The organism is Halorussus rarus (genome assembly GCF_003369835.1).
In the GTDB taxonomy this organism is placed as follows: domain Archaea; phylum Halobacteriota; class Halobacteria; order Halobacteriales; family Haladaptataceae; genus Halorussus; species Halorussus rarus.
In genome coordinates this window covers 1-56963 of record NZ_QPMJ01000005.1, presented here as the reverse complement: position 1 = coordinate 56963, position 56963 = coordinate 1, and the positions used below count along the sequence as shown (strand labels likewise).

The 56963-nt window shown below is 66.9% G+C and carries 53 protein-coding genes and 1 pseudogene (1 of these 54 running past the window's edge); 33 read left to right on the top strand and 21 right to left on the bottom strand.

Translation table 11 applies throughout. The features are described 5' to 3' along the window. Positions 1-1520 carry the 5' portion of a bacterio-opsin activator domain-containing protein gene (locus DVR07_RS20775; RefSeq protein WP_115799244.1) on the bottom strand. The gene continues 85 nt to the left of window position 1, outside the view, so the window shows 1520 of its 1605 coding nt (coding positions 1-1520); the start codon lies at positions 1518-1520; its stop codon lies off the left edge, out of view. Positions 1521-1701: 181 nt separating this feature from the next. Between DVR07_RS20775 and DVR07_RS20770 the strand changes: the two genes are divergently transcribed. Next, a complete protein-coding gene (locus DVR07_RS20770; RefSeq protein ID WP_162829662.1) occupies positions 1702-3354 on the top strand; it encodes a choice-of-anchor D domain-containing protein in 1653 nt (550 codons plus the stop codon). Here the strand turns inward: DVR07_RS20770 and DVR07_RS20765 are convergent. Further along, positions 3298-5070, bottom strand: coding sequence for a sensor histidine kinase (locus DVR07_RS20765; protein ID WP_115799242.1), 1773 nt, complete (start codon positions 5068-5070; stop codon positions 3298-3300). The genes DVR07_RS20770 and DVR07_RS20765 overlap by 57 nt on opposite strands. 172 nt (positions 5071-5242) lie before the next feature. Between DVR07_RS20765 and DVR07_RS20760 the strand changes: the two genes are divergently transcribed. Then, complete coding sequence (locus tag DVR07_RS20760; protein WP_115799241.1) at positions 5243-5815, top strand: response regulator; 573 nt, start codon at positions 5243-5245, stop codon at positions 5813-5815. Between the two features lie 21 nt (positions 5816-5836). On the opposite strand, the gene DVR07_RS20755 is transcribed toward DVR07_RS20760, so the two are convergent. After that, entirely contained in the window at positions 5837-6280 is a 444-nt protein-coding gene (locus tag DVR07_RS20755) for a hypothetical protein (RefSeq protein WP_115799240.1), read from the bottom strand. Positions 6281-6501: 221 nt separating this feature from the next. Here DVR07_RS20755 and DVR07_RS20750 point away from each other — a divergent pair, with 221 nt between their 5' ends. Together DVR07_RS20750 and DVR07_RS20745 are read left to right on the top strand one after the other, a co-directional pair. After that, complete coding sequence (locus tag DVR07_RS20750) at positions 6502-7545, top strand: curlin (RefSeq protein ID WP_115799239.1); 1044 nt, start codon at positions 6502-6504, stop codon at positions 7543-7545. 180 nt (positions 7546-7725) lie between these two features. Next, on the top strand, positions 7726-8562 hold the full coding sequence (locus DVR07_RS20745) for an SDR family NAD(P)-dependent oxidoreductase (protein WP_115799238.1): 837 nt from the start codon (positions 7726-7728) through the stop codon (positions 8560-8562). Between the two features lie 167 nt (positions 8563-8729). Here DVR07_RS20745 and DVR07_RS22770 read toward each other — a convergent pair whose 3' ends face one another. Together DVR07_RS22770 and DVR07_RS20740 are read right to left on the bottom strand one after the other, a co-directional pair. Beyond that, a complete protein-coding gene (locus DVR07_RS22770) occupies positions 8730-8870 on the bottom strand; it encodes a DUF7560 family zinc ribbon protein (RefSeq protein ID WP_449272235.1) in 141 nt (46 codons plus the stop codon). Positions 8871-8984: 114 nt separating this feature from the next. Then, on the bottom strand, positions 8985-9617 hold the full coding sequence (locus DVR07_RS20740) for a helix-turn-helix domain-containing protein (protein ID WP_115799237.1): 633 nt from the start codon (positions 9615-9617) through the stop codon (positions 8985-8987). A gap of 204 nt (positions 9618-9821) precedes the next feature. On the opposite strand from DVR07_RS20740, the gene DVR07_RS20735 reads away from it, so the two are divergent. From DVR07_RS20735 to mobA (DVR07_RS20680), 12 genes are all read left to right on the top strand, one after another. Then, positions 9822-10460, top strand: coding sequence for a hypothetical protein (locus DVR07_RS20735; protein ID WP_115799236.1), 639 nt, complete (start codon positions 9822-9824; stop codon positions 10458-10460). A gap of 3 nt (positions 10461-10463) precedes the next feature. Continuing rightward, the gene (locus tag DVR07_RS20730; RefSeq protein ID WP_115799235.1) at positions 10464-11159 is read left to right on the top strand and encodes a QcrA and Rieske domain-containing protein; all 696 of its coding nucleotides are present in this window, start codon (positions 10464-10466) and stop codon (positions 11157-11159) included. A gap of 5 nt (positions 11160-11164) precedes the next feature. Next, positions 11165-12679, top strand: a complete 1515-nt coding sequence (locus tag DVR07_RS20725) for a cytochrome b (protein WP_115799315.1) — start codon at positions 11165-11167, stop codon at positions 12677-12679. Further along, positions 12672-12860: a hypothetical protein gene (locus DVR07_RS20720; protein ID WP_115799234.1), complete on the top strand. Its 189-nt coding sequence runs from the start codon at positions 12672-12674 to the stop codon at positions 12858-12860. The genes DVR07_RS20725 and DVR07_RS20720 overlap by 8 nt, the downstream gene beginning before the upstream one ends. Continuing rightward, positions 12857-15982: a nitrate reductase subunit alpha gene (locus DVR07_RS20715; RefSeq protein ID WP_115799233.1), complete on the top strand. Its 3126-nt coding sequence runs from the start codon at positions 12857-12859 to the stop codon at positions 15980-15982. Before DVR07_RS20720 ends, DVR07_RS20715 begins: the two co-directional genes overlap by 4 nt. Beyond that, positions 15979-17127: a 4Fe-4S dicluster domain-containing protein gene (locus tag DVR07_RS20710; protein ID WP_115799232.1), complete on the top strand. Its 1149-nt coding sequence runs from the start codon at positions 15979-15981 to the stop codon at positions 17125-17127. Before DVR07_RS20715 ends, DVR07_RS20710 begins: the two co-directional genes overlap by 4 nt. A gap of 171 nt (positions 17128-17298) precedes the next feature. Continuing rightward, on the top strand, positions 17299-18147 hold the full coding sequence (locus DVR07_RS20705) for an ethylbenzene dehydrogenase-related protein (protein WP_115799231.1): 849 nt from the start codon (positions 17299-17301) through the stop codon (positions 18145-18147). Then, on the top strand, positions 18147-18851 hold the full coding sequence (locus DVR07_RS20700; protein WP_115799230.1) for a molecular chaperone TorD family protein: 705 nt from the start codon (positions 18147-18149) through the stop codon (positions 18849-18851). Before DVR07_RS20705 ends, DVR07_RS20700 begins: the two co-directional genes overlap by 1 nt. A 1-nt stretch (position 18852) precedes the next feature. Next, entirely contained in the window at positions 18853-19782 is a 930-nt protein-coding gene (locus tag DVR07_RS20695; RefSeq protein ID WP_115799229.1) for a phosphate ABC transporter permease, read from the top strand. Continuing rightward, positions 19779-20720: a HEAT repeat domain-containing protein gene (locus tag DVR07_RS20690; protein ID WP_115799228.1), complete on the top strand. Its 942-nt coding sequence runs from the start codon at positions 19779-19781 to the stop codon at positions 20718-20720. Before DVR07_RS20695 ends, DVR07_RS20690 begins: the two co-directional genes overlap by 4 nt. Before the next feature lie 10 nt (positions 20721-20730). Continuing rightward, complete coding sequence (locus DVR07_RS20685) at positions 20731-21981, top strand: P-loop NTPase (RefSeq protein WP_115799227.1); 1251 nt, start codon at positions 20731-20733, stop codon at positions 21979-21981. A gap of 6 nt (positions 21982-21987) precedes the next feature. Further along, positions 21988-22665 (top strand): molybdenum cofactor guanylyltransferase, encoded by a 678-nt coding sequence (mobA, locus tag DVR07_RS20680; protein WP_115799226.1) that lies wholly within the window; start codon positions 21988-21990, stop codon positions 22663-22665. Positions 22666-22767: 102 nt separating this feature from the next. Here mobA (DVR07_RS20680) and DVR07_RS20675 read toward each other — a convergent pair whose 3' ends face one another. Both DVR07_RS20675 and DVR07_RS20670 read right to left on the bottom strand, forming a co-directional pair. Beyond that, positions 22768-23052 carry a helix-turn-helix domain-containing protein gene (locus DVR07_RS20675; protein ID WP_368281147.1) on the bottom strand — a complete coding sequence of 95 codons (285 nt, stop codon included), beginning with the start codon at positions 23050-23052 and terminating at the stop codon, positions 22768-22770. 39 nt (positions 23053-23091) lie between these two features. Next, entirely contained in the window at positions 23092-25107 is a 2016-nt protein-coding gene (locus tag DVR07_RS20670; RefSeq protein ID WP_115799224.1) for a copper-translocating P-type ATPase, read from the bottom strand. A 793-nt stretch (positions 25108-25900) separates the two neighbouring features. Here DVR07_RS20670 and DVR07_RS20660 point away from each other — a divergent pair. From DVR07_RS20660 to DVR07_RS20625, 8 genes are all read left to right on the top strand, one after another. Next, complete coding sequence (locus DVR07_RS20660; protein WP_115799222.1) at positions 25901-29080, top strand: molybdopterin-containing oxidoreductase family protein; 3180 nt, start codon at positions 25901-25903, stop codon at positions 29078-29080. Continuing rightward, complete coding sequence (locus tag DVR07_RS20655; RefSeq protein WP_115799221.1) at positions 29080-30261, top strand: 4Fe-4S dicluster domain-containing protein; 1182 nt, start codon at positions 29080-29082, stop codon at positions 30259-30261. Before DVR07_RS20660 ends, DVR07_RS20655 begins: the two co-directional genes overlap by 1 nt. Positions 30262-30270: 9 nt before the next feature. Beyond that, positions 30271-31065: a TorD/DmsD family molecular chaperone gene (locus tag DVR07_RS20650; protein ID WP_115799220.1), complete on the top strand. Its 795-nt coding sequence runs from the start codon at positions 30271-30273 to the stop codon at positions 31063-31065. Beyond that, positions 31058-32074, top strand: a complete 1017-nt coding sequence (locus tag DVR07_RS20645) for an ethylbenzene dehydrogenase-related protein (protein ID WP_115799219.1) — start codon at positions 31058-31060, stop codon at positions 32072-32074. Before DVR07_RS20650 ends, DVR07_RS20645 begins: the two co-directional genes overlap by 8 nt. Further along, a complete protein-coding gene (locus tag DVR07_RS20640; RefSeq protein ID WP_115799218.1) occupies positions 32071-32994 on the top strand; it encodes a HEAT repeat domain-containing protein in 924 nt (307 codons plus the stop codon). Before DVR07_RS20645 ends, DVR07_RS20640 begins: the two co-directional genes overlap by 4 nt. A 5-nt stretch (positions 32995-32999) precedes the next feature. After that, a complete protein-coding gene (locus DVR07_RS20635; RefSeq protein WP_115799217.1) occupies positions 33000-33578 on the top strand; it encodes a hypothetical protein in 579 nt (192 codons plus the stop codon). Position 33579: 1 nt separating this feature from the next. Further along, entirely contained in the window at positions 33580-34908 is a 1329-nt protein-coding gene (locus DVR07_RS20630; RefSeq protein ID WP_115799216.1) for a P-loop NTPase, read from the top strand. A 116-nt stretch (positions 34909-35024) separates the two neighbouring features. Then, entirely contained in the window at positions 35025-35450 is a 426-nt protein-coding gene (locus DVR07_RS20625; RefSeq protein WP_115799215.1) for a molybdopterin-dependent oxidoreductase, read from the top strand. An 11-nt stretch (positions 35451-35461) separates the two neighbouring features. Here the strand turns inward: DVR07_RS20625 and DVR07_RS20620 are convergent, their stop codons facing one another. The 4 genes from DVR07_RS20620 to DVR07_RS20610 all read right to left on the bottom strand — a co-directional run bounded on the left by DVR07_RS20620 (position 35462) and on the right by DVR07_RS20610 (position 37809). Beyond that, complete coding sequence (locus DVR07_RS20620; RefSeq protein ID WP_115799214.1) at positions 35462-35905, bottom strand: adenylyltransferase/cytidyltransferase family protein; 444 nt, start codon at positions 35903-35905, stop codon at positions 35462-35464. Next, on the bottom strand, positions 35902-36681 hold the full coding sequence (mobA, locus tag DVR07_RS20615; RefSeq protein ID WP_205254585.1) for a molybdenum cofactor guanylyltransferase: 780 nt from the start codon (positions 36679-36681) through the stop codon (positions 35902-35904). Before mobA (DVR07_RS20615) ends, DVR07_RS20620 begins: the two co-directional genes overlap by 4 nt. A 299-nt stretch (positions 36682-36980) precedes the next feature. After that, on the bottom strand, positions 36981-37181 hold the full coding sequence (locus DVR07_RS21900; protein WP_162829660.1) for a hypothetical protein: 201 nt from the start codon (positions 37179-37181) through the stop codon (positions 36981-36983). Between the two features lie 43 nt (positions 37182-37224). Continuing rightward, positions 37225-37809 carry a DUF1330 domain-containing protein gene (locus DVR07_RS20610; protein ID WP_240147650.1) on the bottom strand — a complete coding sequence of 195 codons (585 nt, stop codon included), beginning with the start codon at positions 37807-37809 and terminating at the stop codon, positions 37225-37227. 309 nt (positions 37810-38118) lie between these two features. Here DVR07_RS20610 and DVR07_RS20605 point away from each other — a divergent pair, with 309 nt between their 5' ends. Then, entirely contained in the window at positions 38119-38940 is an 822-nt protein-coding gene (locus DVR07_RS20605) for a helix-turn-helix transcriptional regulator (protein WP_115799313.1), read from the top strand. A 294-nt stretch (positions 38941-39234) separates the two neighbouring features. On the opposite strand, the gene DVR07_RS20600 is transcribed toward DVR07_RS20605, so the two are convergent. Next, positions 39235-40110 (bottom strand): hypothetical protein, encoded by an 876-nt coding sequence (locus tag DVR07_RS20600; protein ID WP_115799212.1) that lies wholly within the window; start codon positions 40108-40110, stop codon positions 39235-39237. A 147-nt stretch (positions 40111-40257) separates the two neighbouring features. On the opposite strand from DVR07_RS20600, the gene DVR07_RS20595 reads away from it, so the two are divergent. The 3 genes from DVR07_RS20595 to DVR07_RS20585 all read left to right on the top strand — a co-directional run bounded on the left by DVR07_RS20595 (position 40258) and on the right by DVR07_RS20585 (position 43575). Then, a complete protein-coding gene (locus tag DVR07_RS20595; protein ID WP_115799211.1) occupies positions 40258-41067 on the top strand; it encodes a helix-turn-helix transcriptional regulator in 810 nt (269 codons plus the stop codon). Between the two features lie 475 nt (positions 41068-41542). Next, positions 41543-42871: a cobyrinic acid a,c-diamide synthase gene (locus tag DVR07_RS20590; RefSeq protein WP_115799210.1), complete on the top strand. Its 1329-nt coding sequence runs from the start codon at positions 41543-41545 to the stop codon at positions 42869-42871. 2 nt (positions 42872-42873) lie between these two features. Further along, entirely contained in the window at positions 42874-43575 is a 702-nt protein-coding gene (locus tag DVR07_RS20585; protein WP_115799209.1) for a cob(I)yrinic acid a,c-diamide adenosyltransferase, read from the top strand. A 57-nt stretch (positions 43576-43632) separates the two neighbouring features. On the opposite strand, the gene DVR07_RS20580 is transcribed toward DVR07_RS20585, so the two are convergent. Next, positions 43633-44466, bottom strand: a complete 834-nt coding sequence (locus DVR07_RS20580) for a hypothetical protein (RefSeq protein WP_115799208.1) — start codon at positions 44464-44466, stop codon at positions 43633-43635. 158 nt (positions 44467-44624) lie between these two features. Then, on the bottom strand, positions 44625-44816 hold the full coding sequence (locus DVR07_RS20575; RefSeq protein WP_115799207.1) for a hypothetical protein: 192 nt from the start codon (positions 44814-44816) through the stop codon (positions 44625-44627). Positions 44817-45139: 323 nt separating this feature from the next. Here DVR07_RS20575 and DVR07_RS20570 point away from each other — a divergent pair, with 323 nt between their 5' ends. Together DVR07_RS20570 and DVR07_RS20565 are read left to right on the top strand one after the other, a co-directional pair. Next, a complete protein-coding gene (locus DVR07_RS20570; RefSeq protein ID WP_115799206.1) occupies positions 45140-45382 on the top strand; it encodes an antitoxin VapB family protein in 243 nt (80 codons plus the stop codon). After that, entirely contained in the window at positions 45379-45771 is a 393-nt protein-coding gene (locus tag DVR07_RS20565) for a PIN domain-containing protein (protein ID WP_115799205.1), read from the top strand. The genes DVR07_RS20570 and DVR07_RS20565 overlap by 4 nt, the downstream gene beginning before the upstream one ends. Positions 45772-45880: 109 nt before the next feature. Here DVR07_RS20565 and DVR07_RS20560 read toward each other — a convergent pair whose 3' ends face one another. After that, complete coding sequence (locus DVR07_RS20560; protein WP_115799204.1) at positions 45881-46456, bottom strand: DUF998 domain-containing protein; 576 nt, start codon at positions 46454-46456, stop codon at positions 45881-45883. Positions 46457-46623: 167 nt separating this feature from the next. After that, positions 46624-47925, bottom strand: a complete 1302-nt coding sequence (gene aceB, locus DVR07_RS20555) for a malate synthase AceB (protein WP_115799203.1) — start codon at positions 47923-47925, stop codon at positions 46624-46626. A gap of 493 nt (positions 47926-48418) precedes the next feature. Between aceB and DVR07_RS20550 the strand changes: the two are divergent. Further along, positions 48419-49094 (top strand): annotated as a pseudogene (locus DVR07_RS20550) (IS6 family transposase). A gap of 281 nt (positions 49095-49375) precedes the next feature. On the opposite strand, the gene DVR07_RS22670 reads toward DVR07_RS20550, so the two are convergent. Beyond that, on the bottom strand, positions 49376-49600 hold the full coding sequence (locus DVR07_RS22670) for a class I SAM-dependent methyltransferase (RefSeq protein WP_115799202.1): 225 nt from the start codon (positions 49598-49600) through the stop codon (positions 49376-49378). Between the two features lie 492 nt (positions 49601-50092). Here DVR07_RS22670 and DVR07_RS20540 point away from each other — a divergent pair, with 492 nt between their 5' ends. Next, positions 50093-52042, top strand: coding sequence for an aconitate hydratase (locus tag DVR07_RS20540; protein ID WP_115799201.1), 1950 nt, complete (start codon positions 50093-50095; stop codon positions 52040-52042). 117 nt (positions 52043-52159) lie between these two features. Here the strand turns inward: DVR07_RS20540 and DVR07_RS20535 are convergent, their stop codons facing one another. Beyond that, positions 52160-52660: a gamma carbonic anhydrase family protein gene (locus tag DVR07_RS20535; RefSeq protein WP_115799200.1), complete on the bottom strand. Its 501-nt coding sequence runs from the start codon at positions 52658-52660 to the stop codon at positions 52160-52162. Between the two features lie 108 nt (positions 52661-52768). On the opposite strand from DVR07_RS20535, the gene DVR07_RS20530 reads away from it, so the two are divergent. Continuing rightward, on the top strand, positions 52769-53812 hold the full coding sequence (locus DVR07_RS20530; RefSeq protein WP_115799199.1) for an isocitrate/isopropylmalate dehydrogenase family protein: 1044 nt from the start codon (positions 52769-52771) through the stop codon (positions 53810-53812). A gap of 33 nt (positions 53813-53845) precedes the next feature. Here DVR07_RS20530 and DVR07_RS20525 read toward each other — a convergent pair whose 3' ends face one another. From DVR07_RS20525 to DVR07_RS20515, 3 genes are all read right to left on the bottom strand, one after another. Further along, a complete protein-coding gene (locus tag DVR07_RS20525; RefSeq protein WP_115799198.1) occupies positions 53846-54946 on the bottom strand; it encodes a zinc-dependent alcohol dehydrogenase in 1101 nt (366 codons plus the stop codon). A 63-nt stretch (positions 54947-55009) separates the two neighbouring features. Beyond that, a complete protein-coding gene (locus DVR07_RS20520; RefSeq protein WP_115799197.1) occupies positions 55010-55912 on the bottom strand; it encodes an HpcH/HpaI aldolase/citrate lyase family protein in 903 nt (300 codons plus the stop codon). Between the two features lie 114 nt (positions 55913-56026). Then, positions 56027-56963, bottom strand: a 937-nt coding sequence (locus DVR07_RS20515; RefSeq protein ID WP_162829658.1) for a CaiB/BaiF CoA transferase family protein, incomplete at its 5' end; no start/stop codon positions are given.

The following is a 56963-nucleotide window of genomic DNA, read 5'->3' as shown; positions in this document are numbered from 1 at the left end:
TTGCGCTGTCCCGCCCGGAGGTGGTAGTGGAGCGTGGGCGAGGTGACGTCGAGCGCCGCGGCGATCTCCTCGGCGGTGCTGTCTCGGGGCGACTCGAAGTACCCGCCGACGTACGCGGTCCGGAGCGCGACGCGCTGGCGGTCGGTGAGCCGTTCGCGGAGCGCGCTCCGGAACTCCTGGGCGGTCTCGACCGACCGCTCGCGCTCGCGCTTCGAGCGGAGCTCGGACGCCGGAAACGCCTCACCGAGGGCCTCGACGATCTCCCGGACGTCCTCTCCGATTCCGATCTCCGCGACGACGCGCCCGGCGCCCCGGTCGAACTCGGCGGTCCGGACGGTCGCGCCGCGCTCGACCAGCACGAGGACCGGCGACCCGCCCGACAGCGTGACCTCGACGAGCCCGCCGGCCTCCTCCGGGGCTTCGTGGACGACGCGACCGACGTCGACCTCGGCTCGGTCAGCGGCCAGGTCGTGTAGGTCCGTCGGGGCCGCCCCCTCGACCCGGACGTACCCGAGCAGCGAGCGCTCGTCCAGCGGGACGATGCCCTCGAGGGCGATCTCGCAGTCGAGCCGGGCCGAGGCCGACGCGAAGAACGCCGTCGAGTCGGTCACGTCGAACGCGAGTTCGACCACCGCGTCCGACAGCAGGAGGGTGCGCTGGCGCGCCGCGTTAATGGCGAATCCGACGGCCACGCCGAGCGTCTCCAGGCTCCCGCGTTCGCGGTCGGTGAACGCGTCCGGGCGGGTCGCGTAGACGCCGAGGACGCCGAACGTGGTGCCGCCGTACCGGAGCGGCACGGCGATGCTGGACTGCACCCCGCGCGCGAACGCCTCGCGCCGGACCGGCTCGGGCACCGACTCGTCGTCGACCAGCTGTCCGACGACCTGCGTCTCGCCCGTCTCGACGGCCGCGCGCTCGGGCCCGACCGGCGCGGCGTCGCCGCGCTCCTCGGCGACGAGGTCGAGGATGCCCTCGTACTCGCCGGCCGCGACCCGCCGCGCGATCGCGTCGTCGCCCGTCCCGAGTTCGCCGATCCAGGCGAACTCGTACCGGTCGCTCGACGACAGCCGCTCGCAGACCGTCCGTTCGATCTCCTCGCGGGTCGTCGCTCCGACGAGGTCCCGGACGATGCGCTGGACGATGGCGTTGTTCCGACCGAGTCGGACCAGCTCCCGCTCGCGGTCGTCGAGCTCCCGTTCGAGGCGCCTCCGGTCGGTGACGTCCCGGAGGTACACCGCGAGCTCCTCCTCGGCCGCGACCGTCCTGACGGCCAGCCACGCCTCGAGGTCCGGAAAGTACTCCTCGAAGGCGACCTCCGCGTGCTTCGGGTCCTCTCCGCCGAAGTGCTCGCGGAACGTCGCCGCCGCCGACCGCGGGAACGCCTCCCTGAGGTCGGCTCCGACGAGCGCCGCCGCGTCGGTCCCGAGGAGGTCGGCCGCCACGGCGTTCGCCGACGTGACCCGGAGGTCGGCGTCGACGACCACTACCCCGTCGGTCACGTTGTCGATGACGACTTCCATGCCATACGATACCACACACCTCCACGTGAATCTTCGCCACCCCATGTCCGTCCGGACCGTCGGTACGGAGGCGACCTCCTGCTACCGGAAATCCGAGACATCCGTATCTACAAGACGGGGGTTGTCGTAGCCCGAAATGAGTGGTATGATACCGATTACCACAATAGGGGCGAGGAGCGCGATGGCGGTGCTGCTGTGTCTCGCGGTCGTCTCGACGGTAGTCGTCCCTGCCGCCGCGCTCCGACCGCCCGAGAGCCGCGCCGACGCGGCCCGTCCGGCCCAGGCGTCCGACCTCGAACTGACTCCGGAGGCCGTCGAGTTCGGGCGCGTCCGGGTCGGCGGGCCGTCGACCGACCGGATTCCCCGACTCCTCACGGTCACCAACGCGGGGGACGCTCCGGTCGCCATCGAGGAGACGACCGTCGCGGGACCGGACGCCGCGGCGTTCGAGACGCTGCGGGGCGGCGGACCGGGGACGCTCGAACCCGGCGAGAGCCGGGTGATCGCGGTCGCGTTCGCGCCGGCGTCGGCGGGGACGGCGACGGCGACGCTCCGGGTCGAGACCGACGACGGCGACGCGGTCGCGGCCGACCTCCGCGGGACGGGGCTCGCGCCGGACGTGGAAGTCCGACCGGAGACGCTCCGGTTCGAGAACGCGACGGACGGGCCGGTCACCGAGACGCTCACCCTGACCAACGAGGGGAACGCGCCGCTGACGGTCCGGGCAGTCAGCGTCGTCGGTCCGGACCGGACCGCCTTCGAGGTGGCCGACGCGGGGCCGTTCACGATTGGACCCGACCGGAGCCGGACCGTCGCGGTGACGTTCGACCCGCCGGAATCGGGGTCGCGGTTCGCGACGCTCCACGTCATGAGCGACGACCCCGACGAGCCCCAGCGCAACGTCTGGCTGACGAACACGCCGATGGTGGCCGACGTCTCGCCCTCGACCGTGCTGGCCGACCGGACCATCGTGAACGTGTCGGTCACGGACGTCCAGGCGAACGTCTCCCAGTCGGTGAACGTCTCGTGGCCGCTCACTCGCGACGACGCGGTGGCGATCGACTCCATCGCGTTCACCCCCGAGCGCACCGAGAACTTCACGCTGAACGTGACGAAAAGCACCCAGCGGCTCGAGGGGACGCCGCCGTTCGACCCGGACGACGGGACCGAGGACGCGGCGTTCGTCTCGATGAACAGCACCATCCCCGACGAGGACCTCCGGAACGTCAGCGTCGTCTTCCGCGTCCGCAAGGACCAGCTGGCCGGGAACGAGACGGGACCGGAGGACGTCACCCTCTACACCCGGCAGAACGGCACGTGGACCGAACTCCCGACCCAGCTCGTCGACGAGGGCCCCACACACTACTTCTACGAGGCGCGGGCGACGGGGCTGGCGGACTTCGCGACCGGCATCAAGCAGGCCAAGTTCCAGATCGACGACGCGGTCGTGCGCGTCACCGAGATCCGCACCGGCGACGACACGGAGGTCCTGGTCCGGGTGACAAACGTCGGCGGCGCCGACGGCACCTACGTCGTGAAGCTCCTCAGCGGAGACGCCGTGGTCGACCGCCGGGAGCTCTCCATCGCGCCCAACGGCACCCGCCAGACGGTGTTCGTCGAGTCGTTCGACGACCCGGGCACCTACGCGCTGTACGTCAACGACCGGTTCGCCGGGAACGTCACGGTCAGCCCGGGAACCACGACGAACGAGTCGGCTTCGCGCGGAGGAGCGACAGTCGGTGAACCGCCGGACCGGACGCTATCGTCGGCCCGGACGCTACCCGCGGGCTCGGACCCGGCCGGCCGTCCCGTCGTCCGCCCCGCCGTCGGGTGACGCGCGCGGTAGCTCCAGGGTCACCACGGCGCCCCGCGGGTCGTTCTCGGCGAACCGGAGCCGCCCGCCGGAGTTGTCGACCACCCAGTAGGTCAGCCAGAGGCCGAGCCCGCTCGCGTGTTCGAGGTCGGTCTCCCGGCCCTCGCCGATGGCGGTCCGGTCCTGCTCGGGGATGCCGGGGCCGTTGTCCGCCACCGCGATGCTGACCCAGCCGGCTCTGTCGTGCGGGTCGGCCCGGGCGCGTTCCAGTCCCCCCTGCTCGCCCGCGTCACTCGTCTTCCCTGGTCCTTCCAGGCCCTCGCCGTCGCGCTCGACGGTGGCGACCGAGACCTCGACCCGCGGGTCGGCGCTGTCGTTGTGCTCGCACGCGTTCTCGCAGACGTTCTCGACCGCCAGCCGCAGCGACGGGAGCGCCAGCACCCGAACCGAATCGGGCAACGACGCGGTCACCTCGACGTCGGGGTACTCCTCGCCGACGTCGGCGACCACCTCGGCGACGAGGTCGGTCACCTCGATGGGCCGGCGCTCGTGGTCGGCCTCGATGGCGTTCCGGATCTGTCTGGCCTTCCGGCTCAGGCTCGTGACCTCCCAGCCGACGTCGCGGATGGTCCGGGCGGCGCTCGCCATCGCCTCGTCGGCGGCCGTCTCCTCCACGACGTCCGCGTAGTTCAGGATGACGCTCATCCGGTTGCGCAGGTTGTGCTGGAGCACGCGGTAGAGGACCTCGAGGCGCTGCTGGCGCTCGCGCAGCGCCGCCTCGCGGGCCCGCAGCGTCCCCGCCAGTTCGTCGAAGCCGGCGCTCATCTGCTCCCACTCGGAACCGCCCCGCAGCGATACCGTGTGGTCGTAGTCGCCCTCGCCGAGCCTGTCGAACCCGGCGAGGAGCCGCTCGGTCTGTCGGAGGCTCACGGCGTACTGCCAGTAGCCGAAGCCCACCATGGCCAGCAACAGCACGCCCAGCACCGCGGCCTGGGACGCCGCGAGCCGTCGGAGCCGCGCGTCGAGCGCGGTCCGGTCCCTGGTGACGGTCACCTCCCAGCCGGTCGACTCGACGACCGCCGAACTCCGGACCGACGCGCCGAACGTCCGGCGACTCTCGCTGAGCACCGCCCCGCTGCCGGTGATCTCGACCGTCTGAGAGCTGGTCTCCAGCGGCGGGAGCAGGTCGAACGCCGTCTGGTTGTCGAGGTACATCGCGGCCACGAGCCCGCCCTCGACCTCGGCGCCCCGCATGATGGGCGCGCTGAAGACGATGGCGTGCTTGCCGGTCTCGGCCACGTACCGGACGTCACCGAGGTAGGTCCGTCCCCGGAGCGCTTGCGCGACGTAGGGGACGTCGCCGCGGTCCGAGCCCACGACCGACCGGCGCTGTTCGGCCGAGACGTCGCCGCGGAACGCGACCACCGTCCCGTTGGCGGCGACGACCTGCGCCGCGTAGAACGGCGAGTTCGCCAGGAACGCGTCCAGGAACCGGCCGCTCTCGTCGAACTCTCTCGCGCGCGGTCGCGAGGCGACCTTCCCCACGTCGTCGCGGGTGTCGCGGACCGACGCGTCGATCTGGTCGGCGACGAGTCGGGCGGTCTCGTCGACGCTCGCGCGCGTCTCGGCCACCGCGTCGCGCTGGTACGACTCCAGCGTCACGTAGACCGACGCGCCCAGCACGAGCGTGATCGCCACGAGGATGACGACGAACTTGGTCCGCAGCCTCAGCCCCATTCTTGGTACCTGCTACCAATGCACACTAATAGCTCCGGGTGTCTCCGCCCCCGGTCGTCCCTCCTGTGGCGTCCCACTATCGTCGAGTTCACCGTCGTCGAGGGCGCCCGAACCGGCGGGGCGCGAAAGGTATAACTCGGGCAGCGACCTACCCTCATTGTCCTTTGATACCATGGACCAACCCCGGGACGCCACGGTGCTCGTGGTAGACGACGAGCCCGAGGTCACCGACGCGTACGCGCTCCGACTCCGCCGGCGGTACGCCGACGTGCGGACCGCGTACGGCGGCGAGGAGGCGCTCGCGGAGATGGACGACGACGTCGACGTGGTCCTGCTCGACCGGCGCATGCCGTTCTCCGGCGACGAGGTGCTGCGGGAGCTCCGCGAGCGGGGGTACGAGTGCCGGGTCATCATGGTCACGGCGGTCAACCCCGGCTTCGAGATCGTCGACATGCCGTTCGACGACTACCTCTGCAAGCCCACCGACAGGGAGGACCTGTTCGCCGCGATCGACCAGCAGTTGGCGGCGGCGTCGTACGACGACCCCGTCTCGGAGCTGTTCGCCCTCACCGCCAAGCTGGCCGTCCTCGAGTCCGAGCAGACGCCCGAGCAGCTCGAGGACTCCAGCGAGTACGTCCGGATGCGCCGACGGGCGACGGAGCTCCGCGAGGGGCTCGACGTGCCGCCGGAGAGCTTCGAGGAGATGCTCGAGGAGTTCACCGCGATCGACCGCGGCAGGAAGTGAGGACGGTCGCATCGCGAACTGTCACGCGGCATCGCGCTTCGGAACGAGGACGCTCAGCACCGGGTCGCAGTACGCGACCACGGCTCCGTCGGCGTCCGCGGCCCCCGAGAGCGCGATCGTCCGGTCGATACCGTCCGACCGGTCCGACGATGCCGGGGACGCGGCGCGAATCCGTATCGCGGTCCCGGCGGCGGTGATCCGGACGTCGTCGAGCGAGCGGTCGGGGAGTTCGGCGGTGATCCGGGTCCAGTTCGGGCCGTCGGAGAGTTCCACCGGCGCGTCGTCCGTCTCCGCGCGCGTCACCAGCGCCGGCGGCGTGTCACTACCGGTCGCCGCGTCACTGGCGGGCCTCTCGGCGCGAGCGCGCCCGGACTGCCACCGGGACGGCGGGTCGGTGGACCGGGTCTCGGTCGTCCGCGCGTCCCATCTGGGGTGGTTCGGCGTGTCGTATCGTTTGCTGGCCATCGTCGTTCCCTCACGTTCGACTCGTGGCGACCCGCAACGGTAGAGTGAGACGCTAGGTATCCGAGACGGACGGCATCTAGATACCTAGAACCGGCGGAGCCGCGAGACGCTTGCAATACTGAGAACCTCGTTCTTCGGTTCGGGCGGGTTTCTGTCCAGATGGAGTTGCGGGGGAACCGCCCCGCGAGTCCAGCGGCGAAACCGAACCAAGGAGACAACCCATGAAACGCGCACTACGAACCCTGCTCGCGCTGCTGGTCGCCACGGCGCTCGTCGGCGCCGCGATGAGCGGCGGCGCGCTGGCCCACGCGACGGACGAGGACTGCGACGGCGAGTCGTCGGTCGACATCAGCCAGAGCAACGAAGCGAGTATAGACCAGAGCGGCGGAGATAACGACGCCGACATCGACCAGGACAACGAGGCCGACGTCGACCAGAACGGCGACTGTAACGACGCCGACGTCAGCCAGAGTAACGAGGCCGACGTCGACCAGGACGGCAGCGACAACGACGCCGACATCGACCAGGACAACGACGCTGACGTCGACCAGGACGGCGACGACAATGATGCAGATGTCGATCAGGACAACGATGCCGATGTCGACCAGGACGGCGACGACAACGACGCCGACATCGACCAGGACAACGACGCCGACGTCGATCAAGATGGCGACGACAACGACGCCGATGTCGACCAGGACAACGACGCCGATGTGGACCAGGACGGCGACGACAACGACGCCGACATCGACCAGGACAACGATGCTGACGTCGATCAAGACGGCGACGACAACGATGCCGACGTCGACCAGGACAACGACGCAGATGTTGACCAAGATGGTCGCGATAACGACGCTGACGTCGATCAGGAGAACGAGGCCGACGTCGACCAGGACGGCGATGACAACGACGCCGACATCGACCAGGAGAACGAGGCCGATGTCGACCAGGACGGCAGCGATAACGACGCCGACGTCGACCAGGAGAACGAGGCCGACGTCGACCAGGACAGCCACGACCGGAAGTACAAGAAACTGAAGTACGAGAAGAAGAAGCTGAAGAAGCTGCTCTACAAGCTCGAGGAGAAGCAGTCCGCCATCGAGGACCGGATCGAGTACGCCGAGCGGAAGTACGAGGGCGAGCGACGCGAGGAGCGGACGGAGTACTGGGAGCAGCAGTACGACAGAATCGAGGAGTACATCGACCGGATAGAGGACCGACTGGACGACGTCGAGGACGAACTCGAAGACCTCGAAGACGAGTAAGTCGACCGACGCGGCGCGACGGCAGTTCGACCCGCCGCCCGCCGCTCCAAGCGAGGAGCGAGGAGCGACATCCGGCGCGGCCGAACTTTCGCTCCCGATACTCCTTTTTCCCCGGACGCGGCTCTCGGGATGGATGAAAACCTTTGACGTTTGTCCCGTCAATTACAGGGGTATTCAAGTATGAACGGATTAGCCGGGAAGACAGCCCTCGTTACGGGTGCTGGCTCGGGGATCGGCCGGGCGTCGGCGTTTCGGTTCGCCGAGGAGGGCGCGAACGTCGTCGTCGCGGACATCGTCGAAGCCACCGGACGCGAGACGGCCGAGCGCATCGAGGACGCCGGCGGGAACGCGACCTTCGTCGAGGTGGACGTCTCCGACCCCGCGTCGGTAACACACGCGGTCGAGGTCGCCGTCGAGACCTACGGGAGCCTGGATTTCGCGCACAACAACGCCGGTATCCTGACCGACTTCGTGGAGGTGACCGGCATCGAAGAAGCCAGCTGGGACAGGATCATCGACGTGAACCTCAAGGGCATCTGGGCCTGTCTGAAAGCCGAGCTCCCCGTGATGAACCAACAGGGACACGGGGCGATCGTCAACACCGCTTCCGAGGCCGGACTGGTCGGGATGGGCGGACTCTCGAGTTACTCGGCGAGCAAGCACGGGGTGGTCGGCCTGACCAAGTCGGTCGCGCTCGAATACGCCAGCCGGGGGATCCGCGTCAACGCGATCGCACCGGGCCCGACGAAGACGAACATCCAGTCGGGCTTGCTCGGCGAGCCCAGCGGGTCGTCGCGGTCATTGCTGAACCGGGTCAAGACAGCCATCGAACTCGTTCGGACTGCCGTTCGAACGCTGCGCGCCGACTACGATACCTCGGCCATGCGGGACGTTCCGATGGACCGCATCGCCGAGCCCGAGGAGATGGCCGGCGTGGTGGCGTTCCTCTGCTCGAGTGACGCCTCCTACATCACCGGACACACGATTCCCGTCGACGGCGGACAAGCCGCCGACTGAGCGGCACAACCTAACGCGGGCTCCGTCCGGGAACGAACTACTTCGCGTCCCGATTCTCATTGCTCCGTCGAGTAGTTGCGGCAGCACCTACAGATGAACGTCGGATTCGCGCCCGACGCGGCGAGTGCGGACTGTGCGTTTTTTGTATCGATGACTCGGCCGCGGAGTCACCGAGCATCGAAGCAGTCCGACCCGACGCTGGAGGAACAGACGACACACCCCTGCGCGAGAAGAGCCTCGCGGACGTGTCGGTCCACGACGATACACTCTTCGCAGACGGGACAGGTGAACCGGTACCGCTGGGCCATTTCGAAACCGACGACGACGTCCAGTAGTAAGTTCACTACCCTCGGTATGTAGGGTGCTTAAGATTACTGCGTTCGATTCCCGTACCCGACCGGACCGCTATTCCCCTAAGCGCTTTACTCGCCGAGCAGGTGCTCGAGGAGCTTCGACTGGGCGTTCGAGAGGTGTTCCGTGAACGTTGTCGAGGCGATTCCCAGCGCGTCTGCGACCTCGCCCGCGTTGGCCTCCTTGGGATACGAGAAGTAGCCCATCTCGTGCGCAGTTCGGAGGGCCTCGAGCTGCCGGTCGGTGAACCGGTCGCGGTCGACGTAGACGAGGTCCCGAGACGCCCCTTCGTCCGCCTCGTAGAGCCGCTGAAGGTGGACCCCCTCGCAGCACTCCTTCAGGTCGGCGACCGCTCGGCGCACCAGTCCGATCTCCTCGGCGTAGAACGTCAGGAAGAGCTCCCCGTCGTCGGCGTGGATGGTCCGGACCGGACACTCCTGGCGCTCGACGAGCTCGCAGGGACAGCCCTGTCCGACCGGCCGGCGGAGGCGGAACACGCCGTTCTCCCGGTCGACCGGCGCGGCGGACACCTCGTCGTCGGGCGACCGCTCGACCTCGAGTTCCTCGGTGATGCGGCCGTTTTCGTTCGGGATGACGGTCCGGGACACCCGGCTCACTCTGGCGTCGGACTCGGACGTGGCCGCGACCTGGCACCGGTTCGGCTCCCTGATTTTCAACTCAGCGTAGACGGTCTCCCCCGGCATGTTTTCATTGACCCCGTCGACTTCCTTAAGCAGTTCTTCCGCTCATTGGCAGGTCAGCTCCACTTAAAGGGCCTCTATATCGAGGAACAGGGTCTAATCGCGTTTGCGATGTCACTCCGTCAGGTCACTCGCCGTCTCGGAGGGGACGGAGAGCGAGAACGGAGGGTACGAATTGACGGACACAAGACCCCGGGAGGCCGGACAGTGAGAACAGAGACCCTCGTCATCGGCATCCTCGTCGCGCTGGTCCTGCTGCCGATGTGGTACGTCGCGCTCCAGGGGGAGGCGACGAGCGAGGAGATAGCGATCGACCCGAGCGTCAGCGAGATACGACCCCTCGACGGCCCGGTAGACACGCCGAACAAGCTCTCGCCCAGCCAGGTCGGCGTCATCGTCTGGGTCGCGCTGTTCGCGCTCTACGGCGCTCTCGCGGGCGCTCACCGCTTCATGAACAGCGCGGTCAGACCCGAGGACGCCGACGCCGAAGTCGTGGTCTCCGACGGCGGTCACGCCGACCGGTCCGACGCCGAGGGCAGCGCGGACACCGCCGACCGCCAGTCCGACGGCGGCGTCGGCCTGCCGTGGCTCAGCACCGACGAGCGGTGGCTCGTCGAGTACCACGACGCGACCGGGTCGAACGAGGGCATCGTCGTGATGGGCGCGCTGACCGTGCTCGCCATCGTGTTCTCGGCGCTGTTCACCGGCGAGTACCTGACGCTGGCCCGAACCCAGTACTTCGGTCTGTACGCGGCCGGCCTGTTCCTCTCGCTGGCTGCGCTGACCGTCGCGTACTACGCGTGGTTCATGCCGCACGTCGAGGTGGCGGAGAAACGGGGGCACTGACCGATGGACGAGAGCAACGATTCGACGCGATCCGGAGGCGACGACCGAACGCGACCGAGAAGCGACGACCCGTGCGAGAGCTGCCCGTGCGCCGACTCGGCCGCGGCCCTCCGGTCGGACGGTGGGGCCGAATCGCCGGCCGCAGAGGACGACGGACTCGACCGTCGGGACGTGGCGAAGATCCTGGCCACTATCGGCGGCCTGTCGGCGGTCGGGAGCCTGGCCGCCCCGCTCGCGGGGCTGACACGGGTGTTCGAGCGCGAGTACACCGGTCCCATCTACTCCGACGGGGTACCGCTGGTGGACGCGGACGGCGACCGGATCGACGAGAACGCGCTGGGGATGGGCGACTTCATAACCGTCTTTCCCGAGCCCCGGCCGGGCCTCGAGGACGCGCCGACGCTGCTGGTCCGGTACCCCGAGGAGGAGTACGCCGAGCCGACGCAGCTCGCGTTCACCGTCTCGGGGTACGCGGCCTACTCGAAGGTCTGCACCCACGCCGGCTGCATGGTGTCGGACCGCGACGGCCAGACGATGGTGTGTCCCTGCCACTTCGGGAAGTTCAATCCGGTAGAGGGCGCGTCGGTCGTCGGCGGCCCGCCGCCCCGTCCGCTGCCACAACTGCCGATCACGCTGTCGAGCGACGGTTATCTCATCGCCACCGGCGACTTTGAGGGGCCCGTCGGGGTAACGGAGTGAGCACGATGTTCGATCGCATCTACGACTGGTTCGACGGCCGGTTCGACCTCGACAGCGGTAGCGAGTTCCTCGGCAAGGCGTTCCCGGCAGAGGACTCGTTTCTGCTCGGCGAGGTGGCGCTGTTCTCGTTCTTCGTGCTGGTCATTACGGGCGTGTTCCTCGGGTTCTTCTTCGAGCCGAGTACCACCGAGGTCACCTACGAGGGCAGCGTGGCCCAGTATCAGGGCCAGGACCTGCCCGCCGCGTTCGTGAGCGTGCTCCACATCACCTACGACATCCCGTACGGGATGTTCCTCCGGCGGATGCACCACTGGGCCGCCCACTTCTTCGTGGCCTCCATCGGGCTCCACATGCTCCGGGTGTTCTTCACCGGTGCGTACCGCAACCCCCGCGAGCCCAACTGGGTGGTCGGCGGGGGCCTCGCGGTGCTGGCGATCTTCGCCGCATACACGGGCTACTCGCTGCCGTTCGACGAGTTCGCCAGCACCGCGACCGGAATCGGCTACAGCATCGCCACGTCGGTGCCATTGCTCGGCGATATCCTGGCGGAGATAGTGTTCGGCGGTCAGTATCCGACGAGCGCGACGGTGCCGCGGTTCTACTTCCTCCACGTGTTCTTCATCCCGGTCGCCATCATGGCGCTCATCGGGGTCCACATGGCCATCCTGATCCGTCAGAAGCACACCGAAGGCCCCCGCAGCGGCGACGTTGCGGGCGAACTCACCATCGACCGGGGCGACGACACCTACGTCGTCGGGCTGCCCGCGTTCCCGAACCAGGCCGCGGTCAGCGTCGTGGTGTTCTTCCTGACGCTGGCGACCGTCTCGCTGCTGGCGGGGTTCCTGCCGGTCCACAACGTCGCGCAGTACGGCCCGAACGACCCCGCCGGCACGCCGGCGCTCATCATGCCCGACTGGTTCCTGATGTGGGTGTTCGGCTTCCTGAAGCTGATGCCGTCGTGGACGAGCTTCACCGTCCCGTTCACCGACGTCCACGTCTCGACCGAGTTCCTCAGCGGGATAGTGCTCCCCGGTATCGTGTTCGGCCTCGTGTTCCTGTGGCCGTTCGTCGACTACCGGGAAGAGCCGACCCACTTCACGGTCGACCCGCTCCGCCGACCGTGGCAGACCGCGGTCGGGGTCGCGGCGGTGACGTTCATCATGGTCGCTTCCATCGCGGGGATGAACAACATCCTCGCGGACGTCATCCACGTCTCGACCGACACCATCAACACCCTGCTCCTGGTCGGCGTGCTGCTCTACCCGGTCGTGGCCGGCGGTATCACCTACCTCGTTCTCCGGGGGAACGGTCCGACCGAGGCGCCCGGCCGGGGCGAGACAGCCGCCGACGGCGGGTCGGCGTCGGGAGACCAGGTCGACGACCCCGCGACGGACCCGGCCGGCGAGAGCGAGGCGGAGATGTCCGGCGGAACGGAGTCGGAACCGACGGGCGGGACCGAGGGGGAGTCGGGAGGAGAGTCGAGCGACTTCCCCGGTGGCGGGGGTGGTCCGGATGAGTGACCACCGCGTGACCGTGACCGGCCGAACGTACCGGCTCCTCGACTACGCGACGAAGCTCGCGGGCCTCGCGCTGGTCGCGACCGGCCTGGAGGTCGGCGGCGCGACGCCGGCGGGGCTGCTGCTGGGCGTCTGTGGAACAGTGCTCGGACTAACGACAGTGTTCATCGGCAAACGACAATGAGCGACAACCAATCGAACGCGGACGCTGAGAGCGCAGGCGAATCGAGCGGCGACGTCGGTCGCCGCGGCTTCCTCAAGGGGCTGGGGCTGTCGACCGCGCTCGGCCTGTCGGGGACGTCCATCGCGGACAGCCTGACCCAGATGACCGGCATCGAACAGGTCGACGGTAGCGACTACATCGGCGACTACCCCTACCGGGACTGGGAGGACTTCTACCGGGAGAAGTGGGACTGGGACTCGGTCGCGCGGTCGACCCACGGCGTCAACTGCACGGGTAGCTGCTCGTGGAACGTCTACGTCAAGAACGGCCAGGTCTGGCGCGAGGAGCAAGCCGCCGACTACCCGGCTATCAACGACGAGCTCCCGTCGTCGAACCCCCGGGGCTGCCAGAAGGGAGCGTGTTACACCGACTACGTCAACGCCGAGCAGCGCATCAAGTACCCGCTCAGGCGCGTCGGCCAGCGCGGCGAGGGCAAGTGGAAGCGCATCTCGTGGGACGAGGCGCTGACGGAGATCGCCGAGAAGGTCGTCAAGGAGGTCCAGCAGGGCAATTACGACGCCATCTCGGGGTTCACGCCCATCCCGGCGATGAGCCCGGTGTCGTTCGCCTCCGGGTCGCGGTTCGTCAACCTCATCGGCGGGGTCAGCCACAGCTTCTACGACTGGTACTCGGACCTCCCGCCGGGCGAGCCGATCACGTGGGGCACCCAGACCGACAACGCCGAGAGCGCCGACTGGTACAACTCCGACTACATCATCGCGTGGGGGTCGAACGTCAACGTCACCCGGATTCCGGACGCGAAGTTCTTCCTGGAGGCCGCGTACAACGGGACCAAGCGGGTCGGTATCTTCACCGACTACTCCCAGACCGCCATCCACTGCGACGAGTGGCTCTCGCCGCAGGCCGGCACCGACGCGGCGCTGGCGCTCGGGATGGCCCGGACCATCGTCGACGAGAACCTCTACGACGAGGCCCACGTCAAGGAGCAGTCGGACATGCCGCTGCTCGTCCGCGAGGACGACGGGAAGTTCCTGCGCGTGGCCGACGTCCGGGGGCTCTCGACGAACGGCGAGGCCGGCAAGGTGTTCGTGATGGTCGACCAGCAGGGCAACCTCCGGGCGGCGCCGGGGTCGCTGGGCAACCGTGAGGGCAAGCACGACCCGGATTCGAGCATCGCGCTGAACTTCGATCCGCAACTGAACGTCGATCGGTCGATCCCGCTGCAGGGCGGCGGCAGCGTGCAGGTCCGGACGGTCTGGTCGCACGTCACCGACGAGCTCTCGAACTACGGCCCCCAGCGGGTCAACGAGCTCACCGGCGTCGGCCGCGACACCCACCGCCAGATCGCCCGGGAGTTCGCCAACGCCGAGCGGGGCAAGATAATCCACGGGAAGGGCGTCAACGACTGGTACCACAACGACCTGGGCAACCGGGCCATCCAGCTCCTCGTGACCCTCACCGGCCACATCGGTCGACAGGGGACCGGCTTCGACCACTACGTCGGCCAGGAGAAGATCTGGACCTACAAGGGCTGGCAGCAGCTCTCGTTCCCGACCGGCAACGTCCGGGCCGTGCCGACGACGCTGTGGACCTACTACCACGGCGACCTCCTCGGCAACATCGAACCCGAGACCCGCCGGCGCATCCAGGAGTCCATCGACCGCGGGTGGATGCCGGTCTACCCGAAGGAGCGCGAGGACGGCTCTCGCCCGGACCCGAGCGTCTTCTTCTGCTGGCGGGGCAACTACTTCAACCAGTCGAAGGGCGGCATCGCCATCGAGAACGTCCTCTGGCCCAAGCTCGACCTCATCGTCGACATCAACTTCCGGATGGACTCGACCGCGCTGTACAGCGATATCGTGCTCCCCGCAGCCAGCCACTACGAGAAGCACGACCTGAACATGACCGACATGCACAGCTACGTCCACCCGTTCACGCCGGCCATCGAGCCGCTGGGCCAGTCGAAGACCGACTGGGAGATATTCCGGCTGCTGGCGGAGAAGGTCCAGGAGATCGCGAGACGGCGGAACCTGGACCCGGTCCAGGACCGCCAGTTCGACCGCCAGATCGACCTCACGACGGTCCACGACGATTACGTCCGGAACTGGCTGGACGACGAACCGAACGCGCTAGCGGAAGACAAGGCCGCCGCCGAGTTCATTCTCGAGCACTCAGAGGAGAGCAACCCGGAGGGAGGCGATAACCGCATCACGTTCGACGACACGGTCGAACAGCCCCGGCGGTTCGAGGCGTCGGGCGACCACTGGACCTCGCCGCTGGAGGAGGGCGAGCCGTACACCCCGTGGAAGCGCTACGTCCAGCAGAAGAACCCGTGGCCGACGTTCACCGGCCGCCAGCAGTACTACATCGACCACGACTGGTTCCTCGACCTCGGCGAGCAGGTGCCGACGTACAAGGACCCGGAGGTGCTCCAGGCCGAGCAGGAGTACCCGCTGCGGTACAACACGCCCCACGGCCGGTGGTCCATCCACTCGACGTGGCGGGACAACAAGCACATGCTCCGGCTCCAGCGGGGCGAGCCCATCGTCTACATGCACCCCGACGACGCCGAGGAACGCGGCATCGAGGACGGCGACACGGTCCGGGTGTACAACGATCTCGACGAGATCGAGGTCGGCGTCAAGATCTATCCGAGCGCCCAGCCCGGCGTGGCGAAGCTCTACTTCGCGTGGGAGCGCTTCCAGTTCCCGAGCCGGAGCAACTTCAACACGCTCGTCGGGATGTACATGAAGCCGACCCAGCTGGTGCAGTACCCCGAGGACACCGGCGAGCACCTGGAGTTCATTCCCAACTACTGGGGGCCGACCGGGGTGAACAGCGACGTCCGCGTCGACGTCGAACTGGTGGAGGACGAGTCGGCCGACCAGGAGACCGGGACCGTCACACCGGCCGACGAGGCGCAGAATGTCGTCCCGGAGACGCCCGCCCAGGACCAGACCGGACCGGCCGCGGACCAGACGACGACCGCCGATGCGGACCAAGCAACGACGGAGAACACCGAGACGACGACGCGGAGGACCGGGACGACGGACGACACGCCGAGCGGAAACGCGACCGACCTCGACGCAGCCGACGACGCTTCCCGAGGTGACACCGAATGAGCTCCCAGAACCAGCGAGACCGGCAAGAGCAGACCACGACACGGCAGGGGCAGGGCCAGCAGATCGACGTCGCGGAGGGCATCGACCACCAGGTCGCGATGGTGATGGACCTCAACAAGTGCGTGGGCTGCCAGACCTGCACCATCGCCTGCAAGAAGCTCTGGACCGACTCGGGCGGCCGCGAGTACATGTACTGGAACAACGTCGAGACCCAGCCCGGCCAGGGCTACCCGCGGGGCTGGGAGGACGACGGCGGGGGCTACGCGTCGGCCGAGCAGGCGAACGAAGACGCCCACGGCGAGTACCAGGAGGGCGACGGCACAATACCCTCGCAGGAGGACTACGGCCGGGCCTGGAATTTCAACCACACCGAGGTCATGTACGACGGCAGCGACGCGCCCCTCCAGCCGGAGGGCGAGGAGCCCGAGTGGGGGCCCAACTGGGACGAGGACCAGGGGGCGGGCGAGTACCCCAACTCCTACTACTTCTATCTCCCGCGCATCTGCAACCACTGCACCCATCCCTCGTGCGCCGAGGCGTGTCCGCGAAAGGCCATCTACAAGCGCGAAGAGGACGGCATCGTGCTGGTCGACCAGGAGCGGTGCCGTGGCTACCGCTACTGCGTCGAGGGGTGTCCGTACAACAAGGTCTACTACAACGTGATGCGCAAGCGGTCGGAGAAGTGCATCTTCTGCTACCCCCGCATCGAGGGCGAGGGCGCCGAGACCGAGGGCAACTTCAACCTCAACGACGGCGACGCGGTGCCGCCGGCCTGCGCGACCGAGTGTCCGCCCCAGCTCCGGCTGGTCGGCTACCTCGACGACGAGCAGGGGCCCATCCACAAGCTCGTCAACGAGTACGAGGTCGCGCTCCGGCTCCACCCCGACTACCACACCCAGCCCAACGTCTACTACATCCCGCCGTTCGCCCCGCCCCAGCACGACGCCGAGACCGGCGAGAGCATCGACGCCGAGCGCATCCCGCGGCCGCTGCTCGAGGAGCTGTTCGGCGAGCAGGTCCACGAGGCGCTCGACACCATCGAGCGCCACCGCGACCGGGTGAGCCGGGGCGGCGACAGCGAGCTGATGGACCTGCTCACGACCAACAACCCGGCTCAGCAGTACCGGCTGGAGGTGTTCGAATGAGCGACCTCGGGAGCGAATTCGAGCTCGCTGGACCTGCGGTCCAGCGGTGTTCGACGGTGAGTAAGCGAAGCGTCGAACCGTCGAGCTCGTCGGACCCGCGGTCCGACGGCGTTCGACGAGTGAGCGAACGACGTCGAGTTCGCCGGACCTTCGGTCCGGAGGTGTTCGAGGATGGAGGATGAGCTCGCGGCGACGGCACGGCGGCTCTTGCTCGCCGGCGCGCTGGTGCTCGCGGCGACGTTCGTCCCGATGTACGCCTCGGGCGCTCCGGCCGGCCAGATCCCGGTGATGGCCGCGTCCCAGGATCAGGTGCGCTCGCTGATGACGCCGACCGCACCGGCGTGGAACGACGCCTCGACCGCCACCGTCACGCTGTCGAGCGCCCCGAGCCAGGTGCCGAACGCCAACCAGACCTCCGTCGAGCGGGCGAACGTCGAGGCCGCCCACACTCGGGAGCGGCTGTTCGTCCGGGTGTCGTGGGCCGACGCGACCAAGGACGGCAACGTGACGCCGTCCCAGTACGATGCGCCGCGAATCGGCTCGTACGGCGACGCCGTCGCGGTCCAGTTCCCGGCCAACGTCAGCCAGCAGCCCGGCATCGCGATGGGCAGCCCCCAGTCGATGGTGAACGTCTGGTGGTGGAACGGCGCGATGGGTCGCCAGGAGCTGCTGGCCGCCGGCCCGGGGACGACCACGCCGTTCAACCGGACGGCCATCGCGACCAACGCGTCGTACCGCGACGGCCGGTGGTACGTGGTGTTCTCGCGCAACCTCACCGCCGAGCAGCAGAACCGGGCGTCCATCGGGCTGGAGCAGGACGTCCCCGTGTCGTTCGCGGTCTGGAACGGATCGAACACCGAGCGCGCCGGTCGGAAGGCGGTCAGCGAGTGGCAGACACTTCCGTTCGGTCCGGGGCCGCAAGGGCCGCCGTACCAGACCGTGCTGTGGGCGATCGCGGGGCTGGCCATCGCGGTCGTGGTCGGCGTCACCGCGGTCGCGGTCACGAGGGGTGGTTCCTGATGGGGACCGACGCCCCGACCTCTGATCGGCCGGACCCGGCGGTCGACCGCGAGGCGCTCGACCCGGACGCCGCGGCCCGCGGGACGGCGTACGCCCTGCTCGCCAGCGCCTTCGAGCACCCGAACGAGGAACTGTACGGCGCGCTCGCCGGTGGCGACCTCCGCGAGCAGTTCGGGGAGTTGCTCGCCCGGACGCCCCTCGACGTATCGGTCGACGATATCGCCACCGACGACGACTACGACACCCTCTGTGCCCGCTACAACGACCTGTTCGTCATCGGCTACTCCGAGTACGAGGACCGGACCGACGGCACGCTCTCGACCGACGAGCCGCCGGTCCCGCTCTACGAGTCGGCCTACCGACCCGAGGCGTCGTGGACCGACGTGAACCTCGACCTCGCGCGGGCCTTCGACTACTACGGGCTCCGACCGTCGTCGTCGGACCGCGAGCACCACGACCACCTCCGAATCGAACTGGAGTTCGCGGGCTACCTCGCCCGGCGCGAGGCCGCCGCCGACGGCGAGGACGCCGCCCGGGCGCGGCTCGACTTCCTCGACCGCCACCTCCGGTACCTCTCGGTGGGGGTCGTCGAGCGCATCGAGAGCGAGGCGAACACCGGCGCGTACGGCCGGTTCGCCCGACTGCTCGAGGAGTTCACCGCCGCCGACCGGGCGGGACTCGTTGACCGGCTGGAGGGCGACTGAGATGAGTCAGTCGACCGGCGGCGTCCGCGAGCGCGCGGCGGCCGTCGGCGAGCGCGGCCGGTCGCTGGCAGTCGCAGCCGTAGCAGCGGCGCCCGAGCCCCGGACGCGGACCGTCAGGCTCGCAGCGGCGAGCGCGGCGGTGGCCGGGCTCGGCCCGCTGACCGCCACGCGGGTCGCGCTGAACGCCCCGGTCGTCCTGCCGAGCGCCGCGTCCGCCGCCTGGCTCGACGCGGCCGCGACCGCCGCGGTTCTGGGGCCGGCCGCCGGGGCGACGCTCCTCGGCGCGACCGCCGACGAGGCGTGGGCGCGGACCGGCCTGATTCTGGTCGGGACCTTCGGCTTCCTGTCGGCGGTGTCGACCGCGTTCGCGCTCCCGACAGTCGGCGCCGTCGTCGTCGGCAGCTGGCTGACCCTGGTCGGCCGGGCCGGGGCGGTCGACCGTCCTGCGACGCACTGGGATGTGGCGGGCGGTCTCGTCGCGGCCGCACTGCTCGGCGGGCTGACGCTCTCGCTGTTCGGCGCGGTCGGCGTCCGGCCGGCCGCGCTCCGGCCCGCCGGGTCGACGCTCGCGCTCGTCGGGATGGCGGCGACCCCGCTGGCGTTCCGGCCCCGGCCGAGCGCGTTCGCGGTCGGCGGCCTCGCCGCGGCGGCGGCGTTCCACCTGACCGGGGCCGCCCCGTTCGTCTCCGGGGCGGTCGTCCTGGTCGCGGGCGGGGTCGTGGGCGCGTCGGCCCCCCTGCTCGCGGCGGCAATCGGCGGACTCGCGGCGACGGTGGCCGAGGGCGCGGCGGGCCGACGGGTCGCGCCCGCGGCGGCCGGGCTACTGCTCCTGGCGGCGGGCGTCCCGTCGTCGATTCCGCGGGCGCTGGGAGCGGCCCTCGCGGCGGCGTTCGTCGCGGCGACCATCGCAGGCGGAGGGACTTCGGCATGAGTCACGAACACGACCACCACCACGACGGAGACGAACAGCACGGACAGGACCACCAGTGCGGCTGCGGGGGCGACTGCGGCTGCGCGACCGACCCCTACGCCGACGACCCCGAGTACGACGAGGTCGAGGAGGAGCCCGACCCGCAGCTCGACCCCACGAAGAGCCCGGGGTTCGGCCACAGTCTCGACAGCCTCGCCGACATCGAGGTGAGCCGAGACGTGACCATCGGCGAGATGGACCCCGACGACCTGACCGCCAGCGACACCGACCCTGTGGCCGACGCCTCGGCCCGCGACCTGCTCGACGACCTGGAGAACGGGTCGACGAAGGAACGGCGACGCGCCGCGCTGGCGCTGGCCGACACCGACGGCGGGGCTGCGGTCGTGAAGGCCCTCTCGACGGTCGCGCTGAGCGACGACGACGCCGACGTCCGGCAGTTCGCGGTCGAGTCGCTGGCGAAGCTCCGGGCCGACGACGCCGGGGAGGTTGCGCTGGCGGTCTCCCGCGAGGACGACGACCCCTGGGTCCGGGCCGAGGCGGTGGTGGCGCTCGACCGCATCGACCGCGAGGCGTACGCCGACCGGATGGACGAGGCGCTCGCCGACGACCACCACGCAAGCCGCCGGAACGCGCTCATCTCGCTGTTCAAGCTCCGGGGCGAGGCGGTGTTAGACGACGCCATCGAGGCCGCGACCGACCCGAGCGAGCGCGTTCGGGAGTGGGCGGCCCACGTACTGGCGGGCATCGACGACGACCGCGCCCGCCGGACCCTGGAGGGGATGGCGACCAGCGACGACAGCGACATCGTGGCACTCACCGCCCGCCACGCCCGGTCGGTCGACCCCGACCGGTTCCGGCGGCGGTTCACTGGCGCGATGGCCGAGGGCGACACGCTGCTGCCCGGCGAGGACCTGCTCAACCGACAGCCGAATCTCTGACCGACGACCCATGAGCGAGTACCAACACCAGCTACAGGACGACGTGGAATCGACCCTCCGGGCGGTCGAGGACTCCCGGACCGGGATGGACGTGTTCGAGGCCGGCCTGGTCGAGAACATCGAGATCGACGACGGGGCGGTCACCGTCGAGGCCGACCTGGGCCGGTTCGACCCCCGGACCAGCAGCGAGGTGATGGAGACGATGCTCCGGGCGGTGCGGAACGTCTCGGGCGTCGAGACCGCCCACGTCGAGCCGGCGGGCGTCGACGCCGACGACCGGGTGTCCATCGCGGAGATCGACACGGTCGTCGCGGTCGCCTCGACCAAGGGCGGGGTCGGGAAGTCGACGGTCGCCACCCAGTTGGCCTGCGCGATGGCGGCCGACCGCGACGTGGGGCTGTTCGACGCCGACATCTTCGGGCCGAACGTCCCCTCGCTGCTGGACGTAGACGACACCATCATGGCCGACGACGAGGACAATCCCATCCCCACCACGGTCGACGGGATGGAGCTGATGAGCGTCGGGCTGATGACCGAGGGCGGCCCGCTGGCGTGGCGGGGCGCGATGGCCCACGACGCGCTGTCGGACCTGTTCGCCGACGCCGCGTGGGACGACCCCGACACCCTGGTCATCGACCTGCCGCCCGGCACCAGCGACGTCCTGTTGACCACGCTCCAGGAGGTGCCCATCGACGGCGTGGTGTTCGTTACGACCCCGTTCCATACCAGCGTCGAGGACACCCGGCGGAGCCGCCGGCTCTTCGAGGAGAACGGCGTGCCGGTGCTCGGCGCCGTCCTCAACATGGAGCGCTTCGTCTGCGACGACTGCGGCGAGAACCACGACATGTTCCCCGGCCAGTCGCCCGCGGAGGGCCTCGAGATGCCGGTGCTGGCCGAGCTCCCGTTCTCGCCCGACCTCCAGGCCGAGCCAAGCCCCGGGTCCGCCCCCGAGGCGTTCGAGGCGCTGGCAGAGACCGTCGCGGAGCGGCTGGCCGACGCAGACCGCCTCGAACTCCCGGGCGACCCGGTCGACATCCGGGGTCTCGAGGCCCAGCAACGGGTCGACCGAGTGCGGGAGTCGTTCGAGTCGCTGGGCTCGGGCGACCCGCTCTACCTCGTGAGCGACCGCGACCCCACGCCAGTCGGCGAGTTCCTGACCGACTTGACGGGCCGGGAGGGCGACCCGACCGAGGCGCTCCCGGAGTTCGCGGTCGAACGTCGGGGCCTCGAGAAGTGGGCGCTCAAGGCCGTCCGGCCCTGACAAACCGTGTCCGGGGACCCTCATCGCCGTCCCGACTTCTCCGGCGTCGTGCTCGCGGGGGGCGACAGTCGGCGGTTCGGCGAGGCGGACAAGGCTGTCGCAGTCGTGAACGGTACAAGTTTCGTTCAGCGCGTGGCCGAAGCCGTGCACGCCATCGCGGACGACCCGCCGATCGTCGCGGTGAACCGGACCGAGCAGCGCGACGCCATCGAAGCGGGACTGGAGTCGGGAATCGAACCGCGGTTCGCGTTCGACGCGGCGTCGCTCGATGGACCGGTCGCCGGCCTGTACGGTGCCCTCCCCGACGTCGACGACGAATGGCTGTTCCTGACGGCCTGTGATATGCCGCGGCTCTCGCCGGCGGCGATCGCGTGGCTCGCGACCCGGATTCGGTCGGTCGATCCACCACCGGACGCACTCGTACCGGCGGACGCGGACGGACGGTGCCAGCCGTTACACGGGTTCTATCGTCGGGAGGCAGTGGTCGACGTGCGTCACCGCCTCCCGTCAGCTGCCGGTCTGCGAGCGCTACTGGACGCGGTGTCGGAGACGATCACCGTGCCCATCGAGGCTGCGCCGTCGGACGTCCCTCTCGCCACGTCAGTCCGGAACATCAACACCAGACGGGAGTATCAGGAGCTCCGGTGTGAAGTAGAATCACCGGCCCTCCGCCGCGTCGACTGAGACCCGTTCCGGCCCAGTCGTCCGTCGTCGCGTCGGTCCCGGCGACCGCCTCGAACAGCGAGGCCAGCCTCCGTGTGCGGTCCGAGGGTCCGAACATCGCGCCTACTGCGCTCGGCCGAACAGCAACTGCTTGGGACCGTCGGACTGCACGCGCCGCGAGACAGTCGCCTCGAGGTCGCCGTCCGCGGTGATCGCCACCGAGACCTCACCGACGTTCCGCGAGTACTCGCTTGTGTGTTTGCCCGACTGACGGAGCCGGGTCTTCTCCGCGAGCAGTCCCGCGTCGGTGAGCAACTCTACCTTGCGGTAGGCGGTCGAGAGCGGGATGTCACACTCGTCCGATATCTTGCTGGTGGACAGCGATTCCTCGCTCGTGGCTTCGGGGATGTTCCGGCAGTTCTCGTATCTGAATTGGGCTCGTAATCGCTAGTCCGCCGGTCGCGCCCCCTCCGGCGTCGATACGCCCGGTAGACTCGGCACTGACAGGTCAACCCGCCGAAGCAGCTGAGCGTTGATTGCCACTATCACCGTACTGAGCGACATCAACAGCGCACCCACGGCCGGCGACAGCAGGATGCCGATGGGGGCCAGTACGCCCGCGGCGAGCGGAATGGCGAACACGTTGTATCCGGCGGCCCAGAGGATGTTCTCCTGCATCTTTCGATAGCTTGCGTTGCTAAGTTTCACGAGGCGCACGACGTCCATCGGATTGTTCTGGACTAGGATCACGTCGGCCGACTGCACGGCGACGTCCGTGCCGCTGCCGATGGCGATACCGACGTCCGCCCTGGTCAGCGCCGGCGCGTCGTTGACGCCGTCGCCCACCATCGCGACGAGTTTCCCCTGATCCTGCAGCTCCTGCACCTTCGTGTCCTTGTCTTCGGGCAGCACTTCAGCGAAGACCGTGTCGATGCCGAGTTCGTCGGCCACGGCGTTCGCCACGTCTTCGGAATCGCCCGTGAGCATCGCCACTTCGATGTCCAGTTCGTGAAGCGCGTCGACGACTCGGTAACTTTCCTCGCGGATGACGTCGGCCATCGCAAACGCAGCGATCAGTTCTCCCTCGCGAACGAGGTAGACGACGGTCTGTGCGTTCTCGCCGGCCTCGTCGGCGAACGACTCGAGGTCCGGGGGGACGTCGCTGTCGAGCTGATCCAGAAGGTTCGGCCCGCCGACGAAGACCTCCTGTCCGTCTACCGTGGCGCTCACCCCGCGGCCTTTCATCGCCTCGAAGCCGGTGGCGTCTGGCGCTTCGATTCCACGTTCGTCGGCCGCCTCGCGTATGGCTTTGGCAATCATGTGCTCGGAGTCGCCCTCCACGGCTGCCGCGAGAGTCAGGGCCTCATCTTCGTCGACGCCGTCGACGGTTGCCAACCCGACGACACCGTGTTCGCCTTCGGTGAGTGTCCCCGTCTTGTCGAAGATTATCGCGTCGAGTTCACGGGCCTGCTCCATGGCGATTCGATCGCGGACCAGCATCCCGTTCCGCGCGGCGAGTGAGGTGTTGATGGCGACGACGAGCGGAATCGCCAGACCGAGTGCGTGTGGACATGCGATAACGAGCACTGTGACGACCCGCTCGATCACTGCTGCGTCGAACGACGTCGCGAGAGTCCAAGCGATAGCGGTGACGAGAGCTGCGCCGACGGCGACGTAGAACAGCCATCCGGCAGCCCTGTCCGCGAGCACCTGGGTCTGCGATTTGCTGCCCTGCGCCTCCTCGACGAGGCGCATGATGCCCGCGAGCGTCGTCTCCTCGCCGGTCGCGTCGATTCGCACTCGCAGACTCCCGTCACCGTTAATCGTACCGCCGATGACCTCGTCTCCCGGTTCTTTGGAAACGGGTTTGGATTCGCCGGTAATCATCGACTCGTTCACGTCCGAGTCACCTTCCTCGACCACGCCGTCGGCAGGAACACTAGCTCCCGGACGGACGAGGATGAGGTCCCCCTCGGAGAGCTCGCTCACTGGGACCTCCTCCGTTTCGCCACCGTCGGTAACGCGCTCCGCAGTGTCGGGCATGAGCTTCGCCAGCTCATCGAGCGCACTCGAGGCCCGGCGGACGGAGCGCATCTCGATCCAGTGACCGAGGAGCATGATGTCGATCAGCGTCACGAGTTCCCAGAAGAACGCCGATTCCGTCGGGAAGACGACGCTCGCGAGGCTGTAGACGAAGGCGACGCTGATAGCCATGGAGATGAGCGTCATCATCCCCGGCGAACGGTCCTTCAGTTCGGGGACTGCCATCCGGAGGAACGGGATTCCTCCGTAGGCAAAGACGACCACCGCGAAGACGGGGTTGATCCACTGGCTACCGGGAAACGCCGGCACTGAGAACCCGAGCCATTCCTGAAGCGTCTCGCTGTACAGGAGGACCGGTATCGACAGCAACGCCGAGACGAAGAAGCGCCGGCGAAACATCTGCTCGTGGCCGGCGTGCATCCCGCCGTGGTCTCCGTGTCCGTCGTGTTCCTGTTCGCCGTGACCGCTGTGGTCCATACCGACTTGTCCAGCGTCGTGGTCAGTCCCGTGACCCCCGTGATTCTCTGTCTGTTCGGACTCCGCAGTTTCCTCCTCGAGCATGGACTGTTCGACGCGGTCGACATCGCCCGTCTCCGCACCATCTCTCGACGGACGGCCGTGGCCGTCGTGTTCGCGGTGGTCGTGCGACGATTCGTCGTTCGGTGAAGAATTCCGATCGTTCATCAGTTGCTCTCTTGACGCCCTGTACGGGAGCCTGCGATAAGGGAATTCGGTCACCCATTGACGCCGACGTTGCGAGGGGAGCCAGACGAATCCTAGCCGATGTCGGGGAACGAACAGACGTTAGGTGCTGCTGAGAACTGGCACGAAAGGACGCTGTGGCCGTCGAGTCGGATCCCTCGGTGAATCGAGTCAGATCCCTCGGTGAACGACGTTGCTCGCACATGCGTGACCGCATCCGTCGGAAGTACCGTTGTCACCGAGGACGGTGAAGTCGCCGGGAGGTCCCAGATCGTGCCCTACCGTTCGACGCCCGTACGAATCGCGGACCACGTACCACTCCTGAGTAAAGAGACCCCTCGAGCGTTCCGCGCGCCCGGAATCCTACTGAAGACTATCGGACCGAAGGTGTTCGCGGGCGTTCTCACGGGTCTGCAATCGGTTTGCGGCTTGAAGGTTGAGACGTCATGAAGAGCTAGTGTATGACGCAAGTAGCAACGCCGGGACGACCGCATAGACGAGGGGCCGAACCATGAGTCTCTCGCGCCGAGATTTCATCCGCGGAGCGGGAGCCGGTGCGGTCGGCGCGCTCCTCACGAGCGAGTGGGGCGCGACCCAGGGCGTCGAACCCGTGACCGAGGTGAACAACCCCCTGAAATCCTACCCGAACAGGGACTGGGAGCAGGTCTACCACGACATCTACGCCTACGACGACGTCGACTGGACGGTCTGTCACCCCAACTGCACCCAGTCGTGCGCGCTCAACTTCTACATGAAGAACGGGGTGCCGATTCGAGCCGAGCAGGTCTACCACAACGAGGAGCCCAGCGTGGGCCCGTCGGGCTACGAGGACGCCGACGTGAGCCAGAACTGGAACCCCCGCGGGTGCATGAAGGGGCTGACGCTCCACCGGCGGACCTTCGAGCCGAGTCGCATCAAGTACCCGATGGTCCGCAAGGGCTGGTCGCCAGACGACCCGAGCCCGGAGGGACGCGGCGAGGACGAGTTCGAGCGGGTCTCGTGGGACGAGGCCATCGACCTCATCGCCGAGAAGATGGCGAACCTGGAGGACCACAAGCACTTCCAGGTGTTCAACGCCATCAAGTCCGACGGGCTGTTCACGCGCCACGGGTCGGGGCGGCGGCTCGCGTCCGTCTTCGGCGGGTGCGAGTGGACCGAGTACGACTGGTACGCCGACCTGCCGCCGGGTCACGTCATCACGACGGGCTACCAGACCAGCGACGGCGACGCCGCCGGCTGGCGGAAGTCCGACTACACCGTCATCCAGGGCAAGAACCTCATCCACAACAAGCTCGCGGACAACCACTGGTTCCAGGAGATGCGCGAGCGCGGCGGCGAGATAGTCGGCATCTACCCCGACTACTCGCCGACGGTCCAGAAGTGCGACCGGTGGCTGCCGGTCCGCCCCGGGAGCGACCCGGCGATTCCGCTGGCGTTCGCCCACGTCATCATCGACGAGGAGCTGTACGACCCCGAGTTCATGCGGGGGTACACGAGCCTGCCGCTGCTGGTCCGCGAGGACACCGGCAAGTACCTCCGGGCGCACGAGGTGTTCGCGGACCGCGAGGCCCCGCCGGAGAACGCCCACGACGCCGAGGAGGAGGGCGACTGGGGCGACTTCGTCGTCGTCGCGGACGACGGGAGTCTGCAACCGCTGGCCCGGGAGGAGGTCGGCTCCGAGACGCCCGCGACCCCGAAGCTGGAGGCCGAGCGGGAGGTCGAACTCCTCGACGAGTCGACGGTGTCGGTCCGGACCGACTTCGCCCGCCAGAAGGAGAACATCGTGGCCAACTACCCGCCGGAGCGGGTCGAGGAGATCACGACCGTTCCCGCCGACGCGCTCCGGCGGACCGCCCGGGAGTTCGCCGAGGCCGACACCGCCCAGTGGATCACCGGCGAGGGCATCAACCACTGGTTCCACGGCGCGACCGAGCTGCAGCGGACGGTCTTCTTCGTCCAGTCGATGCTGGGCAACATCGGCGAACCCGGCGGCGGCTATCACAACTTCTCGGGACAGTACAAGATAGAGCTCCTGGACGGCTACCCCGAGTACGTCAACCCCGGCGAGCACAAGGCCCACGGGATGTACCCGGGCTACGCGTTCGCCTTCTTCGGCGGCGAGCAGCTCGACCCCCACGAAATCCGCGGGGACTTCGACGGGGAACTCGACCTGGTACCGCAGGGGGACGCCGACGAGCCGGTCATCCCCGAGGGCGCCGAGACGTACACGATGGCCAAGCCCGAGGTCCTGTGGACGATGAACTGCAACCTCCTGAACCAGACCAAGCACCAGGAGCACGTGATGCGGAACTTCGTGAAGCATCCGGACACCGACAACGAGCTGTTCGTCGTCTCGGACATGCACATGACGTACTCCGCCCGGCACGCGGACATCGTGCTCCCGGTCCCCTCCTGGCTGGAGTGCGAGTACCCGGACATCACCGTCGGCCCGGAGAACCCGTTCATCACGATGGACAGCGGCGTCATGGACCCCATCTACGACACCAAACAGGACGGCGAGATCGTCGCGCTGGTCGCCGAGAAGCTCGACGAGAAGATCCCGCCGGAGGAGCGCCGGGTCGACTCCTACCGCGAGTACTTCGCGGAGTTCCTCGACGAGGACGGCGACGTCCGCAACTACATGCGGGAGGTGTTCGACGCGAGCATGACGACCCGCGACATCGACGTCGAGGACCTGGAGAGCGGCCCCGAGCGGCTCCAACTGAAGACGTATCCCCGGACGCCGTTCTACTCGCAGACCCACGAGGACCGCCCGTTCTTCACGAAGACCGGGCGGATGGAGTTCCACAAGGAGGAGGACCGCTTCCTCGAACTCGGACGCAGCGACCTCTCGCACGTCGAGAGCCCGGAGGGGACGCCGTACGGGCCGAACCAGACGTGGGACAGCGCGGCCGACGAGACCAACGACCTCTACGAGGAGGGGTACCAGTTCTTCTACAACACGCCCCACCCGAAGTACCGGACCCACTCGTCGTGGGGGATGACCGACTGGAACCTCATCTGGGCGTCGAGGGACTTCGGGTCGACGAGCGCGGACCCCGAAGGGACCGAGCGGCTGGTCGAGGACTTCTCGTTCCCGCAGGGCGACGGTGAGACCGAGGAGACGCCGCCGCTCGGCGAAGCGTTCGTCGAGATGCATCCGAGCGACGCCGAGCAGTACGACGTCGAGAACGGCGATTACGTCCGCATCGTCGGCGAGCGTGGGTCGGTCGTCGTCCGCGTGATGATAAGCGAGCGCCAGCGGCCGAGCGACGCCGGCGACGTCGGTCAGCTCACCATCTGGCACGGCTGGTGGGAGCAACACTTCCCCGAGGACGAGGAGGCGGACGGCGACGACATCGCCGGCTACAACGTCGCCACGAACATCTGGCTGAACCCGATGCTGGAGACCGACGACCTCGTCCACAAATCGACCTTCGGCAACCCCAACATCAACGACGAGGTCGAGGACACCATCTCGTGGAGCGGGGAATCCGGGTTCCACGTCGGGTACGAGGAGGCCGTCTGGTCGCCGACGGGCGTCGAGCGCGACACGCTAGTGAAGGTCGAGAAGTACGACGACGCGGACTACTGGCCCGGTGACGCGCGCGAGGACCCGACGTTCCAGCAGTACGTCAGCGGGTCGCTGCAGTCGACGAACGGGACCACGACCACGCGAGGTGACGACTGATGCCCGAAGTGTACAACCCGCAGCTCGGCCGGAAGCAGAGCTACCCCTACGAGCACCGCCAGCAGGAGCGCGACTGGCACTGGGGGATGATCGTCAACATCAACCGCTGCATCAACTGCAACACCTGCTCGTTCGCCTGCAAGTCCACCTGGACCAGCGGGAAGGGCGAGGAGTACATGTGGTGGATGAACGTCGAGACCGAGCCCTACGGCGGCTACCCGATGGGCTGGGACATGCGGCTGCTCGACGACCTGGGCGCCGACGAGACCATTTTCGAGGCCGCCGAACAAGGCGAACAGGTCAAGGGGTACGTCGCCCGCAAGGAGGAGTGGGAGTACCCCGCGCTGGGCGACGACCAGGCCCACGGGGAGTACCCCACCGGCGACGTGGTCGAGAGCGACCCCGAGGAGGGGAAGTACCACGACATGTGGCAGTTCTACCTGCCCCGGCTCTGCAACCACTGCAAGAATCCGGCGTGCCTGGCCGCGTGCCCGCGGAAGGCCATCTACAAGCGCTCGGAGGACGGCATCGTGCTGCTCGACCAGGAGCGGTGCCGGGGCTACCGCAAGTGCGTGAAGGCGTGTCCGTACCACAAGCCGATGTACAACCCCGAGACCGGCGTGTCCGAGAAGCCGGTGGGCTGCTTCCCCCGCATCGAGGAGGGCAACGTCCCCCGGTGCGTCTCCTCGTGCATCGGCAAGACCCGGCTCCACGGCAACATCAACCGCGGGCCGATGGCGGGCCATCCCAACGGGAAGAAGTCAGCGGCGAAGGGCCGCAGCCCGATCAACTACCTGGCGAAGTCCGACGAGAAGGTCGCGCTCCCGCTGTACCCGCAGTTCGGCACCCGCCCGCAGGTGTTCTACATGCCGCCGTACCACGTGCCGCCGGAGTTCCTGACCCAGATGTTCACGCCGAACACCGAGCGGAAGCGCAACGACTGGCCCGGCAACAGCTACGAGGAGTCGGTCGAGATCATCCAGCAGCGCGTCCGGGACCCGAGCCACCACCTGCTGGGCGTGCTCCAGCTGTTCGGCGCGACCACCCGGCTCATCGAGACCTACACCGTCAAGGAGAACAAGGTGAAGGGCTGGGACCGGAAGGGCAAGAAGGTCGTCGACATGCCCATCGAGGAGGAGCTCGAGGTCCGCGAGGGCGAGCAGTGGACCAACCAACCGTGAGGTGACAGCATGGACGACACACAACCAACCGACAACACGGATCCCCACCACGACGAGGGGGCCGACGAACTGTCTCCCTCGGAACGCCACGCCGCCCGGGCAGCGCTCTACAGCGCTGCGGCCGGTGCGTACTGCTACCCCGACGACGAGCTGGTCGCGGAGCTGACCCACGAGGAGACCGTCGAGGGCCTCCGGTCGGCCGGCCGGAAACTCGACCTGATCGCCGAGGTCGAGGCCCTGCTCGAAGCGCTCGCCGCGACCGACCGCGAGGCGCTCGAATCGGCGTACAACGAACTGTTCGGCCTGCCGAGCGACGACGGCACCTACGCCGTGGTGCCCTACGAGGCCGAGTACACGGTCGGCGACGAGGTGAGCCGCCAGCAGCGCCGCATCGCCACGGTGGTCGGGTTGCTCGAGGCGTTCGGCGTTGAGCCCGCCGAGGATTTCCACGAGCGCCAGGACCACGTGGTCGTCGAGCTCGAACTCCTCCAGGTGCTGGCCGCCCGCCGGGCGGTCGCCCGCGAGGACGGCGAGACCGACGCCGCGGCGAACCTCGAACGCGCCGAAGGGATGGTGCTCGACGAGCACCTCGGGGACTTCGTGCCGGCGTTCGCCCACGACGTCCGGGAAGCCACCGCCGACCTGAAAGAGCGGGAGGGTTACGACGACCCCCGGCGCGCCGCCGAGGCGGTCTACCGGGCCGCCGCCGACCTCGCGGAGGCGGTCGTCACGCGAGACGTCGCCGCCCATCCCGAGCCGGACGTGGACGTCGACGCGGCCGCGGAGGTGAGTCCGCGTGGCTGACCGCGACGCGGCGCGGCGGGCGACGATAGTGACTGCGGTCGTCGTGGCCGCGCTGGTGCTCGCCCAGACCGCGGTCGCAGCAGCGGTCACCGGCGGCACCCAGCCGGCGGTCGCGGTCGAGTCGGTGCCGACCGATCCCGCGGCGTCCCAGTGGAGCGACGCGCCCGAGCGCACGGTGTCGCTGTCGAAGCAGCAGATGGCCCCGCCGTTCGGCGGCGGGAGCGTCGACGACCTGACGGTCCAGACCGTTCACAACGAGTCTCACACCGCGTTCCGGCTGTCCTGGGCCGACCCGACCCGGGACGCCGACATCCGGGCGCCGCGCAACTACAGCGACGCCGCCGCGGTGATGCTCCGGTCGGGCGACCGGCCGCCCATCACGATGGGCGCGGCCGGCAAGCCGGTCGACATCTGGTACTGGCGGGCGAGCTGGCAGTTCGAGAACCGGTCGTCGTTCGGGCAGATGTACACGTATCCGCACCCCGAGAACGAGACGATGCCCGGCAGGGCCGCGGGCAACCCCCTGTCGAAGAGCCAGTACGACCGGTACGCCCAGAACTACTACGCGAAGGGGTACGGCTCGCTGACCCACGCGCCCCGCCAGAACGTCCGGGCGAACGCCGAGCGGACCGACGATGGCTGGTCGGTGGTGTTCACCCGAGCGCACGACACCGACGGGGAGTTCGACGCCAGCCTCTCGGGGTCGAAGAACGTCTACCTGGCGTTCGCGGTGTGGAACGGGAGCGCCGACGAGGTCAACGGCCAGAAGTCCATCACGCTCCAGTTCACGAAGCTCGACACCGGCGACTGGGCGATGACCGACGCGTCCGCCGGCTCGGGGTCGAGCGACTCGGGCGGGAGCCAGTCGGGCGGCTCCGACAGCGGATCGGGCTCCGGCGGTTCGGCCGGCGGCATGTGGCTCACCCACTCGGTCGGCAACTGGGTGCTCGGCCTGGTCGCGACGACCCTGCTCACCTGGACAGTCGTCTACTGGAGGGCGAAGGAATGAGCGAGTACGCCAACCGGAGCGCCCGGAACCGCTCGCCCGCCCGCGACGGCGACGAGGCCGACCTTCGGGACCTGCTCGACGACGACCGCGAACCCGTTCGCCGGGACGCCGCGCTCGCGCTCGTGGACTGCGCGGACGCAGCGGGGCTCGACCCCGATACCGTGACCGCGCTCGCCGACCGGCTTTCCGTCGACGACAGCGCCGACGTCCGGCAGTTCGCGGTCGAGGCGCTGGGGGCGGCCGCCGGCGAGGCGCCCGACGCGGCCGAGAGCGCGATCCGGACCGGGCTCGACGACGCCGACGAGTGGGTCCGGGCCGAGGCGGTGGTCGCGCTCTCGCGGGCCGCACCCGAGGCCGGCGCGCTCGCGCACGCGCTCGACGACGACAGCGGGTGGGTCCGGCGCAACGCGGTCATCGCGCTCGGCAAGACCGGCCGGGTCGCCCCCGAGCAGCTGACCGACCGGATCAAGAACGACCCCCATCCCGCCGTCCGGGAGTACGCCGCGCAGTACCTCGGCGAGCGCGCCGACGACGTCGAGGAGGCGGTACGGTTGCTGGCAGCGGTGCTGGCCCGCGACCCCGAGGCGTTCGTCCGGGCGAAGGCCGCTGAGTCGCTGGGCGACCTCGCGACCGACCGGGCCGAGCAGGCCCTGGAGGCCCACGGCATCACGGACCGGAGCGACGACGTCAAGCGAACCGCGAAGCGCGCGCTGGCGGCGGCCCGCGGCGTCGACCCCGACCAACTCGACGTGGAGATAGACGACGGCCCGCCCGGCGGCGGCCCCCAGGCGCCCGCCGACACGCCCCGCGGCGTCCCCGGCGACGGGGCGGGGCCGAAGGGCGGCACGGGACCGACCGGCGGGCCCGGACCGAACGACCGACGACCGCCCGGCGGTCCCGGGCGACCGACGGAGGAGTGATTCAGATGACAGAGACAGACGCAGAGCGCGGACGGACCGCGGAGGAATCGCTCGGCGTTTCCATCCCCGACGACCACGTCGGGGCGTTCGTCGCCGAGGCGTTCGAAGACGTGGAGCGCGACACGGCGTGGGACGAGGTGGTCGACGCGATGGTTGCCGACGAGGCCCGCGAGGCGTGGAACGACCTCTCGGCGACCGAGCAGGTGGTCCAGGTGCTCTCGGCCGCCGCGCACTACGACGAGCGCGCGGTCGACCGACTGGCCGACATTCCGACCGACCGCGGCCGGCCCACCCAGGAAATCCGCAGCGAGTTTGACGAGGCAGCCCGATGTCGGCGCAACGCCGACCAGTTCCGGGACGGCGTGGCCGCGGCATACGCCGACGGCGTCGTGGACGACGACGAGCTGGTCGCGGCGGTCGAGCGGGCCGACTTCGATACCGGCGTCATCGCCGAGCGCGAGGACGAACTCGACAGGGTCGCCAGCGCCTACGACTTCGAGTTCCGGCCCTACGGCGGGACGCTGATGCACGACGAAGCGGACGAGGAAGGCGAGAACCCGATGGACGACTTCGAGGCGTGGTAACATGGCCGAGGACATCCAGGCCCGCGTCGAGGCGGCGGTCGCCGAGGTCGAGGACCCCGACTTCGGTGCGAGCGTCGTCGACGCCGGCCTCGTGACCGACGTGGCGGTCGCCGACGGCGTCGTCACGGTGTCGATGGACCTCTCGGGTGCGGCCCCCGGAGACGCCGAGGACGTCGCGGAGGCGGTCCGGCGCGAGGCGTTCGAGGTCCCCGGCGTCGAGCAGGTCCGCGTGGAGAGCGACCTGGCCGGCGGTGAGAGCGGGGAAGTGGACGAATTCCATCGCGGGCACGGCCACGATAGCTCGGCGGGAGCCCACAGCCGCGGCGCCGACCTCTCGCTCCCCGAGGTCGACCACGTCGTCGCGGTCGGCAGCGCGAAGGGCGGCGTGGGCAAGACCACCGTGGCGACCCACCTCGCCCGCGCGCTGGCCCACGAGTACGACGTCGGCCTGTTCGACGCCGACATCCACGGGCCGAACGTGCCCGACCTGGTCGGCGTCGAGGGGCCGGTCGAGGCCACCGACGACGGCCGGGCCGCGCCGGCCGAGGTCGACGGCATGCAGGTGATGAGCGTCGGTCTCGTGGCGAACGACGCGCCGCTGGCGTGGCGCGGAGCGATGGCCCACGACGCGCTGACGGAGCTGCTGGGCGACACCGCGTGGACGGGTCGGGACGTGTTGGTGGTCGACCTACCGCCGGGGACCGGGGACGTCGTGCTGACGACGCTTCAGGAGGTGCCGGTCTCGGGCGCCGTGCTGGTCACCACGCCGTTCCCGACCAGCCTGGGCGACACCGGCCGGAGCGCCGCGCTGTTCGAGGAGAACGGCGTGCTGATGGTCGGCGCGGTCGTGAACATGGCGGGGTTCGCCTGCGAGGAGTGCGGTCACGACCACGAACTCTACGGCGACGCCGACCCCGAGGCGGAACTCGGCGTCGACGTGCTGGCCGAGCTCCCGTTCGACAGGGGGTTGCAGAGTCCGGAAACCGAGCGGTCCGACGCGGCGGCCCGCCCCGGTCCGATCGCCGACGTGGCCGACGCCGTCGCCGATTTCCTGGAGAGCGACGACGCCGGCCCGGTCTCGGTGCCCGACTCGGCGCTCGACGTCCGGGGGCTGCCGCCGCGCATCCGCCACGAGCAGGTCGGCGAGGAGTTCCGGGCGCTCGACCCCGGCGAGGCCTTCTACGTGGTGAACGACCACGACCCCTCGCCGCTGGCCGAGATGCTCGCTGGCGAGCACGCCGAGGGGTCGGCCGACGAGGCGTTCGACGCCTGCGAGGTCCACCGCCGCGCGCCCGACGAGTGGGTGCTCGAACTCCGGCGGGCGGCCTGATTCCCGTCGAAGCCGAGGTGATCGGGCGACCCGCACTGGTGGCACCATCAAGCACGAATCGGCACAGAACATCCGGTATCGAATCGGATCCGACCGACCACCCTGAGACGACAACCATGAACGCTGCGACCGACGAACCGACCGGAGTCCCGACCGAAGACCACGAGCGCCCGCCGGCCGACCGCGCCCTGCCCCGCACCACTGCCCGCTGCACGGTCGAGTGCACGTCGGGCGAGCGCAACACCGACGAGTGGACCGGCGTCCCCCTCGCCGAACTCGCAACTGCGGCGGACTTCCCCGGCGAGACGACCCACCTCCGGGTCGAAGCAGCGGACTTCGCAGCCGACGTGCCGATCCGGCCGGCGCTCGACGGAGTGCTGGCCTTCGAGCGCCGGAGGGGCCGCGACGACGGGGAGTCGGGACTTCCCAGGCTCGTGGCCGACGGCGTCGATGGCGAGCGATTCGTCAAGCGCGTGGAGTCGATTACGGCGGTGTCGCTCGATCCGGACGAGGAACCGCGAGTCGGAGCGTCACCGGAATAGCGGGCCGCCGATTACGGACGCGGAACCGCTTTCTCGCCGCGCTCCGCCAGGATTCGGTCGACGATGTCGCTCGTCGAGTAGCGTTCGTCCTCACCCGATTCGGCTACCGCGGCGCGCCGGACCTCGCAGTCGACGCCCCACGCCGCGAGCATCGACGCGACCTCGTCCTCGTCGTGGTGCTGGTCGCCACCGAGGACCAGTAGGTCCGGGTCGATCCGACGGATGGGCGCGGAGATGCCCTTCGAGTGGCCGGGATGGGCCGCGGTCACAGGGTCGAGAGCCGCGACCACCTGCACTCGCTGGGCGTCGGGGACCACCGGGTCCTTGTGCGAGACCCGGTCGCCGTTGGCCACGACCACGTGGGGCTCGTCGCCCATCGCGGCGGCCTCCGGCAGGTAGTGGACGTGGCCGGGGTGGAGCAGGTCGAACGTCCCGCGGGCGACGACGCGGGTCATCGCGGCGGGGTGGCCTCCCGCCCGCGCTCGCTCGACGTCCGGTCGGCGAGCAGGACGGCCGCCCGCTCGCGGTCCTCCGGCGTGTCCACGTCGAACAGGTTCCGGGCGACGTCGCCGACCGCGTCGTCGGCCGACACGCGACGGACGGCGAGGCGGTCGAACAGTGCCGAGAGCCGACCGTCGCCGGCGTCGAGCAGCGCGTCGCAGGCCTCGAGCGCCGGTGCGGTCCGATAGACCGCCGGAACCGGGTGCGGACGGTCCTTAGTCACGACTGCGACCGCCTCGGCCGCCGAGTCGGCGGTCAGTCGGTCGGCGAGGTCCGAGAGGAGGCGGGGGTCGAGGAACGGAGTGTCGCAGGCTGACAGCGCACAGGTCTCGGCTTCGACGGCCCGGAGCGCGGTCCGGAAGCCGAACAGGGGGCCGCGATCGGGCACGGGGTCCGGGGCGAATCGGACCGGGACGTCGACTCCGGTCTCCGAATCCGCGGACAGGTCGAGCGCGTCGGCGAACGCCGCGCGCTGGTCGGCCCGGCAGTTGACCACCACGCTGTCGGTCGCTGCACCGAGTCGAGCGACCACCCGCGCGAGGAGCGGCCGGCCGGCGAGGCGGGCGAGCGCTTTGTCGCGGTCGCCGAACCGACGGGAGTAGCCGCCCGCGAGGACGACGCCGGCGACGTCGCCGGACCCCGGCTCGCTTCCCGGCCCTCCGCTGCCGGTCGCCTCGTCGTCCCCCGTCGTCCCACGCGCGGGCCTTCGCCGTCGGTTCGTCTCGATCACGGCCGGCGATTTGGGTCCGTAATCGGTAGTAGTTGGGCCGAACAGATTCGGGGCGACCGATTTGCGGGCGGTGCGACGTTGAGAGGTAGCCCGACGGGGGGAATTCTACGTAAAACAATGCGAGCATCTCGACCGCGACACAAGAGAGAGCCGCGACGAGCGGGTGGTAACGGACCGACGACCGACCGCACCGAGAACGCAATGGGTGACCGAGATGCGGGCTATCTACGCCAGCCGGTCGAAGGATGAACTGCGTCCGCGGCTTACAGCGTGAGCCGGAGTAGCGTGCCGGCGCGTGATCAGTCCGAGTCCACGGCGAGGTGGACCTCGTGGTGGAACCGGACCGCGCCGAGCCGGCGGTCAATCAGCTGTCCGACGCCCGCTTGGAACGGATTCCCGAAGTGGGCCATGCCTCGAACCTCGAGAACCCCGGAGCTGTGAACGCGATCATCCGTGAGTTCCTCGACGAAGTCTTCTGAGCCGGAGAGGATGCTTCCCATTTACCGGGAGGAAAGAAGATGGTGCAATTCCTACGCGCGATCTTCAGGGGGAGTATTGAGAGGTGACGATCTTATTGGAGTAGGCGGTGGTCTCGTAGCGAATCTGCTGGACTCCTTGCAAGGCGTCATCGGCATACCACTCCTTCGCTGCTTGAACGGATGGGAATTCCAAGACGACCGTCAGGTCATGACCCCATTCGCCGTCAAGCACGGTCGGCTCAGACGAGATAACGAGCGCCTCTCCGTCATGTGCGGCAGTTGTCTCTGCGGCAACGGGGAAATATTCGTTCATATACCGGTCCCTGTCTGTTATCCCGTCGACAGCAATCACGTATCCCTTCCGGGATTGGGCAGGTTCGCTGGTGGTCGTTTCGTCAGTCTGCGTCTCGTTCTCACGGTCGCTAGCTGTTGCGGCCGGTATCATCCCGAATGCGCCCGCTAAGACCGCCCCTGATTTCAACAGCCTTCGGCGCAAGATGGCGTCTGGATTCGATTCGTTGGTCATTGTCACAGTCTCACACTCTCTCCACTGATTTTGTAGTTCCTGTGCGCGTACGCGGTCCGCGTGGTGGTCTTTGGAGTCGATGTCGTCAGTCTTCCGTTGATCTCCGTTGGTAGGCATTCTCATCCTCTCCGGTCGTCCGTTCAGGTCCCTGCTCTGGGTCGTTCGCCGGCACCGAGTTCGTTCAATCGGCCGGTGATTGACACTCCATGGCTCGGGGCCAGTATCCCATTCCCCGGCCCGGTCGTGAACCACGATAACATATAACAATGAGTCGGTTGATATTCTTACTCGATTCGAATCTGCCCACCCCATGCAACAATTCCCGGCCCTTGGGACCAGCAACTGGGTTGCTGGCCAGCATGAACACACCGACACGAAACAGGGGTGGTGCGAGCAACGACTGTCGAGAAGTCCTCTGAGGTGGCCGAGGCTATGACACCAGACACACTGAAATCCACGCTGGACGCGATGCAAGTGTTCGTGAACTCGCCACATAGCGTGCGGGTATTCGAGGCACTCACCGACGGGGCGACAACGAGTCGCAGTCTCGTCGAGCAGACCGGGGCTTCCCGGTCGACCGTCGCGCGGATTCTCGACGAGGGTGAATCGCGCGGGTGGATCGACTCCGAAGGGAGTCAGTATAAACTCACACATCTGGGGGAAGTCATGATCGAGGAGTTTCACGCGTATCGGCAGACCATCGAAGGTGTGCAGCGCCTCGGAGACGCCATCTATTGGCTGCCGCCGCCAGTTCAGTCGCTCGATTTCTGTCATTTCAGAGACGTCAACATTATCACTGCAGTTCCTACTAATCCAGCCAAGCCATTTGATTACGTAGCAGAGCTACTGTTGGCTGCAACCAAGAAGCGTTCACTCGCGACAACGGCCGTCCCTCGCTTCGCGGAACTCGCATACACCCAGTCGGAAGCAGGGGAGTTGGACTCCGAACTCGTAATTGAAGCCAGTTGGTTCGATGCGCTCGATGAGAATCCTGACCAAGTGCCACTCTGGCGGGCCCGAGCGGAGCGGGACGGCGTCTGGGTATACGAAGGGGAGGTACCGGTCAACTTGGAACTGTACGATGACACGGTGGTGATCTGGTTGGGCGAAGAGCAGAAGATGGAGGATGAACTGGTGGTTCACGGCGTGTTAGTCACTGAGGCTCCCGACGTTGTGTCGTGGGCCGCGTCCCTCTACGAGGACTACAGGACCGATGCTGTGCCGCTAGACCCGGCGATGTTGCCCGACATGTGACCAAGTGATTCGTACGGGCTACTGTGTTCCGCAACGGACATCTGATGAACGCGCGCCCTTTATTCAGCACGCTATTCCTGACAGCGTTGGGAAGGCCGAAGGGGCCGGTGCAAGATACAGAGGCTGTATTTAGCAGTCGTGTTTGCGGACATCGCAAGCGACCAATAGCGGCGACATGGTGACGAATCGCGACCGAAAACCAGGCATCTTGCAGCGCACCGCCTACCTGATTCCAGTTGTGGTTCGGGTCCCACGGGAACTATGCTACAAGGGGACGAATTGTGCCTACGGAGGTTACTGGACTGTCCCGGGGGATGGGAACCCCTCAAAGTCGGTCAGGCAGACGTAGATGCCGCCGTCGCTGACTGGTTGGATCACGTACGACGTCGGGTACTCGTCGCCAGTGAAGTACGCCGTCGGTATCTGCATATTGACATCCAGTAGCGTGTCTAATTGGTCGACGAAGTCAGTAGTGAGCATCGGCTCGAACAGAATAAGTCGCCCCTCACCGTCTCCGTCCGGGTCATATCCGCCATAGAGGTGGGTGTGGGTGAACTCTCCGTCCTCTTGATACTCCGTGAAGCCTGGATCAGTGATGGGCTCACCTCGCTTCGACTCGACGAGCGGAGCGTCGGGCTCCCCGTCATCGTCGGTATCGACCAGTGGCGGCCGGATGTGGTCCTCGGGCATCTGGGCCTCCGGAATCGAATATCGGGCTGGCCCCCGTTCAATCGTCTCGACAATCGACTCATCGAGCATGAAGAAATGGAAATCGAAGTGAGGTACGTCGTACACCCCCTTCGGAATATGCCCCTCCGGCAGGTACTCGAAGCGCACGAACCTGAACTGATGATGGTCGAGCGCGTTGCCAGCCGCTGTCTGTGCGGGGAAGGCAAGCGGTGCTTTCACCTCCTCGTCGTCGAACGCGTCCATAGCGGCGCCATCGACGTGAACACCGAGCGATTCCACAGTCGCCTTCGGAGTGGTGGTTGCATACGCCGTCACCGTCCCGTCCCCGACAGCAATCGACTCCCCTTCGTGGAACGCAGTGGTCGTCGCCGCCGATGTCGCGCTACCCGTCCCGGTTACGAGGACGCCACCCGCAACGAGCGCCCCTATCCTCAGGAACGACCGGCGGTCAATACGCTCCGTTCGATTTGGTAGTGTCATTGGTCTACTCCCCGACCCGCTTGGGCCGTGGTAACAGATAATGCCGGGGCAGTCCGTAGCCTTACTTGATCGGCATCTTCCGACCCCCTGGGAATATCCTCGCCCTCTGCACAAGGTATTAGAGACTATACGGACTACCAGTGTTATATGCCAACGTCTACCACAGAATCGGCGTTGGATGCGATTCAAGTGTTCGCGAATTCGTCCCATAGTGTACGGGTGTTCGAGGCACTTGCGGACGGACCGACGACGAGCCGTGCTCTTGCAGAGCAGACGGGGGCCTCCCGGTCAACAGTCGCGCGCATTCTCGCCGACGGGGAAACGCGCGGGTGGGTCGATTCCGAAGGGAGCCAGTATGAACTCACCGACTTGGGCGAAACCATGATCGACGAGTTCTCCGACTATTTAGAGACCATCAAGGGAGTTCACCACCTCGAGGAGATGATCCAGTGGCTTCCATCGCCGGCTCGCGAACTCGATTTCCGGCATTTCCGTAGTGCTGACATCATAACGCCGACCGGTACCAACCCGGTCAAGCCATTTGATTATCTGGAGGAGTGGGTCCGTACTGGGAGTAAAAAACGTTCACTTGCGATCGGCGCCGTCACTAGATTTGTGCAGTTAATCCATGATCAGTGTGTCGCGGGAAAATTGGAGTCCGAATCCGTGATTCAAGCTGACTGGTTCGATACGCTCGCCGCGGAGCCAAAACAAATACCACTATGGCGGACACGAGCGGAGAGAGGTGACGTCTTAATCTATGACGGAGAGGTTCCAATCAGTTTCCATGTCATCGATGAAGCGGTCGGAATCTGGGCCAGTGAGGAAGCCAGGGATGTAGTTCGGGGATTGGTGGTAGTCGAGAACCCTGCCGTTGTGTCATGGGCCGAGTCACTCTACGCTGACTACCGTGCCGAGGCTGTACTGCTGGATCCGGCGATGCTACCCGAAGCGTAATTAATTGGTTGTTCGGCCTAAAGCAGATATAATGGTCGCACTGCTGACTACGCGCCCCCTATCCAGCAGGACGCTTCTGACAGCCACTAAGTAGATTGAGACGATGCGTGCGAGATACTGAGCGTGTATATGAGCGGCGTTGTCGTCACTCGAGGAAGTCGGCCAGCGGAGTACACCACCCGGTAGTCGGCGACGCGGCGCGGTCGAGAAGTCGTTCCCGCACTCGTACCACCGGGCGTCTCGCCGATCGGACTACCCCGCGACGTCGACGACCTCGTAGCTACTGTTCTGCTCGCGAAGCCTGTCGGTGTGCGTCGAGAGTTTGTCTTACGGTGGAGGAAGGTCCAGCTCGGTCGCCCTTCCCCTGCCTCGCAGCCGCACCAAACGATTAAAGTTAGCTTGCACTAACTACAACCCGGATGTACAGTTCGGAGCGTGAACCCGTGGCGAGGTGGTCCGACCCCGTGGTGAAACCGTGAAGGGCGTCGTCGTCGGCGGAACGCGGTCGGGCGTGGGCAAGACAGTCGCCACGCTCGCCGTCGTCCGGGCCCTGGAGGCGACGGGCCGCTCGGTCCAGCCGGCGAAGGCCGGCCCCGACTTCATCGACCCCAGCCACCACGCGACCGTCGCCGGACGCCCCTCGCGCACTCTCGACGTCTGGCTCGAAGGCGAAGGCGGACTCCGGCGGAACTACCACCGGGGCGAGGGAGACGTCTGCGTCGTCGAGGGCGTCATGGGGCTGTACGACGGCGACCGGTCCAGCACGGCGATGGTCGCCGAGGCGCTCGACCTCCCGGTGGTCCTGGTCGTCGACGCCAGCGCCGGGATGGAGAGCGTGGCCGCGACCGCGCTGGGCTTCCGGGAGTACGCCGCCGACGCGGGTCGCGACGTCGACGTCGCGGGCGTCATCGCCCAGCGGGCCCACGGCGGCCGGCACGAGGCGGGTATCGCCGACGCCCTCCCCGAGGACCTGACCTACTTCGGCCGGATTCCGCCGACTCCCGACCTCGAGATCCCCGATCGCCACCTCGGTCTCCACATGGGCGCGGAGGCTCCGCTCGACCGGGAGACCCTCGACGAGGCCGCCGAGCACGTCGACGCCGAGCGACTGCTGGCGGTCGCCAGGGAGCCGCCGCGACCCGAGTCGGGCGACGACCGGCGGTCGACTCGCGACGGGAGCGACCGACGAACGACTCGCGACGCGCGCGTCGCCGTGGCGCGCGACGACGCGTTCCGGTTCGTCTATCCGGCGACGCTCGACCGGCTCCGCTCGCGCGCCGAGGTCGTGACGTTCGCGCCGACGGACGGCGACGACGTTCCCGTCGCGGACGGCGTCTACCTCCCCGGCGGCTATCCTGAACTGCACGCCGCCGCCCTCGCCGACGGGCCGGCGCTCGCGTCGCTGCGCCGCCGCGCCGAGGACGGCGTCCCGATGCTGGCCGAGTGCGGCGGGCTGATGGCGCTGAGCGAGTCGCTGACGACCGCCGACGGGGAGACCTACGAGATGGCGGGGGTGCTCCCCGCTGAGGTCCGGATGCACGACCGGTACCAGGCGCTGGACCACGTCGAACTCCGCGCCCGCGAACCGACGCTCACCGCCGGCGCGAACGACGCCGTCCGGGGCCACGAGTTCCACTACTCCAGCGCCGACGTCGGCGCCGACGCCCGGTTCGCGTTCGACGTCGAACGGGGGTCGGGCGTCGACGGCGACCGCGACGGGCTCACCGAGTACCGAACGCTGGGCACCTACGCCCACGTCCACGCCGAGAGCGGCGCGTTCGACCGATTCGTCGATAATCTCTGACCATGTCACGAGACACGCAACCTACTGACGACCGCGACGAACTGCACGCACAGACGCCGGGAAGAGGCACGTCACCCGAGGCGGAGCCCATCGAACCGTCGGCGCCCGAGGAGTTCGGCCTCGTGCAGGTCTGGTGGGGCGACGGCAAGGGCAAGACCACCGCCGCGATGGGGATGGGGTTCCGGGCCGCGGGCCACGGCTTCCGGGTCCACGTGCTCCAGTTCATGAAGGGCGGCGCGTCGAGCGTCGAGGCCGTCCGCGGCGAGTACAACGCCATCGAGCGGTTCCCTGGCTTCAGCTACGAGAACACCGGCCACTACGGCTGGCACGGCTTCCTCGACGGCTCGGACGACGACGAGCACGCCGCGAAGGCCCAGGGCGGACTCGCCCGGGCCGAGGAGCTGCTGGCGGCGGCCGGGGACGCCGACCTCGCCGCGCCCCGACCGCCCGACGCGCCGGCCGACGAGGGTGTACACATGCTGATCCTCGACGAGATACTCTACGCGGTGAACCGCGACCTGCTCGCCCCCGAGACTGTGGTCGACCTCGTCGAGTCGAAGCCCGACGACCTCGAACTCGTTCTCACCGGCGGGCACGAGCGGCCGACGTACCTCCTCGACCACGCCGACCTGGTCACGAACGTCCGCAAGGAGCGCCACCCCATCGAGGACGGGCAGCGCGCCCGCAAGGGCACCGAGTACTGACCGGAGCAGGTCGTTCCGGCGCCTCGCCCCGTCGATCGGAGAGTACCGCAGAGAACTTCAGGCGGGAGGCGACGGCGGCTCGGCCGTCCCGCACCGACGGAGGACCGCCCGAGTGGTGTCGACGTTCTCCTCGTCGGTCCCGTAGACGACCGCGTCGGCGTGCGGGTCGATCTGTCGGGTCACGTCGACGAGCCGGTCGGCACCGGCTTCGGACGCCGAGAGCTGGACGGTGAGCCGCGCGTCGAGTCCTCCGAGTTCGCGAGCGAAGCCGCGGGCCAGCGACTCGACCCAGTACGTCGTCTCGTACCCGATACCGCAGAGCGGAACGAGGAAGCCGTCGACGAGGGGTGCGAGCGACTCCGGATCCAGCCCGGCGCGCTCGCGGAGGTTCCCGGGGTAGGGGTCCGGATACAGCGTGACGAGCAGGTCGCCCGCGACCCGGTCCGATGCGTCCCGGACGAACTCCGTGACCGTCTCGGTCCGCCACGCGACCCTGTCGTCGCGGTCGATCGCCGCGAACTGGCGGTCGCACCGACTGCACCGGCAGAACCCGGCGCCTGGGAACCCGACGGTGGTGAGCCTGACGTCGCCCGCAGCGCCGACCGTCTCGACCCGGTCGAGGAGTCCGGCGCGGTAGTCGGAGTCGGTCGGACAGACGGTGCCCCAGTGGTGACCCTCGGCGTCGGGCGTCGCGCGAGTCCCGTCGCCCGCGACGGCGGCCCGCTCCGGGTCGTCCGCGACGACCTGCGTGTCCCCCCAGCAGGCCACGGAGTTGATCGCGCCGTCGAGCGGGTCGCCGCGTCGACCGCTCACGTCCTCGGCGACGAAGTGGGCGAAGTCGCCGACGTCCTCCCTGACCAGCGCGGGACTGCTCGTGAGGATTCCGTACATGGCGATGGCTACGGGAGAGAACGGTAAATGCTCTTCCGGAATCGACTCCGGCACCGCTGGTCGTCGGTCGCTTCCGCGGGACGAGTCGCGAGCACTCGCACGGGCGTCCGCCAGCGGTGGCGTTCGTCCAGACTGATCGCCGCGCCCGCTGCGTACAACTACGAGGTGAACCGGATCAGCGCGCCGCCGCAGTCGGGGCACTTCGGCGGCAGATCGTCGCCCGTCTCGACGGTGTAGTCGCAGTCGTTGCACGCGCAGCGGTCGGTCCGGCGGTCCGCCGGGCCGACCCCGGACTCGGGGTTCACGGTCGGGTGGGCGAGACCGATCGGCGGCGAGTCGCTCGCTGCCATACCAGAAGGAAGGACGCGGACCCGTAAAAACGTTCCATAGGGAATAGACCATACTCGGAGGGCGGCGTATTCGATGTAGTAATACCGCGAGGGCGCGTCGAACCAACCCGACCGATTCGCTCGCGCCTCAGACGAACCGACCCCTCGGCCGCGAGGCGGTCAAATTGGCAGACGACCGACGAATCACCGAACCGATTCCCCCGAATGCGGGCCAAACGTGTGACCCCCGGCTGCATAGACGGGGTTTCAATAAAGTAACGCTCGACCACTTCCGGGCGTTCGCCCGTACCTTTATACATCTACACACACGACTGTGTATTGAGATGGCGACCAAAACAATCTCTCTCGACGAGGAGGCCTACGAACGCCTCAAGGCCCATAAACGGGAAGGAGAGTCGTTCTCGGAGGTCGTCAAGCGGATCGCGGGTGAACGCTCGTGGAAGGAGGTCGCCGGCATTCTCTCCGACGAGGAAGCCCAGGAGCTCGAGGGCAAAATCGAGGAGGGACGGGACCGGTCCCGCGACCGGCGCGACCGCCTCGATTCGGACTTGCGGAGCGACGGATGATCGAGGACACGTCGTTCGTTATCGACATCTTGCACGATGACCCTGACGCGCTCGCGTATCTCGACCGCATCGAGAAGGAGAACCGCCCCGAAAAGGTCGCCTCGATCACCGTCCTCGAACTCTACGAAGCCGTTCCGCAGTTAGACGTCCCCGAGAAACGCCAGCGGAAGATACTCGACGTGCTAGACACCCGCCACGTCGTTCCCGCCGACGATACGGTGATGCAGAAAGCGGGGAAGATTTCGGGCGGGCTCCGCTCCCGGGGCGAAGAGATCGACCGCGAGGACTGTCTCATCGGTGCGACCGCGTTACTCACCGACGAGCCGGTCGTCACTCGCAACAGCGACCACTTCGAGCGGATCGACGGTCTCGACGTCGAAACGTATTGAGCGACCTCGTCGACGCGACTGGCCGAAACAAAAACGGCGTCGATGCGCCGTTTTTCTCGTCGCCTCGTCGTGGTCCGGGACCGGACCGTCGAGATGTCGGGTTCAGTAGTCAGCGCCACGCCCGGAACGCGGTATAGAGGACCCACGCGTTGAACAGAGTGGCGCCGACGAACTCCGGGACGGCGATTCCGGTCAGCGTCTCCCCGAGCGACGCGACCGCCAGCACCCAGAGACCGAGGTGGATGACGGCGCTGGCTATCGTCGCCGCGCCGCGATTGCCGGCGCCCGCCAACAGATCGCCGACACCGTAGACAACGGGCGTCGCCACGAACGCGACGTAGGCGGTAACGGCCGAGAGGGCGTGTGCTTGCGGCTGGTCGGCGGGGAAGACGCCGACGCCGGCGACGGCGACCATCGCGACCGCGAACGGGACGAGCGCGAGTCGATGCGCGCGGTGCCGTGCGGTCGCGCACAGCGCGGGGAGGAACCCGAGGCCGACGATCCCCGATAGTATCAACCCGTAGTTGAACAGCCACCGCTCGGGACCGGCCGAGATACCGAGGTCCGAGAGATCGTTGCTGGCCCACGAGAACCACGGCGCAGTCGAGACGCCGCCGAGGATGCCGAGAAACGAGACGAGTACGGCCGCGACGCCGAGTACCGCAGAGAACCGGGTCCGATTCATACGCGACCGTGCGACGCTGCCGAATTAAATAGCTGGATTCTCGTCGGGGGCAGTCGGGCGACCGTCGGTGGACAGTCGAAGTCGCAGTCCCGACGTGCTCGACACATCACACTCCCATCACCGTTCGCTATCGGTCCTCATGCGCCCCGTCGACGTAGGAGCGGGCGCTACCCGACGTCCATCGCGCGGTCCACGACCTCGCGGCCGTACCGCTCCTCGAGGTCGTCGCGCTGGTCCGGCCGCGCCTCGTACACCTCCTGGAACAGGGTAATCGGCGTCTTCGCCGCCTGGTAGGTGGCCTCGTCCCACATCCGGTCGCGCGTGACCTCGAACTCGGTGCCGCCGAGGACGAGTCGCGCGGTCCGCGACATCGAGATGGCGCCCTTCCCCGACTCCTTGGCCTCCTCGAACTCGGTCATCGACTCGACGTAGTCGTCCATCGCCATGACGTACTGGAGCCGGTCCCGGAGCTCGTCGTGGAGTTCGTCCTCGTCGAGTTCGCGTTCCTCGCGTCCGATCCGGAGCCGGTATCGCCCGTCTCCGAGTTTTTCGAGTTCCACGTCGTCGCCGTCGTAGGCGTGGGCGTCGTCGCCGGTCCGCTCTAACTCGACGGTGTCGTCCCCGAGGTCGAGCAGGTAGCTGCCCTCCTGGGGCGGTAGGGGCTCCGTGTTCGCCTCGACGACCTGGCCGGGCGTCAGCGACCAGATGCCCGTCATCCCCTTCGCCCGGTTGTCGGTCATCCGCCGGCGGTACCCCTCGACGTCCCGGATGTCGTCGTACGGGCCGTCGACCGCGATCAGGTCGTTCGCGCTCGCCGCCCGGGAGGTGTTGTGCCGCAGCTCCGGCCACGGCGGCAGGTCGCCCGCCGGGGTCTGAGCGCGCATGTCCTTGGTGTAGTCGACCTCGCCGTCGACCAGCATGAAGAGTCGCTCTAAGTTGTTCGAGCGCTTGCCGATCTCCCGGTCGATGCGGGACATCGCGAGCTCGGCCTCGCCGCTCTCGACGATGGGCGACATCGCCAGGCTACCCTCCTCGAGGCCGTTCTCGGCCTCGACGATGGTGATGAACTCGTCGGCTTTCTTCCAGTCGTCGATGGCGCCCACCTCCGGAACCACGAACCCGTCGATGTGCTCTATCGCCCCCGCGTCGGGGTCGGCCAACTGCATCATGTGCTCGAAGCCCCGTCGCCGCGTCTCGGGGTCGTCGCGGTGCCAGACCACGCGCGGGTGGATCTCGCCGGGGAAGTCCGCGCCGTGCTCGGCGACCACGTCCAAGATGTTCTCGACGCCCTCGTCGCGCATGCTCGGCGCCGTCGCGTCCTCGTTGTCGGGCACCCAGACGTCGGGCGCTTGCATCCCCTCGAGCTGGGAGGCCTTACGCAGCATCTCGGCGGTGTCGTCGCCCTCGACGGCGGTCGGTGACGTGAAGAACGTCCGCACGAACGTGCGGTCGTGATGCTCTGTCGCCATGTGCGACTCTACTGTCGACCTTCTCAGTGTTAAGAGTTCACACGAACGTGGTTGTCTCGCACGCCTGAGGCCCAATCGGATAAATAATGAGGTTGCCAAATACCGCACCGAGCGTGCAATGAATGCATCCCAATAGAGGTGGAAATTCAGAAAGCCGGTTTTGGTACTCGTATCGTTTGAAAAACATGGTAATTAACACTTATGGAGAGGAAACGCCATGTTAAATACCCGATACCGAAGGAGTATGACGATTTGCCCGGCGAATATCTATTTGCTATAAAATAAGTCCTCTTATTGGGATGGACCACTTGTCTGCCATCCCGGAGCTAAGCCTCTCTGAAATCGAACTTCTGTGAGATACTTACCGAGGTCAAAACCCATAATTGGAAATTCTACTCGATGAGTGCTGGCCGATGTAGAATATTCCCCCGACGCCCACGGTCTGGTTGAGCCAGTTTGAGGAACGAGCAGGTCGTGGAGTATCGTGTCCGAACTGCTCGTAGATTTGCTTAACAAGATCTTGGAGACGGACTTAGAAGAAACCTGAGAGGATGAGCGGACGGCGACGCCCGTCAGGGCGTTCGGCGTCCGTCTCCACGAAACAGGCTATTCGTTTCGGGAGACTACATCGGTTTTGTCGGTCTTAAGTGTATAATGTTCTCGTGGAGCGGTTTGACACTGGGTACATCGGTTGGCTGTCAGTGGGTGCGACCCGCCATCGGCGTCGCCGACATGGGTCGCGGTTGACGGGACCGCGTTCCGGACTAACGGTGAGTGGTCTTGGGTATACGCTGCAATAGTTACCGAGCCAAAACTGCTGCTTGATGTCGCATTTTTTGGGCGGCGCGATACCGACCCAGCAGCTGTGTTTCTGCATCAACTCACCAAGAAACAAAATTTCTCGGACGCAGTGTATCTCGTCGATAGCTACTGTTATCTGACTACCCTCTCTCGAATCGGATTGAACGGATACTTGACTACGCTGACCGAAGCCACATTGAAAAATGGTTTCATGCCCTCAAGATGCGGATCGACCGCTTCCACAATTCATGGGTGGACGTCAGGCGAGTGCCCGCAAATATCTTGCGTATTTTGCACATTACTACAAACGACAGAGGGTGTATCAAGTACTCGACGGAACGACGCCAGCGGAGGAGGTACTAAATTAGACTGTGAGCCCCGACGAACCAACAACATTCTGCTGGTGTGTCGAGCTTCTCAGCCCAGTTTGATAATTAATGATTTTATTAATCGCAAAATACCCTTCGACATCAAATCCGGCGGCCTGAAACCACTCACACCATTCCGATTCAGTGTATGACCTGTGATGAGTCGGATCACGCAATCGTCCGACCGAGTTCAAAAAACTCATCGAGCTGTTCGTCTTCGGGTGCAATATTGCCCTCGAACGCGAATACTCCACCTGATTCAGTTACTCGGGCTACTTCGTTTACAAATGTCTCTGGAGGGAGTGATGAGCAGCGATACGACACATTACAGCGTCGAACATATCATCCGGAAACGGTAACTGCTCAGCGTCAGCAACAGCTCCTATAATGCTTGGAAACTTCGCTTTTACTGTCGCGACCATGGTTGGTGCGGCATCAGTCGCTACCACCGAAAGGACACCGGACTTGTAGACGGCACCCACAGTATGACCTGCGCCGGTCGCTATATCAAGGGCTTGCTCAGCGTTTGCACACTACTCAGCAAGCGTCTCCAAGTCATCACCACTCTGATGGATATGACTTTCCACATACGCCGAGGCGTACATATTGAACGAGTCTGCCGCCTCCCGCTTCTGTTCTGAATCCTTAGCCAAGATGTGAGTAAATGGACGAAGTAAGCAAATAAATTTCCCTCTGTCTTATCCGACTGAACTGGCGGTCGGGAGCAAGAACCCATCGGTCAGATAGACAAGGTCGTCACCATGAGCTGGGACTCACTTTGTTGTGAGCAGCAAATCCTGTTGAATCGCGTAGGATACCGTTACCGGAGATTCGACTTGGCATTCCCCACTTCGACATGGAAGGTTCCAGTTACCCGTATCGATGCACATAGGTACCGTCGACTGCGGGAACGCTGAAGGCGTACTGTTCGAGACAACGTTGTGCTGCGACCGAGCGGACAAACACATTTAACGAGAGCCCCCAAATCGAAAGGTATCATGGGACGGACCCTCACGGAGAAGATACTCGCAGATCATCTCGTCGACGGGGAACTCGAGACTGGCGAGGAGATTGGCATCGAGATCGACCAAGTCCTTGCACACGACCTGACGGGGACGATGGTCTGGCTGCAGTTCGAGGCCCTCGACCTGGACAAGGTTCAGGTCGAAATCGCCGGTCAACACTGCGACCACCAGACCTATCAGCCGGACTTCAAGATCTCCGACGACCATCGGTTCCTCCGAAGCGCGGCAGGCACGTTCGGGGCGTACTTCGCCCGTCCGGGAACCGGAATCCTCCACCAGGTTCACAAGGAGAACTTCGTCACGCCCGGCAAGACCCTGCTCGGTGCGGACTCGCACACGCCGACGGCGGGCGGACTCGGTCAGCTCGGCATCGGCACCGGGGGCCTGGACATCGCCACGACGATGGGCGGGGCACCCTACTACATCGAGATGCCGGAGATCGTCAACGTCAGACTGGAGGGTGAACTTCCCGAGTGGGCGACCGCGAAGGACGTCATCCTCGAGCTGCTCCGTCGACTCTCCGTGAAGGGCGGCGTCGGTAAGGTGTTCGAGTACACCGGACCCGGCATCGAGAGCCTCTCGGCGCACGAACGAACGGTGATCTCGAACATGGGGACGGAGCTCGGAGCGACGACTTCCATTTTTCCGTCCGACGAGCGCACGGAGGAGTACTTCCGCCGATTGAATCGCGAGGACGACTTCCGGCCACTCGCCCCCGGCGACGACGCCGACTACGACGACGAACTCGCGATCGACCTCTCGGCTATCGAGCCACTGGTCGCCGAGCCGTCGATGCCCGACAACGTCGTGCCCGTCGGCGAAGTCGCGGGCACCGAGGTCGACCAGGTCATCGTCGGCTCCTGCACCAACGGCGCCTACGAGGACATCCTCCCGGTCGCAAAGATACTCGAGGGCCGCGAAACCGACCAGTCGACCGAGATGATCGTCGCACCCGGCAGCAAGCAGGCCTCCGAGATGCTCGCGAAGGAGGGCTGGGTCGCCGAGATGATGGCGGCCGGCGTCAACTTCTCCGAGGCGACCTGCGGCGCCTGCATCGGCGCCGGTCACGTTCCAGCGAGCGATTCGGTGTCGCTCCGGACGTTCAACCGCAACTTCGAGGGCCGTTCGGGGATGGAGGACGACGCGGTGTTCCTCTGCTCGCCGGAGGTCGCGGCCGCGTCGGCTATCGCGGGCGAGATCGTCGACCCGAGGGACTTCGCCGACGAGCTCGGTCTGGCGGCACCCGGCCGCGAGATGCCCGAACTGTACAACGGTACGCCCGACTCCGACATCATCCTCCCCGAGGAGTCGGTCGACGACGAGCTCGTCAAGGGCCCGAACATCGGCGACGTCCCGCTCAAAGATGAGTTAGGGTCCGACCTCGACGGACCGGCCCTGCTGAAGATGGGCGACAACATCACCACCGACCACGTGATCCCGGCGACCAAGGAGGTGTCGATGTACCGCTCGAACGTCCCCAAACTCTCGGAGTTCACCCTCTCACGGGTCGACGGAAGCTTCGCCGAGCGCGCGGAGGCGGCCGACGGCGGCTTCCTCGTCGCCGGCGAGAACTACGGGCAGGGCTCCTCGCGCGAACACGCTGCCCTTTGTCCGATGTACTTGGGCGTCCACGGCGTCCTCGCGAAGAGCCTCGCCCGGATCCACAAGGCCAACCTCATCAACTTCGGGTTGTTGCCGCTGACTATCGACGACGAGACCTACGACAGCATCAGGCAGGGTGATGATATCGAACTGGTCGACGACGTCGTAAGTGCGGTGCTAAACGGACGGACGGAGTTCACCGTGCGGGTGAACGACGAGTGGGACGCTCCAGCCACCCTACGGGTGAACGACCGGGAACGCGAACTGCTCGCTGCCGGTGGGAAGCTTCCTCACACTAGGGCGCAGCTCTCGGCGGACTAGTCGAACGACGTACTTCTTTCGGCGACAGGCCCGCAATGTACTGCTCCGCCGGCGCCGATTTTCAGCGACGACGATCGGCGGTCTGTCGGCTCCGTAGGCGCGAGGCACTCGCGTTCGTCACTCGATACGTCTGGAGGTCTCCTCGTAGCGGTTCGCGAGTTCTACGTAATGCTCGGCGGTCGTCGCCGAACGAGGCTCGTCGAGTTCGGCCTTCGATGCTGCGGGTATGCCGGTCACGAGCGTTTCGGTCGGTACTTCGGTACCCTCGGTCACGACGGCTCCGGCCCCGACGATCGCGTCTTCGCCGATACGTGCATCGTCGAGGACTACCGCATTCATCCCCACGAGCGCGCCCTCTGCGACCGTTGCGGCGTGGACGATACCGCTGTGGCCGACTGTGGTCTCCGGTTCGAGAACGGCGTCCTCGTGTAACACGGCGTTATCTTGGACGTTGGCACCGGCTCCCACGACGATTCTATCGCTATCACCTCGAAGGGTCGCGTTCGGCCAGACACTCGCCTCCGCCTCGATGACGACATCACCGATGACGACTGCCGCCTCGTCCACGTACGCCGAGTCCGCGATTTGGGGTGTTGTACCATCGAACGACCGTATCATGTTCGGTACTTTACGACGGACTATAAGGAAGTTGTCCCTCAGGGGCGCCGGGAGTCAATGTTGACCGTACGGGAACGTATAACACGATCGATTACGTTACATCACTGGATGGTACTTCGACTCGGAATCCTGCCGGGAGACGGAATCGGGCCGGAAATCGTCTCGGCAGCACGACGAGCGGTAGAAGCGAGTCAGGCCGATGCGGAATTCGTCGAGTTACCCGTCGGCTGGGAGGGCTACGAGAGGCACGGATCGACGGTTCCGGAGACGACGCTCGAAGCGCTAGAGGAGTGCGACGGGTGGTTTCTCGGGCCGATTCTCGCCGGCGAGTACCCCGAGGACGACCCCGCGAACCAGAACCCCAGCAGCACGCTCCGCTCCGAGTTCGACCTGTACGCGAACGTCCGTCCGATTCGCGCGTACGAGAGCCTCGGTCCCGAGGGGATGGAAGTCACCGTATTCCGACAGAACACCGAAGGGTTCCTCGCCGACCGGAACATGCACATCGGCGACGGCCGGTTCATGCCGACCGAAGACACCGCACTGTCGGTCCGCGTCGTCACGCGGAAGGAGTCCCGACGGATTGCCGAAGCGGCGTTCGCCCACGCCGACGCTCACGACAAGGACGTAACAGCCGTCCACAAGGGGAACGTTCTCAAACACGGCGAGGCACTGTTCCTCGAGGAGTGCCGGGCGGTCGCCGACGATTACCCCGACGTTACGTTAGAGACGTCCCTCGTCGACGCGTTCGCCATGGAACTGGTTCGCAACCCAACCGACCACGACGTCGTGGTGACGACCAATCTGTTCGGTGATATCCTGTCCGACGAAGCCGCCGGGGTTGTCGGAAGCCTCGGCGTAGCGCCGGGTCTCAACTACGGTGCCGAACACGCGATGGCGCAGGCCAGTCACGGTGCGGCGCCGGACATCGCGGGCGAAGGTATCGCAAACCCCGCGGCGATGATCCTCTCCGCCGCCATGTTGCTCGAGTGGATAGAATCCAACGGGGATGCTGCTGTCGGGGACGCACCGGCGACAATCGAGACGGCGGTTAACGATGCTCTCGACTCGGGCGTCCGAACGCCCGATATCGGCGGTGACGAGACGACCGAAACGTTCACCGACGCGGTCGTCGATCGCATTACGCCGTGATTCGTCTCCGCGACGGAGCTCCGATGCTGAACGTTAGTCGACCACGATTTGCGCCGGTCCGAGCGCTCCGTACTCTTCCTTGTTCAGCGTCATCTCGACCGCTCTCTCGAACGAACTGAGACCGTCGAGTTCGTGAGTGATGTGATCGTCTATCGTGACTAGCCCATCGTCAACCAACTCGGGCGCGACCTCGCCTGGCGAGGCGTTCGGACCGAGCTGCGGATTTCCGCGCAGCGGGTGGCGCCACGTCAGACATTTGTCCCGGAGGTCCCGTGCGGTCGCCGAGACATCACCCGCGATGTGGCCCACCTGGACGAGAGTTCCCCCGGTCCGAAGAGCGCGAAACGCCTGTGTGATCGGCCCGTCTCCGTCGGTCAGCCGGTCCTGCGAGCCGCCGACAGCTTCGAATGCCACGTCCGCACCGATTCCGTCCGTCGCCGCCACTATCCGTTCGACAGGGTCCTCCTCGCGAGCGTCGATCGATTCGACCCCGTACGATTCGGCGAGCGTGAGCTTCTCGTCGACGATATCGACGCCGAACACCGTACTGGCCCCCTGTCTGAGCGCAAGTTGTGCGCACTGAGCGCCGATCACACCCATTCCCACGGCGACGACTACATCGCCGGTCTCGATTTCGGCGTCGTGAACCGAGAGCACCGACGTGGAGAACGGCTGCATCGCCGCTCCCTCGGCATCTGAAATCCCGTCGGAGAGCGTTTCGAGCGGGTGCGCGGGCACCGTAACGTACTCCGCCAGCGCTCCGGGACGCTCGTACCCGATGTTGTCCTTGTCGTGGCACAGGTGAGTGTACCCGGCCTCGCAGGACGCACACTCGAGACAGGGAATCTTTCCGGGGGCGTAGACGCGGTCACCGGTATCGAACTCGGTCACCTCCTCGCCCGTCTCTACCACCTGCCCACAGAACTCGTGTCCGAACAACTTCGCCCCGTCGGGGCCGAGCCGAGACGTAATGGCCTCGTAGTGGGTGATCTCCTCGCCCCTGTAGAGACTGCACTCCGTGACGCTCAACTGGACCTGGTGGACTTCGACCAGTACCTCCGTCGGGTCCGGGTCGGGTCGAGGAATCTCTTCGACTGCGGACTCTCCGAAGTCGTAACAGACAACTGCTTTCATTGCTGAATCACACCGAACATCGCGAACTAGTCGTTTCGGCGGTCCCGTAGGGGTTCCGGTCACTCATCGTCGAAGATCAAGTTCGTCGGCGCGTTCGAGCGTCCGCCGAGCGTGCCGATAGTGGGCGTTGTCGACCATGACGCCATCGAGGTTCACCGCCCCTGCATCTTCCTCCCGGCCCCCGTCGAGGGCTTCGATGACCGCTTCGGCGTACTCGATGTCGTCTCGGCTCGGCGTGAACACCTCGTTGGCGATCTGAATCTGATCGGGGTGGATCGCCCACTTTCCGACGTATCCCGCCCGTTCGACCGCTCTGCACTCCTGACGATACCCCTCGGCGTCGCTGAAGTCGGCGTACGCCCCGTCGACCGGGACGATCCCGTTCGAACGGGCCGCGTTCAGGAGTCGGTGGCGCGCGTAGTGCCAGAGATCGCTCGTCTCCTCGGCGTCGGACTTCGCCGAGGGGTGGTCCACCCCGATGGACGCCGAGTAATCGCCGGACCCGAAGTCCATGGTCTCGATTCGGTCGCTGGCGGCCGCGATTTCGTCGATGTTCTGCAGCGCCTCTGTCTCCTCGACAAGTATCTTGAGACCGACGGGATTCGCTATCGACATCTGGGCCTCGATCTGTGAGAGGAGCGTCTCGACGACGTACACGTCCTCCGCACGCTCGACCTTCGGAACCGTGACGGTGTCCATCTCGTCACCGACTGCTTCGACGACGGTCACGAGATCGCGGTACGCGTAGGGGAGCGTGAGGTCGTTCATCCGGAACGTGAGGAGTTTGTCCCCCCAGTCGAACTCGTCCACGGCGGTGACGACGTTTTCGCGGGCCCGCGCTTTCATATCGGGAGCGACTGCGTCTTCGAGGTCGAACAACACCTCGTCTGCACTCGATGCTGCGGCCTTGCGGAGCATTTCCATATCGCTCGCTGGCGTCGACAGTAGCGACCTGCGAATCTCCATGTGTTAGATACTCCCTATCGTGGCTTATACTTTGGCTCGAAAGAACGCTGGTCGCGTGCACCGTACTGCCGTTCCGACTTCGCTCCCCTCGGCGAGGTTCGACGTGAGTCCGCTTCAGTCGCCGGAGTTGATGACGCCTCGCTCCTCGAGGTCGGCGATGGTACTACTGGTGTGTGAAGTGCGATCGAGTAGTATCTCTTCGGTACTGTCGCCCAGCGGCGGGCCGGGATGGTCGACGCGGCCCGGCGTCGCCGAGAGCTTCGGAAACACACCGCTGAGGGCAATCTCGCCGAGTTCCTCGTCTTCGATCTCGATGATGGCGTCGCGGGCGTTGAAGTGAGGGTCCTCGAAGATGTCCTCGATATTGTAGACGGGCGCGATTGCGGCTTCGACCTCGCGGAACTCCTCGAGCGCCTCCTCGCGGGTGTGTTCGGAGAACCAGTCCTGCATGATCGCATCCAGTTCTTCGACGTGTTCCACTCGGTCCCTCATCGTCTGGAAGCGGGGGTCGTTGACGAGGTCCTCGCCGCCGACCAGCCGGAGGACGCGCTCGGCGATGTTCTCGGCGCTGGTCGAGATCGCCACCCACCGGTCGTCTTTCGTCTTGTACGTGTTCCGCGGGGCGGTGAACGGGATTCGATTGCCCATCCGCTCGCGCACGATGCCGAGTTCGCTGTACTCGACGACCTGTGAGTGCATGAGGGCGCCGAAGATGGGCTCGAGCACGCTGGAGTCGATGTACTGGCCCGTACCGTCGTTGACGTCGCGCCAGTACAAGGCGAACATCGTCGCGAACGTCGAATGCATCGCCGAGATCGCGTCCGCCAGCCCGAACGGCGGCAGCGTCGGCGGCCCGTCCGCCTGCCCAGTGGTGTGGGCGAAGCCGCTCATGGCTTCGGCGAGGGTGCCGAAGCCGGGGAAATTCTTGTAGGGGCCGGTCTGGCCGAAGCCGGTGGTCCGGACCATCACCAGTTCCGGGTTGATCTCCGAGAGGGTCTCCCAACCGAGGTTCCACTCCTCGAGTCGGCCCGGCCGGAAGTTCTCGATGAAC

What these genes read in the sequence shown, in the direction of transcription:
- DVR07_RS20605 (WP_115799313.1), top strand. Translation starts at nt 38,119, where the DNA reads ATGACACCAGACACACTGAAATCCACGCTGGACGCGATGCAAGTGTTC.
- DVR07_RS20750 (WP_115799239.1), top strand. Translation starts at nt 6,502, where the DNA reads ATGAAACGCGCACTACGAACCCTGCTCGCGCTGCTGGTCGCCACGGCG.
- DVR07_RS20725 (WP_115799315.1), top strand. Translation starts at nt 11,165, where the DNA reads ATGTTCGATCGCATCTACGACTGGTTCGACGGCCGGTTCGACCTCGAC.
- DVR07_RS20685 (WP_115799227.1), top strand. Translation starts at nt 20,731, where the DNA reads ATGAGCGAGTACCAACACCAGCTACAGGACGACGTGGAATCGACCCTC.
- DVR07_RS22770 (WP_449272235.1), bottom strand. Translation starts at nt 8,870, where the DNA reads ATGGCCCAGCGGTACCGGTTCACCTGTCCCGTCTGCGAAGAGTGTATC.
- DVR07_RS20730 (WP_115799235.1), top strand. Translation starts at nt 10,464, where the DNA reads ATGGACGAGAGCAACGATTCGACGCGATCCGGAGGCGACGACCGAACG.
- DVR07_RS20695 (WP_115799229.1), top strand. Translation starts at nt 18,853, where the DNA reads ATGAGTCAGTCGACCGGCGGCGTCCGCGAGCGCGCGGCGGCCGTCGGC.
- DVR07_RS20770 (WP_162829662.1), top strand. Translation starts at nt 1,702, where the DNA reads ATGGCGGTGCTGCTGTGTCTCGCGGTCGTCTCGACGGTAGTCGTCCCT.
- DVR07_RS20720 (WP_115799234.1), top strand. Translation starts at nt 12,672, where the DNA reads ATGAGTGACCACCGCGTGACCGTGACCGGCCGAACGTACCGGCTCCTC.
- aceB (WP_115799203.1), bottom strand. Translation starts at nt 47,925, where the DNA reads ATGGCGACAGAGCATCACGACCGCACGTTCGTGCGGACGTTCTTCACG.
- DVR07_RS20540 (WP_115799201.1), top strand. Translation starts at nt 50,093, where the DNA reads ATGGGACGGACCCTCACGGAGAAGATACTCGCAGATCATCTCGTCGAC.
- DVR07_RS20610 (WP_240147650.1), bottom strand. Translation starts at nt 37,809, where the DNA reads ATGAGAATGCCTACCAACGGAGATCAACGGAAGACTGACGACATCGAC.
- DVR07_RS20595 (WP_115799211.1), top strand. Translation starts at nt 40,258, where the DNA reads ATGCCAACGTCTACCACAGAATCGGCGTTGGATGCGATTCAAGTGTTC.
- DVR07_RS20670 (WP_115799224.1), bottom strand. Translation starts at nt 25,107, where the DNA reads ATGCACGCCGGCCACGAGCAGATGTTTCGCCGGCGCTTCTTCGTCTCG.
- DVR07_RS20535 (WP_115799200.1), bottom strand. Translation starts at nt 52,660, where the DNA reads ATGATACGGTCGTTCGATGGTACAACACCCCAAATCGCGGACTCGGCG.
- DVR07_RS20630 (WP_115799216.1), top strand. Translation starts at nt 33,580, where the DNA reads ATGGCCGAGGACATCCAGGCCCGCGTCGAGGCGGCGGTCGCCGAGGTC.
- DVR07_RS20580 (WP_115799208.1), bottom strand. Translation starts at nt 44,466, where the DNA reads ATGTACGGAATCCTCACGAGCAGTCCCGCGCTGGTCAGGGAGGACGTC.
- DVR07_RS20520 (WP_115799197.1), bottom strand. Translation starts at nt 55,912, where the DNA reads ATGGAGATTCGCAGGTCGCTACTGTCGACGCCAGCGAGCGATATGGAA.
- DVR07_RS20600 (WP_115799212.1), bottom strand. Translation starts at nt 40,110, where the DNA reads ATGACACTACCAAATCGAACGGAGCGTATTGACCGCCGGTCGTTCCTG.
- DVR07_RS20740 (WP_115799237.1), bottom strand. Translation starts at nt 9,617, where the DNA reads ATGCCGGGGGAGACCGTCTACGCTGAGTTGAAAATCAGGGAGCCGAAC.
- DVR07_RS20705 (WP_115799231.1), top strand. Translation starts at nt 17,299, where the DNA reads ATGGAGGATGAGCTCGCGGCGACGGCACGGCGGCTCTTGCTCGCCGGC.
- DVR07_RS20560 (WP_115799204.1), bottom strand. Translation starts at nt 46,456, where the DNA reads ATGAATCGGACCCGGTTCTCTGCGGTACTCGGCGTCGCGGCCGTACTC.
- DVR07_RS20640 (WP_115799218.1), top strand. Translation starts at nt 32,071, where the DNA reads ATGAGCGAGTACGCCAACCGGAGCGCCCGGAACCGCTCGCCCGCCCGC.
- DVR07_RS21900 (WP_162829660.1), bottom strand. Translation starts at nt 37,181, where the DNA reads ATGGGAAGCATCCTCTCCGGCTCAGAAGACTTCGTCGAGGAACTCACG.
- DVR07_RS20525 (WP_115799198.1), bottom strand. Translation starts at nt 54,946, where the DNA reads ATGAAAGCAGTTGTCTGTTACGACTTCGGAGAGTCCGCAGTCGAAGAG.
- DVR07_RS20660 (WP_115799222.1), top strand. Translation starts at nt 25,901, where the DNA reads ATGAGTCTCTCGCGCCGAGATTTCATCCGCGGAGCGGGAGCCGGTGCG.
- DVR07_RS20570 (WP_115799206.1), top strand. Translation starts at nt 45,140, where the DNA reads ATGGCGACCAAAACAATCTCTCTCGACGAGGAGGCCTACGAACGCCTC.
- DVR07_RS20575 (WP_115799207.1), bottom strand. Translation starts at nt 44,816, where the DNA reads ATGGCAGCGAGCGACTCGCCGCCGATCGGTCTCGCCCACCCGACCGTG.
- DVR07_RS20715 (WP_115799233.1), top strand. Translation starts at nt 12,857, where the DNA reads ATGAGCGACAACCAATCGAACGCGGACGCTGAGAGCGCAGGCGAATCG.
- DVR07_RS20635 (WP_115799217.1), top strand. Translation starts at nt 33,000, where the DNA reads ATGACAGAGACAGACGCAGAGCGCGGACGGACCGCGGAGGAATCGCTC.
- DVR07_RS20755 (WP_115799240.1), bottom strand. Translation starts at nt 6,280, where the DNA reads ATGGCCAGCAAACGATACGACACGCCGAACCACCCCAGATGGGACGCG.
- DVR07_RS20585 (WP_115799209.1), top strand. Translation starts at nt 42,874, where the DNA reads ATGTCACGAGACACGCAACCTACTGACGACCGCGACGAACTGCACGCA.
- DVR07_RS20620 (WP_115799214.1), bottom strand. Translation starts at nt 35,905, where the DNA reads ATGACCCGCGTCGTCGCCCGCGGGACGTTCGACCTGCTCCACCCCGGC.
- DVR07_RS20690 (WP_115799228.1), top strand. Translation starts at nt 19,779, where the DNA reads ATGAGTCACGAACACGACCACCACCACGACGGAGACGAACAGCACGGA.
- DVR07_RS20650 (WP_115799220.1), top strand. Translation starts at nt 30,271, where the DNA reads ATGGACGACACACAACCAACCGACAACACGGATCCCCACCACGACGAG.
- DVR07_RS20700 (WP_115799230.1), top strand. Translation starts at nt 18,147, where the DNA reads ATGGGGACCGACGCCCCGACCTCTGATCGGCCGGACCCGGCGGTCGAC.
- DVR07_RS20530 (WP_115799199.1), top strand. Translation starts at nt 52,769, where the DNA reads ATGGTACTTCGACTCGGAATCCTGCCGGGAGACGGAATCGGGCCGGAA.
- DVR07_RS20625 (WP_115799215.1), top strand. Translation starts at nt 35,025, where the DNA reads ATGAACGCTGCGACCGACGAACCGACCGGAGTCCCGACCGAAGACCAC.
- DVR07_RS20655 (WP_115799221.1), top strand. Translation starts at nt 29,080, where the DNA reads ATGCCCGAAGTGTACAACCCGCAGCTCGGCCGGAAGCAGAGCTACCCC.
- DVR07_RS20565 (WP_115799205.1), top strand. Translation starts at nt 45,379, where the DNA reads ATGATCGAGGACACGTCGTTCGTTATCGACATCTTGCACGATGACCCT.
- DVR07_RS20745 (WP_115799238.1), top strand. Translation starts at nt 7,726, where the DNA reads ATGAACGGATTAGCCGGGAAGACAGCCCTCGTTACGGGTGCTGGCTCG.
- DVR07_RS20765 (WP_115799242.1), bottom strand. Translation starts at nt 5,070, where the DNA reads ATGGGGCTGAGGCTGCGGACCAAGTTCGTCGTCATCCTCGTGGCGATC.
- DVR07_RS20710 (WP_115799232.1), top strand. Translation starts at nt 15,979, where the DNA reads ATGAGCTCCCAGAACCAGCGAGACCGGCAAGAGCAGACCACGACACGG.
- DVR07_RS20760 (WP_115799241.1), top strand. Translation starts at nt 5,243, where the DNA reads ATGGACCAACCCCGGGACGCCACGGTGCTCGTGGTAGACGACGAGCCC.